The organism is Nocardioides szechwanensis, from assembly GCF_900103935.1.
GTDB classification, from domain to species: Bacteria; Actinomycetota; Actinomycetes; order Propionibacteriales; family Nocardioidaceae; genus Nocardioides; species Nocardioides szechwanensis.
Map to the genome: position 1 here is coordinate 1020953 of NZ_FNIC01000001.1, position 56066 is coordinate 1077018.

Below are 56066 nucleotides of genomic sequence, written 5' to 3' on the forward strand. Positions count from 1 at the left end.
ACCGACCTCGCCGGCACCGGCGTCGCCTGCCCGTCGTTCGACGCCTACGCCGGAACGCTCCTGGACTTCATGGGAGCCCACCCCGAGTACGACTCCAAGGCCATGGTGTGAGCCCGCGACGCAAGGCCCAGCCGCCGGTGCAGCCTCCCCTGGTCATCGTCGAGGTCAGCCTCGCGGCCGCGGACCGCGACTGCGACGAACAGATCAGCTTCCTCCACCGCGACATCCGCTTCGTGCGCATCGGCACCAACGGTGACGTGCGCGCCGCGAAGACCCTGGTGCGGGAGTGGACGGCCACGGCCGACGCGATCGCGGTCACGGGGATCCGGGAGGCGCGGGCCGCCGGGCTGTACGACGGTGAGCTGGAGGCCGTCGAACGCGTCATGCGCGCCACGACCGACGTCCCGGTCACCGACGGTCACGGGCTCCGCGACGTCCTCCAGGAGTGGGCGATCCGGCACGTCCAAACCGAGATGCCCGGGTTCTTCAACAACGCGCGCACGGTCGTCCTCGGCGGGCTGAACCACGCGCGGACCGCCCGGGTGCTGCGTGAGTTCACCGACAACCTGGAGTTCGCCGACCCGCTGCTGCGCCTGGACCTTCCCGGCCGGATCAACGGCAACCCACTCCTCGAGATCGCGGCCAACGCCACCCTGTGGCCGGTACGACGGATGCCCGGCGTGGTGCGCGCGCAGATCCGAGCCCCGGGCCAGCGGCTCAGCAACGCCCTGACCCGCAGGGCCGCGCGCGACTGCGACGTCGTCGTGGCGACGTATGACGAGCTGGTCGCCTTCGGCCTCGAGGAGCTGGCCGGCAAGACCGTCGTCACTTCGACGATCTCCGAGGAGCGGCTCGCCGAGCTGGCCGCGCGGGGCGTCGACATGGTGCTCGACGCCACTCCCCAGCCCTTCCCGGTCACCGTCTCGGAGGCCGTGCTCGAGGCGATGATGATGGCCATCGTCTCCGACGGCGGGCGGCTGACCAACGACGACCTGCTCGACATGATCGTCTCGGCCGGCATGGAGCCGCGCCTGCTCTACCCGCACGGACCCAAGCGCAAGAGCAGGTTCGCGTTCGTCATTCACCCGCTGTCGCAGGAGTTCTTCGGGCGGGTCGAGCCGCTGGGCACGATCAGCAAGGTCGCGCCCCCGGTGGTGATGGACGTCGTGGAGAAGGTGGCGGCCTACTACCCGCCGTTCGTCTACAGCCACGTCACCGGCATCACGTCACCCACCGGGGCGGAGGCCGAGGGCTGGCTGATCTCGGTCGGCGGCACCCCGCGGGAGCTGATGGCGCACAGCCCGGAGTTCACCTACGCCCGGCTGCTGGACGCGGCCGACATCGCCAAGAAGCTCGGGGCGCAGGTGATGGGCCTCGGCGCCTTCACGAAGGTCGTCGGCGACGCCGGGGTCACCGTGGCCAAGCAGGCGTCGCTGCCGATCACCACGGGCAACAGCTACAGCGCGTCCGGCGCCCTGTGGGCGGCCCACGAAGCGGTCAACCAGCTCGGGCTCGCCGAGGTCGACGAGCACGGGCGGATCAAGGGCAAGACGATGGTCGTCGGCGCCACCGGCGCGATCGGCTCGGTCTGCGCCCGGCTGCTCGCGCTCGCCAGCGACGAGCTGTGGCTGGTGTCGCCCGAGACCGCCAAGCTGCTGGCGCTCAAGCACGAGATCGAGCGCGACAACCCACGCGCGGAGATCCACGTCGCCGCCACGCCCAGCGGTCACCTCCAGCACATGGACGTGATCGTCACGGCCACGTCGGGCGCCGGCAAGCGGGTCCTCGACATCATGGACGTGAAGCCCGGCTGCGTGATCACCGACGTGGCGCGGCCGCTGGACCTCTCGGCAGCCGACGTGGCCAAGCGGCCCGACGTACTCGTGGTGGAGTCGGGCGAGATCGAGCTCCCCGGCGACGTCAGGATGAAGGACATCGGTCTTCCGCCCGGCGTCGTCTACGCGTGCATGGCCGAGACCATCGCGCTCGCCCTCGAGGGTCGCTACGAGACGTTCACGGTCGGGCGCAACATCGAGTGGGCGAAGGTCAAGGAGATCTACCGGCTCGGCCTCAAGCACGGCATGAAGCTCGCCACGATCTCCGGCGTCAACGGGGTCTTCACCCCCGAGGACGTCGACCGGGTCCGCGAGCTCGCGCTGGAGCGGCGGGCGGTCGGCGTCTGAGGGCGAGGTCGCTCACCTCGCCAGCGCCGCCACCTCGTCCAGCCCCTCCTGCAGGCAGGCCTGCAGGACGTCGGTGTCTCTCACGGCCCGCTCGTCGACGTTGACCCCGATGCACGCCTGGTCGACGTGCGCGAGGAGCGTCGCCGCGACCGCCACCCCCGGCAGCGAGCCGAAGGGATAGATGCCCTCCACCCTGGCCCCGGCCATGTAAGTCGCCCGCGTCGGCCCTTGCATGGTCGACGCCGAGGCGTCCGCGGTCACGCCGAGCCCCAGGACGGCGGCGCCCACATCGGCCGGCAACAGGCCCACGACCGGAGCAAAGGCGCGTACGGCGTCCAGCGCGCGCTCGGTGTGCAGCGACAGCAGCTCGCCCCGCACGGCGGCGATCCGGTCGGCGGGGTCCTCGATCCCGGAGGGCGCCGCGATCATCGCTCCCGCGAAGCGCAGCCCCCCCATCGGGTCCTCGGCCCGGTCGAGCGAGACGCGGAGCCGGACCGGCACCTGCTCGAGGTCGACCCCGTGGACAGCGTGGTAGCGGTGGAGGCCGCCGGCCAGCGCCGCGACGAACGCGTCGTGCAGGGTCCCGCCGCCGACCCGACCCGCGGCCCGCAGCTCGGACAGCGAGCACGAGAGGGCCAGGAACCGCCACGAGCGGCCGTCCCGGTCGGCCAGCAGCGGCGAGTTGGGAGCCGGCGGCGCGGCGGCCAGGCGCCGTACGGAGGCGCCGTACCGCAGGGTCTCGGCGAGCACCGTCTGCGGGCGCAGGGCCGCGGACAGCCCGGCCCGCAGTCCCTGGAGGGCCCGCACGGGAGCGGCGGCCAGACCGTCACGCAGACCGTCCCGGGCCAGCTGGAGGGCGTCGGTCGTGGGCTGCTCCTCGTCCAGTGCCACGACCGGCTTGTCGGGGGTGTGCTGCCGCGTGTGGGACTGGAGCAGCGACAGGAGCTGGACGGTGCCCGCGCTGTCGGTGAGGGCGTGGTGGATCTTGAGGACGTGCGCCGCACCTCCCCCGTCGAGCCCGGTGACCAGCACGCCCTCCCACAGCGGGCGGGAGCGGTCGAAGGGGCGGAGCGCGAGCTCGCGTGCGACCTCGAGGACGTCGTCGATCGAGCCACTGCCCCCGACCGGCCGGCGTCGGAGGTGGTAGTCGAGCGAGAAGTGCGCGTCATCGACCCAGACGGGTGCCGTGGTCGGGAGCGCGGGGTCGAGGACCCGCTGCCGCAGCCGCCGCACCAGCGACGTACCCCACTCGTGCGCGTTGCGGAACCGCTCCCAGTCGGGCTCGCGGTCGAGCAGGATCACGGTGCACGACGTGGCCGAGCGCGCGGGGTGGCGCTCCGAGCGCCACATCATGGTCTCGAGCGGGTCCAGGACCGGCCGGCGGGACCAGGCGGCCGCGGCCGCCCAGCGCTCGAGGTCGGAGACCTCCTCGGTGTCGGCCATCAGTCGTCCTCCTCCGGCCACCGGGCCAGGGTCTCGGCGAAGCGCTCGTGCAGAGCGGCGACCTTGTCGTTCATGTTGTCCAGGGTCCAGTCGGTCTCGGGCTCGAGGACGCAGACGTCGACAACGCCGGCGTTGACGACCTTCGACCGGCGCCACATCAGCTCACCGGTGTTGCGCAGCACGACCGGGACGATCGGTACGCCGGACTGCACCGCGAGGTGGAACGCGCCCTTGCGGAACGGGCCGAGCACCGGGGTCGAAGACCGGGTGCCCTCCGGGAAGATCAGCAGCGACGTACCCCCACGGATGCGGTCCACGAGCGCGTCGAGGGCCTCACGTGCCTGGGCCGAGTCGCCCCGGTCCACGAAGGCCGGGGCGATGAGCAGCGACCCGAGCATCGCCCGCGGGTCGTGCCGGGCCTCCTTCTTGGCGACGACCGTGAAGTCCTCCTTGAGCAGCGAGCCCATGACCAGTACGTCGAGAGCGCTCTGGTGGTTGACGACGAAGACGGCCGGCCGGTGCGACCAGAGCCGGTCGGCGTTGCGCACGTCGAGCTCGACCCCGGTGAGCGCGAGTGGCAGCGCGCTGCCCAGCTTGATCGCGGTGTTGCGGCCGCGCCGCCCGTCGCGGGTGAGCAGCCCGACCGCGAGGCCGGCCGTGGCGCCGACGTTCATCCCGCCGAGCGCCGCCACCGTCCGGCCCAGTGACACCAGGGACGGGGTGACCGGGTCCCGCAGGTCGAGGACGGTCCAGCCGAGTCGCTGGGCGGCCATCCGCAGGCCGCGGTGCGGGTTGAGGGCGACCGGATGCCCGACGCTGGAGAGGAACGCCACGTCCTCGTAGCCGTTGCCGTAGGCGTGCGAGTCGCCGAGCACCACCTCGTGCTCCCGTGCGAACGCCCTGACCCCGGACGCCTTGTGACGGCCCCAGAGCATCGAGCCGACCGGCTGGCCGGTCAGCACGCCGTCCTCCACCTCGAGCCGCGTGCACACCAGGTGCTCGATGCCGAGGTCCCGGGCGATCGGCGCGATCTGGTACGACGTGGCCGCCGACGCCACGGCGACCGTGTGGCCCTTGCGCTGGTGGGCGCGGACGAGTGCCCGCGCCTCGGGCCGGATGGTGCCGGCGATCTTCTGCAGGAACAGGCGCTCCCCCAGGTCGGAGAACATCTCCTCGCTGACACCACGCAGGGCCGTGAACGCCACGTCGGCCACCCGCGTGGGGTCACCGCCGAGGATCTCACCGTCGACGGCGGTGACGACGGTGCGGACGAACTCGAGCGCCGAGACCTCGCCCTTGCGCAGCCGGTCGCCGTAGAACGTCGCCGCCGTGTAGCCCGCGACGAGGGTGCCGTCGAGGTCGAAGAACGCCCCGACCTGCGGCCCGCTCGGCCCCGCCTCGATCGCCTCGATGGCCTGCCGGACCGCCGGGGACAGACCGCTCACCGCGCCACCTTCGAGGGATCGGGCACCGCGACGTGGGGCTGCGCGGCGACGGCGAGATCGGCGATCACCGCCACCCGACGCAGCGAGTCCTGGATCTCGGCGAGGAACGCCTCCCGCCGTGTGGCCAGCTCCGGCCCCGGCTCGAGCAGCCCACGGTGCCGGGCCAGCGCCAACGCCGTGCGGTAGAGCTCCAGGGAGACCGACTCGGCCGAGCCGACCTTGCGCTGGAGCTGCCACTGCTGCCCGACCGCCAGGGCGTCGGCGAGCAGGGACTCGTCGTCGATCTGCGCGTCGCCCTGCTCGGCGAGCCGGTCGGCGAGCACGAGGTAGGCATCCAGGAACGGGCGCAGGACCAGATGGGCGAGGTGCGGCCGGGCCCGAGCCAGCAGGTCCGCCGCCCGCTCGGAGGTCAGGTCGAGCAGGTCCTCCCCGGCCAGGATCCGCAGCTCGGTGCGCAGCTCCTGCTCGAACTGGGCGCGCGCGGGGAAGAAGAACTCGAACTTGAGCAGGTCGCGGATCCGCTTGGCCTCGTCCCAGCCCACCTGCGCCGTCCCGCCGGGCGGCAGCTCGGCGTCGGCGTCGAGCTCGGCCACCGTCAGCAGGGCGAGCTCCCCGATGGCGCGGTCCACGAGGATGTGGATGACGGTGTTGCGGTAGAAGGCGGCCACGAGGTGCTGGTCCTCGAGGATGGTCCACACCGGCTCGGTGCCGCCGTCGTGCTGGCGGAGCACGCCGCTGACGGACAGCTCCTGCAGCGCCCGACGTACCGTCGCCCGGTCCTGGAGGTTGGCGGCGCCGGCGACCGGCCACTCCCGTTCGTCGATGTAGACGGCCAACGGCTCCACCGTGGCCAGGACCTCGTCCATCGTGAGCGCCCGGTCGGCACCGAGCAGGGCGAGCGACACGATCGCCGTGACGGTCACGGGCGTGGCGCGGTTGAGCCGGTGGGAGATGTCGAGCGCGACCCGCTCGATCGCCTGCTGCGAGGTGAGCCCGTCGGCGTGCAGCTCGTCGAGCCGCTCCCGTAGCGAGAACGGCTCGCCCACAGTGAGGTAGGCCCGGCCCATCCGGTTGCGCTGGAGCCGCGCGAAGCTGAACACGAAGCGGAGGTCCTCGGGCCGCTTGCGCGCACCGCGGGCCTCGGCCGTCATGCCGGCGACCTCGTGCAGCTGGTCGTAGACGATCGAGATAGGTACCACCTGGGCGTCGGGCGAGCCCGGACCCTCCACGGCGTCGACGAGGTACTTCAGGATCCCGTGCACCGGGGGCCGGAGCTTGCCGGTACGGGTGCGTCCGCCCTCGATGGACCACGCGAGGTTGCTGCGGTTGGCGACCAGCTGCCGGATGTAGGAGCGCAGGGTCAGCCGGTAAACCGGCAGGTCCGTGGTCTTGCGGCGGATGAAGATCATGCCGGTCCGGCTGGCCAGGGCACCGAACACCGGCAGGTTGAGGTTGGCGCCACCGAACACGAACGTCGGGCTGAACCGGCGCGCCCCCAGCACGTTCGGGATGACGAAGCCGTCGAGGTAGGAGCGGTGGCTGAAGGCCAGGCCCAGGCTGTGCTGGCGGTCGAGCTGTCGCAGCCGCTGGATCTGCTCCTCGTCGACCACGATGTCGTAGGCGCGCATGAACCACGCCCCGAGCCTGGCCCACTGCTCGGTGATCCGGTCACCGTGCTCGGCGGCCATCTCGTCGAGGTAGGACGTCGCCTCCGCCCGCACCGCCGCGACGTCGCTGCCCTGCGCCTCGGCCATCGTGGCGAGCTCGCGCGCGAAGGCCTCGTCCTCCAGAAGCTCCACGGCCTCGCGCGGGAGGCCGCTGCCGGGCCGCAGTCGTTCGGCTGCCCTGGCGACCAGTCCCCGGGCCTGGTGGCTGATCCCTGTCATGTGGCCCTCTTCGGAGTGGTCGTCTTCTTGGTCGCCTTCTTGGCCGTCGTCCTCTTGGCCGTCGTCCTCTTGGCCGGCTTGCTCCGCGCGGCGTACGCCGCCTCCAGCTCCGCCAGCGCCTCGCCGGTGTGGACCGCGAGCTTCTGGAGGTGCGGGACGGAGTCACGGTCGCCGATGAACCCGAAGTTGAGGGTGTCGGCGTAGGACTCGAGGGTGATGTTGAGGGCCATGCCGTGGATCGGGATGGACATCGGGTAGATCGCCTCGAGCCGCGAGCCGTTGAGGTAGAGCACCTCGCGCGGTCCCGGCACGTTGGAGAGGCAGACGTTGAAGGCCACGGGGAACGGGTTCCGGACGCCTGCCATGGCGCTGAGGACCTGCGGCCCCTGCGGAGCCAGCATGTAGCCCGACCAGGCGAGCGCGGCGAGCTGGCTCATCCCCGACATCGAGGCCTTCGCCTTCTCCGTCGACTCGATGACCGCCCGCAGGCGCGCGATCGGCTCGGCGTGGTCGGTGCCCATCGTGGCGAGCGTGGCCCCGACCTTGTTGCCACCGCCCTCGTCGTCCGCGCCGCGGAGGCTGACCGGCATGAAAGCGATCAGCGGCTTGGTCGGCAGGGCGTCGAGCTCGGTGAGGTAGGCCCGGAGCCCGCCTCCGCAGATCGCCATCACCACGTCGTTCACGGTGCCGCCGGACTGGCGGGACAGGGCGCGCAGGCGCTCCATGTCGTACTGCTGCGTGGCGAACCGGCGGTTCCGACCGGTGCGGCCGTTGAGGATGGTGTGCGGCGCGCTGAAGCTGTCGACGACTGCCGGGTCCTTGAGCCGGTCGGTCTGGAGCTTCACCACGGCACGCGTGACGTCGTTGCCCATGCCGACCACGGCACCCACGCCCTTGGCGACCCCGGTGACGGGCGCGCTCAGCCGGTCGCGCAACGAGAGCGCCTCCCGTTGGTGGCGGGGGCGCTTGGTGGGGGGCAGGCTGAAGAAGAAGGGCATGTCGCGCTTCTCCGGGTCCTTGGACAGCATCCGTCCCTGGAGCTTGACCCCGGTGAAGCCGTCGACGAGCGCGTGGTGGACCTTCGTGTAGATCGCGAACCGGCCGCCCTCGAGGCCCTCGATGATGTGCATCTCCCACGGCGGCCGGGAGAAGTCGATCTGGTGGCTGTGCAGCCGCGAGACGAGGACGCCGAGCTCCCGCTCGTCCCCCGGGCTGGCCAGCGCCGAGCGGCGCACGTGGTAGTCGATGTCGAAGCCCTCGTCCTGGACCCACGACTGGAGGGGATGCATCAGCAGCTGGGGGTGCGAGAGCTTGAGGTTCCACGGCGCCTCGACCGGGGCCTCGCGCAGGTGGGCGGTCAGGTCACGCAGGTACGACGGTCCGGCGCCGGCCGGCGGGGTGAACGGCATCAGCGACGCCACGTGGAACATCGTCTCGGGCGTCTCTCCCCACAGGAACATGGCGTCCTGGGCCGGCACCCTCCGACTGCGCGTCATGACCGGGAACCTACTCCGCCGCGCAATCCTCCGGGCCGGGGCGAAGCTCAGGGACCTTTGCCCCTGTGTCGCGGAGGCCCTCCGGATGTGTCCTGGAGGTAGCCCTGACAGACGTGGAGGAGCTCGCGAAAGGAGTCGTGTCATGCAAGCACGCGTGGGAGACCGGATCGTGATCCGGAGCCAGCACCTGGGCCAGGCGGTCCGCGACGCGGAGGTCCTCGAGGTGAACCACCCCGACGGCTCGCCGCCGTACGTCGTCCGGTGGTCCGACACCGGGCACGAGGCCCTGTTCTTCCCGGGCGCCGACGCCTACATCGACCATCCCGAGCAGCGGACGCCTCCGGCCGGGAAATGAGCGACACCAAGGGCAACAACGCAACCGCCGGCGGAGGGGCGATCTACGGACTCGGGATCTTGGGCGCCTGGGTCTACTTCTGGCAGCAGGCCGACGGGTTCTGGTGGTACGTCCTCGCCATCCTGGAGGGCCTGGTCTGGCCCGCGTTCCTGGTCTACGAGGGGTTGGGCGCCCTGAGGTGACGAGACGGAGACCCTGACGCTGGGTTCAGGCGTCGCCCGCGACGTCGCGTCCGTCCACCGTGTGCGGGTTCTCGTCGATCGCGGCGACGGCCGGTGTGGGCTCAGGGACCACGCCCGGGGGCCTGCGGTCCAGGTGGACACCGGCGATCATGCAGCGCACCGAGCCGCCGGCGAGCTCGATCGTGGGGATGTCGACGTCGACCAGGGTGCACGACTGCTCGATCACGGCGACCTGGTCGGGGCGCAGGCTCCGGCGCGCCCGTGACGACATCGCCATGACGTAGCTGCGGCGCCCGTCCGGCGTACGACCGCAGAGCTCGACCGCGTTGCCGGCGAACTCACGGATCTGCTCCTCGGTGAGCTCGACGACCTGACGCCCGTTGACCGAGAGGCGCTCGCGGACCTGCTCGCGACGCGCCAGGTCAGGGATCATCTCGAGCGCGATCATCGCGACGTCGGTGCCGATGCAGGCGATCACGTTGGTGTGGTAGACCGGCACGCCCCCGGCGTCGACGGCGTCGAAGGCCATCGGCTCGTAGCCGAAGTCGGTGCAGAACCGCTCGAGGACGTGGGTGTCGGCGCGGTGGCTCACCGCGGTGTAGGCGACCCGCGAGACGTGGTCGAGGACCATCGCGCCGGTGCCTTCGAGGAAGATGCCGTCGGGCTCGAGGCCCGAGTAGTCGACGATGGTCTGCACCCGGTAGCTGGACTTGAGCATCTCCAGTACGTCGGCGCGCCGCTCGTGGCGGCGGTTGGAGGCGTACATCGGGTAGACCGCGACCATCCCGCCCGCGTGGGTGGAGAGCCAGTTGTTGGGGAACACGCTGTCGGGCCGCGTGTGGTCCTGGTCGTCGAACACGTGGACGCGTACGCCGGCCTCGCGCAGCGCCTCGGCCAGCGCGTCCATCTCGGCCAGCGCCTTGGCCGCCGTCGCCTGCTCGGACTGCCCCGCCGGCGTCCGGGCCTGGAACGCGTTGTCGGCGGCGGTCGCGGGGTTGGGGACGAACCGCTCGGCGCGGACCAAGATGACAGCGGACGGGGCCTGGGCACTCACGGGTCGAACCTAGACGACCGCCGGCCGGTCCCGGACGGCGCTGGGCTCGTAGGGTGGGGCACACCTCATGCCACCCCCTGGACCGCCCACCGACCCGCCGCGTCTGCTGCTCGCGGTCGACGCGCCGTCCCTGCTGCACCGCAACCACCACGCCCGGGCGGACTCAGCCCTCCACGACCACGGCGGCCGCCCGGCGTGGGCGCTGCACGGGATGCTGCGCCAGATCCTGGAGGTCGTCGACCAGTTCGCCCCTGACGCCGTCGTCTTCGGGCTCGACGACCGCGTCGCGTCCGTGCGCACGGAGACCTACCCGGCGTACAAGGCGGGACGCCGCGAGAAGGACCCGGCGCTGGTCGACCAGCTGGAGCGCGCCGGCGCCCTCCTCGACGCCCTCGGCCTGCAGACCGTCACCCCCGCCGGGCTGGAGGCGGACGACGTCAGCGCGTCGGCCGCCGCCTGGGCGGAGCGCTCGGGATGGAACTGCGTGATCGTCACCTCCGACCGCGACTCGTTCGCCCACATCAGCGCCCGGACCCAGGTGCTGCGCCTGATCGCCGGCGGGATCGCCGGCTCCCCCCTGCTCAACCCCGCCCGGCTCCACACCCTCTACGGCATCCCCGCCGAGCACTACCTCGAGTACGCCGCCCTGCGCGGCGACGTCAGCGACAACCTGCCGGGAGTGCCGGGGATCGGCGAGAAGTCCGCACCGGTGCTGCTCTCCCAGATGGGCTCGATGCAGGCGGTCTGGGCCGACATCGACCACTGCGACGGCGCCACCCTGGTGGCCGCCCTCGACTCCTACTGCGACGAGACCGGCGTACGCCGGATCGGTGCCGGGCTGCTCAAGAAGCTCACCGCTGCCGGCGCCCGGGAGCGCTACGAGTTCAACCACTCGATCATGTCGGGGCGCACCGACCTCGACCTCGGTCTGACTCCCGACGTGCCTGGCTCCCCCGGCCTCCTGCCGCTGCACCCCGACCGGGTGTCGCGGGTGGTCGGCCACCTGGGCGTCCCCTCGACCACCCAGCTGGCCCTGCGCGTCCTCACGGAGCCACCGGCCTCTGCGCGCGACTAGTAGGCCCAGGTGGCCGTTGCATGCCGCGCGGCGGGCGGTCAGGCGATGTCCCGGCGACGGGTCGCGTCGACCGACACCAGAAGGGCGCCCGCCGCATAGACGCACAGCAGCAGCGCCGCCGGCCAGACGTCCTGCAGCACACCCTCTCGGTTCAGTCCGGTGATCCCCTGCGCGAGCGCACCGGGGACGAAGCGGTGGGCGTCCGGGAGCTCGACGAGCACGTTCTCGATGAACAGCAGCCAGATGAACAGCGCCACGAAGGTGGGCACCTGGGCCCGGATGATGGCCCCGACGGCGAGGCCGATGACCCCGAGGAGCCCACCTGCGATTGCGCCGCCGGCCAGGAGCTCGACGTAGTCGCCGGCGGTCGGGGTCGATGCCAGGCCCCGGATCGACAGCGTGACCTGGGCAGCGACGGACGCGGTCACGACCGAGACGATCACCGCGAGGGCGCCGGTGCCGGCCGAGACCAGGGCTTTGGCCGCGATGACCCTGGCCCGCCGCGGGGTGGCCAGCACGGTGGGGCGGATCGTGCCGGTCCGGAACTCGGCGGTGATCGAGAGAGCGCCGATCAGGGCCGCGAAGAGGCCGCCGAGGCTGATGCCGATGTCTGTGAGCAGCTCCCGCTGACCGTCGCCGGCGGCGAGCCGTTCGTCGGGGAGCGCGTAGGTGTGGACGACGATGGCGAGTACGACCAGCCCAGCGAGGGCAGCGAGCAGGCCGACAATGGTCGTGGTCGTCGTGACCTTGGCCGTCTCGCTGCGCAGCTGGCGGATCACAGCGCCACCGCCTGAGTGATCGCCAAGTAGGTCTGCTCGAGAGATCCGCCGTCCCGGGCGATCTCGGTCATCGACTGGTCAGCGAGGAGCCTCCCCTGGTTGATGATGAGCACCCGGTCGACCGACTGCTCGACCTCGGCGAGCACGTGGCTGGAGACCAGGACGGCGCCGCCCCCGTCGGCGAACCGGCGGAGGAACGCGCGGAGCCAGTGAACCCCAGCGGGATCAAGACCGTTGATCGGCTCGTCGAGGATCAGCAGCTTCGGGTCGCCCAGGAGGGCCGTCGCCAACCCGAGACGTTGCCGCATGCCAAGGGAGTAGCCGCCGACCTTGCGGTCCGCGACCGCGCTGAGGTCGACGAGCTCGAGAACCTCCGCGACCCGGTGCTCGTCGATCCCCGACGACAGGGCGAGCACTCGCACGTGGTTGCGGCCGGTCCGGTTGGGGTGGAAGTCGGCAAACTCGAGCACCGCACCGACCGAGCGGGTCGGCTCGTCCAGGTCGGCGTACCGACGACCGAAGACACGTGCCGTGCCGCTGGTCGGGGCCGCGAGGCCGAGCAGGAGCCGGAGGGTGGTCGACTTGCCGGCACCGTTCGGGCCGAGGAACCCGGCGATCTCCCCGCCGTGCAGGGCGAAGCTCAGGTGGTCGACGGCCGGGACGCCGCCGAAGCTCTTGGTCAGGCCCTCGACCTCGGCGACCGGGGCGCTCATGACTTCCCTCTGCGGAGGAGGTAGATGGCCAGGCCGATGCCGACGACGACGGCGAGGATGGCGAGATGGACGAGTTGCTGGGAGTCGGCGCTCGGCGCCGAGGTGGTCATCACGCTTCGAGGCTAGGAGCGGCGGGCACCGGCCCGAAACGCCCGCGCGACGGATCCTTGGGGTCCACGCCGTGTGGATAGATGTCCCCCGCACGGGGGATTGGTGGCCGTCGCCCGAGGGCTAGGCTCGCTCGGTGTCAGCAATGACGATCGAGCGCGGATACACCGTGCGACAGGGCAGCTTCGTCGGGGCACGTCGGCTCGGGCTCGACGCCCTGCTCGCCGTCGGTTGCTTCACCGCCTGGCTTCCGCTGCTGGCTCAGCAGCGGAGCCCCGACCTCACCGACGTCCTCCTCCTGGGCGCTGCGACAGCGCCGCTCGCGGTCTGGCGCCTGGCCCCGCTGACCGTGTTCGTCGTCACCGCGGTCCCGGCTGTCGCCCTCGCTTGGCGCGGAGAGGTGCTCTGGCCACCCCTCGGTCCCTGCCTGGCTCTCTACCTGCTCGCCGCGAGCCGAGAGGGCAAGAGTCGCTGGAACGTGCGCCTCATCGCGGCGGTGGTCGGGCTGCTCGTCATCTACCTCGGCGTGGTCGTGGCCGGCTCGCGTTCGGTGTCGACCGACCTCGGTCACGCCCTGCTCGCTGGCGCGGTGGCCTGGTTCGCGGGCGAACGGACCCGGCTTCGTCGTCAAGAGCTCCTGGACCTGCACGACCGGATGCGGCGCTCGGAGGACTCTGCCGAACGAGAGCTGCAGCTGGCCGTGGCCGAGGAGCGCACCCAGATCGCCCGGGACCTGCATGACTCGGTCGGCCACGCCCTCACGTTGATCACCGTCCGCGCCGGCGCCGCCCGGCTACGGCGGGACCCGGATGCAGCAATCACCGCCCTGACCGACATCGAGACGATCGCCCGGGACACCACCGCTGACATCGAGCAGATCGTCAGCCCGCTTCGAGGCTCCATCAGCGCAGACCATGCCCCGGTGGGCCTGGCTTCCGTCGAGACGCTCGTCGCCCAGTTCCGGGCAGCCGGCCACGAGGTGGCCCTCACGCAGCCAGAGGAGGTCACCGGACTCAGCGTGAGCGCGGACCAGGGTGCGTTCCGGATCATCCAGGAGTCGCTGACCAACGCCGCCCGCCACGGCAGCGGCCCGACAACCCTGTCCATCGGGACAAGTGAAAGCGCCCTGCTGGTCACCATCACCAACCCCGTCGCCGAACCCAACAAGGCAGCGGACAACGGACGGCACGGCGTCACCGGCATGCGCGAGCGAGCCAGGCTCCTGGGAGGCTCCCTGGTCGCCGAGGAGGCCGAAGGCGAGTTCCGGGTCGAGCTACGCCTCCCCCGTCAGGATGCACAGCCGTGAGTCAGGTGCGGGTGCTTCTCGTCGACGACGACCACCTGATGCGGGCCGGGCTCGCGGGGCTTCTCACCATCGATCCCTCCCTCGAGGTGGTCGCTCAGGCGGCGACGGGCGCGGAGGCGATCGTCCTCACGCGGCGGTACCGGCCGGACGTCGTACTCATGGACGTGCAGATGCCGGGCCTCGACGGCATCGCCGCGACCCAGCAGCTCGTGGCGGAGATCCCCGAGGTGCGCGTCCTGATCCTGACCACCTTCGAGCTCGACGACTACGTCTTCGGGGCGCTCCGGGCAGGTGCGTCCGGCTTCGTGCTCAAGCGCACCAGGCCGGAGGACCTCATCGCCGCCGTGCACACGGTCGCAGACGGCGAGGCGCTGCTCTCACCCTCGGTGACCCGGCGAGTGATCGACCGCATGGCCCAACAACCGATGCCCCGGCTGAGCGGGACCAGCGTCCTGGAGACACTCACGCCCCGAGAGCGCGAGGTGCTGGGTTACCTCGCCCAGGGTCTCTCGAACCGCGAGATCGCGGACGCCCTGGTGGTCGAGGAATCCACCGTCCGCACCCACGTCAAGCACGTCCTGAACAAGCTCGGCCTGCGCGATCGGATCCAAGCCGTGATCTTCTCCTACGAGAACGGCATCAACGAACCGCGACAGTGAAGCCTATCTGGACGGCGGCGAGGAACCGGTTGGGATTGCGGGCCACCGCCGCGACGTGGGCGCCGCGGCTGCTCTGGCGTTCCATGGCGGTGAGATGACTCTCCCGAAAGGAGATGAGCGCGATCTCGGTGGCAGCGAAGACACCGCCGAAGAGGACGAAGAGCCCCACCAGGCCGAAGTTCGAGAAGGTCTGGGTGTCCATCAGGCCGGTTCAACCCCGGTCGTTTCCATGGGCGAACGGCGGCACCTTTGAGCGTCGTCCATGCGCCATAGCCTAGGCGGGACCTGGTGTTAGCCCTGAACGCGCATCGGTCAACGGAGCGCGAATCCGAGCCACGACCCCAGCACGAGGGTGCTGACGAGCAGCTCGATGCGTCGAGCCCAGGTCTTCGGATACAGCCGGCCCTCGAAGTAGTGCGCGACGAAGCCTTCGTCGTGCAGGCCTTCGCGGCCCGCTCCCACCCGACCCCAGTTCTCGACGATGGAGAGCGGGCATCTGGGCCGCCAGATAGCCATCCGGGCACCCCAGAGTGCGGAGGCGAGGTGGGGTAACACGACCCACGGCAACACCCAGGCAAGGAAGCCACCGAGCACCGCGAACGCGACGAACAGAATGTGCAACGTCCAGGCGAAAGCGGCGACGAGACGATGCACAGTGAAAGTCTAGGCTGGGGTCGAGCGGTGACCGGCAGCCGCCTCGGGTCCGCCGTGGCCTGCAGCGGCTCCAGCGTGGCGTCTGTGACGTCGGCCGTGACATCGACGAGAAGGGCCCTCACCGCTGAGCACGAGCCGGGTCAGTCCGGCGCCGCCGGGCCACCCTGGTGCACGTCCAGGTGCAGCCGGCGGCTGACCAGCTCGACCGCCGGCCCGAGCAGGAAGATGACCGCGAGGGTGCCCACCCCGATGGTGGCTCCGAGCAACCAGCCGATCACCGCTCCCCCGCCCTGGACGGCGCTGTAGCTCCAGCGGAACGGGACCGGCGGGTCCCACGCCAGCGCGGCGCCTTCCGCGGGCCCGGCACCGGTGTGGCTGCCGAGGTACATCGCGATGCCGACAGCCAGCACCGGGAACGCCGCCACGAGCAGCAGCGCGCGCAGGGCCAGCTCGTCGGGGGTGCTCAGCAGGTCGAGGCACACGGACACGGTGATCCCCACGAGCACCACCTGGACCACGGTGCCGGGGCCGGGACGGACCCCCCGGGCGGCCGCCAGCAGCACCAGCGCGGCGCCCACCAGCAGGTTCACGACCGCGAAGGACAGGCCGCTGCGCAGCGAGATCCCGTTCACCAGCGTGGAGTAACCGTCGGAGCCGAGGTCGGCCAGGAGCAGCAGCGAGACGCCGACGCCGAGCACCACGCAGCCGGCCAGCAGGAGCAGGAACTGGCGTCCGGAGGGCATCACGACGGCCAGTGTCCTCGGAGCCCGGGTCAACGGCCGTAGTGGTACCGACAGGCCGCGATCCGGACCTCGGTGTCGGTCACCTTGTAGACCAGCCGATGCTCGTCGGTGATGCGGCGCGACCAGTAGCCGGCGAAGTCGTGCTTGAGCGGCTCAGGCTTGCCGATCCCCTCGTTGCCGTTGCGCACGACATCGCTGATGAGCAGGTTGCTGCGCTTGAGGACCTTGCGGTCCTGGGTCTGCCACCACAGGCAGTCCTCCCAGGCGTTGCGGTCCCACACCAGCCGCATCGTCAGTCGTCGTCCGCGAGGTCATGGGCTTCGCCGGCACCCTCCTCGAGACGCTCCATGGCGTCGAGCAGACGGCGAGCGTTGGTCGGCGACCGCATCAGGTAGGCGGTCTCGCGCAGCGACTCGAAGTCTTCTAGCGACACGATCACCACCGAGGGGTGACCGGCGCGCGTGATCACGACCTCTTCCCGGTCGTTGACGACATCGTCGAGCACCTGGGCGTAGCGCGCCCGGGACTCGGTGTAGCTCAGCGTCTTCATCATCGCATCCTTTCCGTACAGGAAACTGTACAGGACTTCGAATGCCGAGTGACCGAAATGAATCACACCCGGACCTACATCCGCCGGTCCGGGTGTCGTCGACGTCTTGGGACGTCAGGTCGGTCGGGCTGACGGTGTGCTGGTTCAGGACATAGGCAAGGGATGTCTCAAGACATAGGCAACACGTTGTCTGAAGAGATCGCGGAGGATCTCGGCTCCGGGATGCTCGGTCGTGTCGAGAGCCAGACTGGTCATCACCGCCATCAGCACCCAGGGTCTGAGTGAGGCCGAAGCCGCCAGGACCTACGGGGTCTCACAGGGCTGGGTCAGCCGTCCGTTGGCCCGCTACCGGGCCGAGGGCGAGGCCGCGTTCGAACCCAGATCACGCCGACCCACGACCTGCACATCTCCCGCTCGACGATCAGCCGTCACCTGACCAGGGCCGGACTGGTCACCTGCTGGTCCAGGGCCTACACATCACCGTGGTCAACGCCATCACCGGCGAACGGCTGCGCGAGCTGATCCTCAACCCGAACACCCAAAGGACCCACCAGAAGAACCCCAAAATGAACAACACCCGAACCTGCTTTCGCAGGTCCGGGTGTCGCCGATGTCTTGAGACATCACACGGTCGGGCTGACAGGATTTGAACCTGCGACCCCTTGACCCCCAGGCGTCGGCCGCGGGTTTCTGGGGGTCCGTGATCGTCCGTTTCACGCTCAACCACGGGGTTCTGGACGATGGCAGATTTCGGCGGACGAGAGCAAATGGTGTGCGAAAATGGTGTGCAAACCGACAGGCCCCGAACTGTCCAATGAACGCTCCTCTTCCGGTTGCCACGCTTGCTCCTGACGGTGTCCGCTCATAGCTGCGATCCGGCCGACGCGTAGAGCGTCCCTGAGGCGGCGGAAGGGACGCGGGTTGCCAGTAGGTCCTAGGGTCACGACCGTGACGAACACCAACTGGTCAGATTGGCACGACGCCTACGCGAGGCCGGACTCCGGACTGGCCGACCGGCTCACCGCCGTACGCGCCCAGATCAGCCGCCGCCTTGACGCGACCGCTCCGGACCCGGTGCGCGTAGTCAGCGCCTGCTCTGGCGACGGTCGCGACCTACTCGGCGTTCTGGATCGACGTTCGGACGCTGACCGGGTCACTGCCCTCCTGGTCGAATACGACTCTGAGTTGGCCTCCCGCGCCCGAGCAGCCGCCAAGACCCTGTCCGCGCGGGTCGAGGTGCGACAAGCCGACGCGGCGCAGAGCGACGTCTACGCGGACGCGGTTCCGGCCGACCTCGTGCTGCTCTGCGGGATCTTCGGCAACATCAGCGACGCCGACGTCCGCACCACTATCGACGCAGCCCCTCAGCTATGCGCGCCCGCAGCAGAGGTGATCTGGACGCGCCACCGCGGCGATCCCGACCTCACCCCGTCCATCAGGGAATGGTTCGCCGGCGCCGGCTTCGAGGAGGTCGCGTTCGTCGCCCCCGACGCAGACGACTGGTCAGTGGGCGTCCACCGCCTCGCCTCCGACCCCCGTCCCCTGGATCCCGGGCGGCAATGGTTCACGTTCTTCCGGTGACCGCGACTCGCACCTTGCCTACCTCAGGGTTCCGGACGCGACACTAACGCGGCGGTTTGCCACAGTACGACTAACGTCGGTTTGGCCATCCCGCGCGGTTGAATGCATGGGCGGAGAAGCAGAACGTCACCGATCGGCACGTGCCTGCTTCCTTCGGGCGTTTGCTGCGTACACTCGGGCGCCCTTCATGCACAGCTGGGCCATCTGCGTGCTGATGTTGAAGTGCTCGGCGACGGTCGCGTTGTCGGCGTCTTTGAAGGCGAGCTTGCGGGCGGCCTGTTCGGGCACGAGGAGTGCGCTCGAGAGGAACTGAGCTTGCTTTTCGACCGTGGGGCTGAACACGCGGTCGTGCTCCTGTGTCAGGAGCGTCTCGGGGAACGCGTGTTCCAAGAGGTGGTGGCTCAATTCGTGGGCGATCGTGGATCGTCGGCGGACGTGTTCGTGCGCGTCGTTCTCGAGGATGAGGCGCGCCGGCCCGATCGGGACGATGGCTGCAGACCATGCCTTCTTCCGGGTGACGAGGAAGTGTTGGATAGTCGCGCGGGCGCAGCCGGATTCCTCAAGTTCGGAGATCGGGTAGACGGGGATCCCGTGCGCTTCGGCGAGGGCGTACGGGTCGAGTGGGTCCATGGGGCCCAAGCCAAGGTCGTGGCGTTCCTGCGCCGCGACCTCGGCCATCGCCTTCTGGGTCCACTTCTGGTTCATCGCTCCCGGGCCGGCCTGTCGTTGTGGAAGCGGCGGACGGCGGAGGAGATGAGTTCCTCGAGGTGGTCGACGTCTTGCGGTTTGAGGTCCTTGCGCGCGCGCAGGAGCGGGGCGAGGCTCGCGACGAGGTCTGGCTCCTCGCGCTCTTCTTGATTCTCGGACTTGATGAAGTTCTCGGCCGCGATGTTGAGCCAGGTGACCATGCTGGTAAACGCGGTCGCGTCGGGCGTGTAGCCGTTGGCGAGGCGAGACAGGGTGGACGGGCTCAGGTCAAGAACCCCGGCGAGCTGACGCCAGGACAGCTCTTTTGAGTTTCGTGCTGCGTCGAGGGCGGCGTGCAGGCTCGCAACGTCTATGGACGTGGACGCCATGGGTCTCCGTTCAGAAATGTTTGACAAGTCAAACAGTGTTGCTGGTATCGTTCAGGATGGGAGGTGTTTGAATAATCGAACACCGTATCGTACATCTAACCATTGGAGGGTCATCATGACCAGCACCACGGCCGAGGCCACCGCAAAGAAGAACCCGAAGACCGTCGAGGTCACGTTCAACACCATCACAATCTCGATGCCGAAGGGAGAGCACACCGGCGCCGAGATCAAGCAGTTCGCCATCGATCAGCGCATCGACATCAAGCCGGACTTCGTCCTGGCGGTCAAGCACGGGCACCGGTTCGAGAACGTCGCCGACGCGGACATCGTGAAGGTCCACGCGAACCTGGAGTTCAGCGCTGTCGCCGGAGACGACAACTCGTGACCGGCAGCGACGAGACCACCTCGGTGGCGACCTTGGAAGGGGTCGCCACCGACGTGGTCGCAGCGGTCGAGGAGTTGCGCGAGCAGTTCCTCGGACACCCCATGGCGGTCACGCCGGACGGTGCCGGTGGCGTCAGCGTGATCGTCGACGGCGTTACGCCTGGCAGCCCGTACGTCGAGAGCACGACGTGGCTCGGTTTCCAGGTTGTCTCGGCCTACCCCGACGCCGACGTGTACCCGCACTTCACCGGCAGGCTGCAGCGGGTCGACGGCCGGCCTCATGGCGAGGGGTTCGCCGAGTTGGACTGGCAGGGCCGCTCTGCGCTGCAGCTCTCGCGCCGCTCGAACAACTGGAACCGGCAGACCGACACCGCGGCTCTGAAGGCGATGAAGGTGATCACGTGGCTCGGGTCCCGCTGAACCCGCCGCGCCACGGCTGGAGCCTCGTCGTTCGTCCCCGGGACTGGGCGAGTCTGACCCAGCACCTGTTCGGCCGCCGCGGCGAGCACGGCGCGGTTCTCCTGGCCGAAGAGACGGACGGTTCGCGGGGTAAGCGGCTCCTTGTGCGTCACGTCATCCTCGCTGAGGAGGGCGTCGACTACGTCCCGGGCACGACCGGCTACCGGGCGCTCAGTGCGGACTTCGTCCGCGACTGCGCGATGCTCGCGGCCGCCCAGGGCCTGATCTACGTCGCGGTGCACAACCACGGCGGCTGGGACAAGGTCGGCTTCTCCCGTATCGACATGGCCAGCCACGAGCGCGGCTACCCGACTCTGGTGCAGCTCACCGGCCGACCAGTCGTCGGCCTGGTCCTCTCGCGCACAGCAGCGGCCGGCGACATCTGGCTCCCCGACGGCACGCGCACCCACCTGAGCGAGCTCGTCGTCCCCGGTCGCAACCTCGTTCGCCTTCGTTCGACGCCCACAACTCCGGTCGATCCGGAGGACGGCGGCCGCTGGGATCGGCAGGCGCGGGTCTACGGAGACCTCGGCCAGGCCGTGCTGTCCCAGATGCGGGTCGCGATCGTCGGGCTCGGCGGCGCCGGCAGCATTGTCTGCGAACTCCTGGCCCGTCTCGGCGTCGGCCAACTCGTACTCATCGACTCACAGACCGCGACCTTGGACAACCTGCCCCGGCTGGTCGCCGCGGAGCCCGACGACATCGGCTTGCACAAGACCGCCCTCGGCGCACGCAACGCGCGGCGTGCCCACCCCGACATCACCATCACGGAACTCCGCCACGACGTGCAGGACCCCCGCTGTATCGAGGCGCTGGGCGGCTGTGACTTCATCTTCCTCGCCGCCGACTCGAATGCTGCCCGGCACTTGGTCAACCAGACGATCGAGACTCTTCTGATTCCCGGCTTCCAGGTCGGCGTGAAGGTCCCGGTCACGAAGGACGGCACCGTAGGCCGCATCCACGCCGCCGTCCGACCTCTGGTTCCCGGACAGGGATGCCTGTGGTGCAACCAGCTGATCAACCCGACTGAGCTCGCCATCGAGATGTCCCCGACCGCGGTTCGCGAGGCTGCCCGCTACGTCGACGACGTGCCGGCGGCTAGCGTCATCGCGTTGAACGCCGTCGCTGTGGTCGACGCGGTGAACCAGTTCATGATGTCGACGACCGGCCTCCTCGAGGACGACGGGAATCTGGTGCCGTACACCATCACGTTTCCGCGTGAGTCCCGCGTTGAGTACCACTCCCCGCGGCGTGACCCCGAGTGCCCGCGGTGCGGAGACATCCGCTGCCCGTGACGTAGATCCTCTGGTTACGAAGCTCGTTCAGAGCCAGAGAGGTCGTCGGCGGAGCCACACGATAGACACGAGCGGCGCCTAGCGGTGACGCCGGGCGTCGTGTTCGGCCGTTTCGTCCTCGCGACGAGCGTCAGCCTTATAGGACTTGGCGAGGTCCTCGAGCAGCTTTCCGGTGCGGGGCCAACGGTTGCGGACCTTCTCGGCGTCCTCGAGGTGCTTGTCTGCGAGGGTTCGTTCTTGCTGCCCGCCGGCGTAGATCGCCCGGCCGTGCACGCCGCGCTGGTTGAGGCGGTTGATGAGCAGCCCGGTCTCGAGGTCGTCGCTCTGTTCCTTCTCGATGACGTTCCGGACGGCCTGGCACGGCCAAATGCCGTCGCCATCGTCGACGACCGGCGCGGCGAGCGCTTCGCCGATGACGGTCGATGCGAACTGCGCCCGGTTGGCTTCGGTGAGGAGCGCGCGGACCTGGTCAACCCAGGCCTGAATCTCCTCAGTCGTGGGTGTCTTTCCGGGTTCCGTGGTCCCGGGCAGGGGTCCATGCCAGCCGTGCAGGAGGCTCCACGCGGCGCTGCTGAATCGGAACTCCTCGTCAGTCATGCCGGAGGTCTCGGTGCCGGCGACGGCTGCTTCGACATCGGTGTCGGGCTCGGTGTCGGGCTTGTAGACACTCGTCACGGCGGTGACGAACTGCTCGGGCTTGCGGGCCAGCTCCCGATGCAGCGCACGCGGCGTGCGTTCGTGCTCGAGGACGGGCAGGTAGTAGAACTCGAGATACGCGAGGGTCTCATCATCGGTGCCGAGCTTCTCGAGACGGTCGAGGAGCATCCCGACGGTGTAGCTGAGCTGGTGGTAGTCGGTGGGCGCGGCCTCGTTGATGTTCTCCAGATCGGCGGTGAGGACCTTGATGATGAGGTCAGCCGAGGGCGACGGTTCTCCGCGGACCGTGGCGGCGGCCATCGCACTGAATGGTCGCCCGGCGCCGAGGAGTCCTCTGCAGACCTGCTCGACGACGGCGTTGTCGATGCGGTAGGGGTTCACGCCCTTCCAGAACAAGGCCTGCTGGTCGTCGTCGAGGTTGACGACGAGGTCGAGGACTGCAGCGGTGGTCTGCACGGTGCGCAGGAGAACGGCGCCCTGGTTCGGCCGCTTGGCGACATGGTCGGTCAACCACGCGAAGTCCTCGGCGCGTCGGCTCGCGTACCCCCACGCGACGATGGCGGCTGCTCCGCTGACGTTGCTGCCATCTCCGAGGAGGTCGAGGACCTCCTCGGTGAACTCGTTGGTCTCTGCGTCGTGGACGGCGAGTGCCACGCCAACGTACCCGGGCACCTCGACCTTCGAGGCGAGCTCGACGACTGCGTCAAGGCCGCCAGCATCCAGCACCGATTTGATGACCTCGACTCGCCGCTCGGCGACGGGCTTCTGCGTGTTCTCCGGGTCGTCGTCCTTGTCGCGGTACTCGTCGAGGTCGGAGTTCCAGCCGAACATGGCCTCGTCCTCGCCTGCGGTGAGGTCGAATCCGTGAGCTTCGAGGAACTTGGTGATGGCGTCCAAGTCGTCTTCCTGCATGGCCCAGCCGGTGTCGCTGTACCGGCGGTGGTGGTCGGCGTCCTTGGCGAGCTTGTCGAGCACCTGGTCCCGGTAGTCCTCGGCGAGCTCTTCCCAGCGGGCGGCGAGGGCGTCGAGGACGCGGACGAGGTCGGCAGAGGAGAACCGGCTGACGAGCCGGGCGGCCGTGGCCAGGCCGTCGGTGCCCGGCTGGTTGAGCAGTCGCGTGCAGATCCCGGTCAGCGACTCCTGGTACTCGGCGCTGGTGGCCTGGTACCGGTCGGTGGGCCAGTCGCGGTACCGCGGGCCGGAGGGGATGACGCCGCCGCCGCGGTTCTCGACCAGGGTGTGCAGGAGGCTGGTGGCGTGCTCGGGCACGGTTGTGATGACGGCGTCGAGGATGTCCATGCGGTTAGCTTCGTTGATGGCGCCGTCGGGACGGATGGGGTCGAGGGCGGAGGCCAGTGAGGCGGCGGGCCGGTTGGAGAGCTTGCCTCCGGGGTCGAGCACGGCCAGGCGGGCAAGGATGATGGCAACCCGGGCTACGTGGGCGGGGGAGAACGCCAGCGTCTCGAGCGCCCACAGCAGGGACGAGTGCGCACTGAGGGTGTTCAGGGAGTCGCTCTTCTCGAGGAACATCGCCATGACCGTGGGCTTCTTGGCACGTAGCGACGTCTCGAGTGCGTGGAGGAACGCGTCGGGAGACGCTTCGGCGAGGAGCTGGAGCTGTCCGGTGAGGGTGAGCCAGCGGACTTCGTCAGCGTTCTCGAGGAGGTCGCGCACGATCTGGGTGGCGAGCTCCTGACCGGTGCGGCCGCCGGCTACGGGGTGGTCTCCGGCGTGGGCGCCGAGCATGGCGAGGGTGGTGCTGAGGCCGCGCTGGAGCGCGTTGGAGTACCGGCGCTTCGGCCGGTCGTCGTTGAGGCCTCGGAGGAAGCGTTCTTGGAACGTTAGGTTAGCGTCGGGGTCGATCTCAGTGAGTGCGTCGGTGATGACGTCGGTGAAGGTCTTGATGTCGTCGGGGGTCATGAGATGACTGATGGCGTCCCACGCATCGACGATGTCGACGAAATCCCAGTGGTTGCCGACGGCATCGAGCGGCGGGTCTTCGCCGGCGGCGAGCTGGGTGACGGTCTTGGTGAGGTCGGGCCAGTCGGCGGCCCGGGTGAGGGCGAGGAGAACCTCGCGGTCGCCTTCCTTGCTGGCGTCCCACGCGCCTGCGAGCAGCGCGGACGCGAGGAGCGGGGCGTCAGACCCCGTGCACCACGTCGGCGTCTGGTGGCCGTACCGGCTGAGGCGTCGGCGCAGGGAGCGGAGGTTCCGGCGGGTTGCGAGCGCGTACTCGTGCGACTTCGAGAAGTCGATGCCGGTAGCTCGCCAGCCGGTCGAGGCGCTGTGCGGGTCGATCGTCTGGAGCCGGCCGGTTTCGTGGGCCGTGCGTGCGGTCTTGGGGAGGATGACGTGGTGGCCGGCCTCGAGTGCCTCGCTGACGGAGTCCGGCATGAACGTGGGGATGAGGATGTGCGGCGTGTGATGAGCGCTCCATCGACGCCACCCGTCTTCATCATTGATGACGACGGACCGCTCGCGCAGTGCCTCGAGGTGTTCGGGCTGTCGGATGTCGGGGTCGGGATCTTCGTCGGTCTCCGCGGTCGTGTCCTCGGGGAGCGGCTCCGGCCCGAGCCGGAGGGCTGCGGCGGTGAACGCGATGGCCTCTTCGAGGCTGGACGCGGCGATTATGGTGGCGTCCTTGACGGGTGTGTCGAGGGTGTCGAGGAGGCTGATGACGTCCTCGCGACGCCCCGCGGTCAGGACGGCATCCGGGGTCGCGGGCATGGTCTGCTTGGACCAGCGGTCGAACCACGTGTCGAGGGCTGTGTCGCCGAGGGACCCCCTGCGGAGGTGCTCGCGGAGCCATCCTTCGGCGTTGGGGCACTCGTCGAGCCAGTTAGTGAGCTCGTCGGCGGTGAGGACGACGATGTCCTTCCACTCGTCGCCCCGGTCCTTCATGTCCTTGACCCACTTGTCGCCCTTGCTCCACTTGCGGTTGGTGACTGCGACGTAAGTGGTGGTGCGGCGCACTTCGACGGGCGTGTCCTTGGTGCGCTTTTCGTAGTCGCTGATGGCCTTGGCACGCTGGCCCTGCTCAGTGCCGATCTCCCAGACTGAGTCACCGTCCGGCACGTAGGGGTGGCCGCTTCCGGAGATGGACACGATGCCGTCGAGTCCAGACAGAGCCACGCCCTCGGCGGCCGGCATCCGAATCCAGTCGGGGCGCACCGTCTCCATGATGAGTCGTCGCACGAGGGTGGGCAGGTGTCCTTCGGAGTCGCGTCGGCGCGACCATTCGTCCAGGTCTCCGCTGGTGAGGTGGACACTCATCTCGTCACTCCCGTTGTGACTGGTACGTCAGATGTTGCTCCTGCAGGACATCCTCGCGTATTGGTGCGGCGGGTAGAGAAGTGACTCCGGCGGGCTGAGGTCTGTGGCGTGTGCCCGACGATGGACAGAGCCCCGCGGGGTGGTGGGCTTTGAGGTGGTCCTCGGTGCCCTACTCGCCGCTGTTGATGGCGGCGTGATCTCCAGTATCCATGGTGGTGTGGAGCAGCGCCATGGACTCTTCTGAGAGGTAGCGGCGGTCGCCGGCGATCCATTCGTCGTGCATGTCGATCAGGACCGCGCCGACGAGCCGGATCACGGCGGCGGCGTTGGGGAAGATCCCCACGACCCGGGAACGACGCTTGATCTCCTTGTTGACCCGCTCGAGCGGGTTGGTCGACCAGATCTTGCGCCAGTGAGCCTTGGGGAAGGCGGTGAACGCGAGGACCTCGGCCTTCGCCTCGTCCATCAGCGGCCCGACCTTCGGGAACGACGTCGCGAGTTGGTCGCGGACCTCGTCCCACGCCTTGCTGACGGCCTCGGGGTCGGGCTGGGCGAAGATCGTGCGGAACACCGCGGCGACCATGTCGGCGTGGGACTTGGGCACGTGCGCGAGCAGGTTGCGGGCGAAGTGGACCCGACACCGCTGGTGCGCGGAGCCCTGAAAGGACCGCTTCAGCGCCTTCACGAGCCCGGAGTGCTGATCGGAGATGACCAGCTGAACACCGCTCAGGCCGCGCTGTTTGAGGCTGAGCAGAAAGCTGCGCCAGAACGTCTCGTCCTCGCTGTCCCCGACATCGAGCCCGAGGACCTCCCGCGAGCCGTCAGCGGCGATCCCAGTCGCGACCACGACGGCCATCGAGACCACTTGGCCGCCCTTGCCGGGCTTGTTGCGCACATGCAGGTAGGTCGCGTCGAGGTAGATGTAGGGAAACGCGATGTGGTCCAGGGGTCGGGTGCGGAACGCGCCGACCGACTCATCGAGCTGCTCACAGATCCGAGAGACCTCGGACTTGCTGATCCCGGAGTCTGCGCCGAGCGCGACGACCAGGTCGTCCACGCTGCGCGTGGAGATGCCGTGGACGTAGGCCTCCATCACGACCGCGTAGAGCGCCTGGTCGATGCGACGACGCGGTTCCAAGATGGAGGGGAAGAACGAGCCCTTGCGGAGCTTGGGGATGCGTAGCTGCACATCGCCGGCCTTGGTCGCCAGCAGCTTGGGACGGGTGCCGTTGCGTTCGGTGAGACGGTCCTCGGTGCGTTCGTAGCGCTCTGCGCCGATCACGCCCGCGGCTTCGAACTCGACGAGCTCCTGGAGCACGGTGCGGACAGACTCGCGGATCATGTCGACGCCCTCGCCGGTGCGGAACGCCTCGAGGAGCTCGGACAGGGCAGACTGGGACAAGGCCATCGGTGGGTCTCCTTCAGTGCGTGACTTGGTCGTTTCACACCGAAGATCCCGCCGATGGCCGCCTACTTCACGCCACCACGCCGGTCCTCAAACCCCACCACTCCAGGGGACTCTCCTCGACGATGGGCGCTGAGGCTCGGGTTGCCCCAATCTGCACCACGGCCGAGCGGGCCAGGATGTGATTGAGCCTGCCCGGATCGTGGCCACTCGGCGTGCCATCTGCGTCATTCTGGGCCGGTAGGACGCACCTTCCGGGGTGCGCGGCCGCCCAGCTCGGCGACAACTGCGTTCAGTAGGTCACGGACTCGACGTGAGGAGCGGTAGGAGATGCCACGGCCGGCCGGGTACGGCACACCCCGTGGCAGTCAGGACATCGGCGCCGGATCTTCTCGCTCGAACTGTCGACGCAGGCGATTCCCCTCCGTCCGGCTCACCTCTCCCCCACACCGTTCGAGCGCGCGCTCCATCTGAAGGCCATAGTCGCGAGTCAGCCTGGACAGCAGCTCACCAGCGCGACGCTCCGTGCGCTGGATGGTGGCGTCGCGGGTGCGGAGCGCGATCTCGACCTGCTCTCCGAGGTCGTTGACCTCGCGGCTCCGTCGCAGGATCTCGTTGGTGCGGTTCTCGCTTGCAGCTCGGCGCGCCAACTGTCGCCGCACCGAGTGGCTGGCCGTCGCCCTCACCCGGCCATGGGTAGGGACTCGACGTAGGCGACCAGGTCCTCGTGGCGGACCAGCCGGGTGCGGTCGATGTGGACCGAGGGGAGCGTGCCGGACCTCAGCAGTTCGTAGACCTTCGAGCGGCTGATGTTCAGGAACGCGACGACCTCCGGGATGCGGTAGAGCAGCTTGTGGTTCATGGTTTCCTCCAGTCGGGTTCTGTTCACCTATGGAGGCCGAGGAGGTCTCGGCGATCACAGCGACGGAACTTTCGGGGGGACGCTGCGTCGGCAGGAGCTGCGTTCCCCCCGCGTCCCCCCTCTGCGACCTGCGACGACGCGGCCTCAGGCGCCAAGAGAATTCCTCAGACCTGTGCCGGCCTAGAACACCTCGTCAGGGTCGAAGCCCCCGCGACGAACCGACGGGATCCGAGCGAGCCTGACGCCACGCTTCACTACCTACTGCTCTGCTGCAGCGATCCGCCCTGCAACGACGTGCAGCGAGCAACCGACACAGAGCCACACCTGCCGAGGTCCTCAACCCCTACTGCCGAGAATGAGGACGAATCCGTGCCTTCGCCATGACACACACACCTGGTGCATTCTCGGAGTCTTTTCGTCCGTACGTAATTGTCGTAGGGTCGGTGGCATGGTCGACGAACGCACGTGCCCGCGCTGCGGACAGCCGTTCTACGTGCCCTCCACACCGCGGCGGGGGCGGCCCCAGCAGTGGTGCTCCCAGGCCTGCCGCCGGGCTGGCTACGAGGAGCGTCGGGCAGCCAAGAACGGCGCTATCGCAATCGAGTACGTCGAGAAGCCGGCGCCCACGATCACCCTCGACGAACACGTCGCCGCCGTCCTGGACTCCCCCGCTGCCTGCCGCAACGTGCTTCGCCAGCTCCGCGCACGCCACGGGAACGGAGAGCTCAAAGACGCGAAGTGGAGCAGCGTGAGCGATGAGCTCGAGCGGCTCGGCAACCCGCCGGATCGGCGACCCGACGACTGGTTCAGAGGCTCGCGTTAGTCGGTGCCTCACTCAGAGGACGCCGCTCACGAGTCATTCAGTAGCCCAGCCAGCACAGCTGTCAGCTCCGGTACTCGGGTGGAGGCGACCTCCCAGACCAACGCGTCGTCGATCTGCGCATAGCCGTGCACCAGGACGTTGCGGAAGGCGACGATCCGGGCGAGATCCGGCACCCGATCCGCGGTGCCTGGATCGACCTTGCTGAGCCGATTGAGCGCCTCGCCGATGATCTGGAACTGTCGTTCGACCGCCGAGCGGAGCATGACGTCTTGTTGGTAGTCGTCCCAGCTCCGACCCGCCACGAACTCGAGGACGCGACCTGCTGCTCGTCTGGCGTCCCAGATCAGCGCCGGCGCCTCAGGCTGCATACAGCTCTCGACTGGTGCTGGCGACCGACTCCGCGAAGTACGGGTTCTCCAGGGCGGCCGCCGAGACGAGGTCGACCGGGCGCCCGAAGAGAGCCTCAAGGTCCTCCTTGAGGCCGAAGTAGGCATCGAAGCGACTCACGGGTGCGTCGTCGAACTCGACCAGGAAGTCGATGTCGCTGGTCGCCTCGTCGAAGTGATCCGTACCGGCCGAGCCGAACAGCAGGAGACGCCGCACGGCGTACTTGCGACAGAGCGCCTCGATCGCGCGGCGATCAATTACCAGCGGTCCCGCCATGGCTGCCTCCTGACTCATCGTCGAGCGTTCGCCGACAGTCTCCCACCGATGAGCCGCGAAGGAAGCGACTGCTTGTCCACAGCTCGTCGGCAATCGGCTTCGCCGAGGTCAACGGGTCATACGCTGGGTCCATGGCCACGCCGACTCGACGCGCTAACGGCGAAGGATCTCGACCTGTGCAGCGCAAGGACGGTCGCTGGCAGATCCTGATCCGCCATACCGACACGGACGGCGTCCGCAAGCGAGTGACGGTCACCGGAAAGACCGCCAAGGAGACCCGCCAGAAGGCCGAGGAGGTCCGGGCCAGGTTGAAGAAGGAGCTTCCGGCCCGTGACACCCGCCAACTGGTCGACCAGTACGCCGAGACCTGGATCAAGACCACGCTGGCGAACTCGGACCGCAAGACAAGCACGAAGACGATGTACGCCGCCGTCGCCCGACACCACATCATCGGCAGCCAGCTCGGCGCGACGCCGATGCACCGGGTGCGGCCGAGCGCGGTCGACGGGTGGTTGGCCGAGCTCCGCCGCAAAGGGCTCAGCGACTCCACAAGGCGCAACGCCTACACGATCCTGCGCGCCGTCTTCGACGCCGCCGTCAAGGACCGCGAGCTTGCCGACAACCCCGTGGCCGCGATCACCCGCCCGCGAGTCGAGGTCAAGGAAGCGGAGTACCTCACGCCCGAGCAGGTCAAGCTCCTTCTCGAGGCTGCCCACGACACCCGCTACCGACTCCTGTTCGAGCTCCTCGTCAACACCGGCCTCCGCCGCGGCGAGGCGCTTGCGCTCAAGTGGCGCAACCACGTCAAGGAGGACAGCGGCTGGCTCAAGATCCGCGGCACCTTGACCCGGGAGGACGGCGAGCTGGTCACGACGAGCACGAAGACGGCGAAGTCCCGACGCGAGGTGCCCATCACCGACCGCACGGCCGAGATCCTCCAGCAGCTCCGTACGCGCCAGGCAGCCGAGCGCGACCGGGCCGGCTCGCAGTGGAAGGAAACCGGCTACGTCTTCACCACCGCCTTCGGCGAGCCATGCGACCCCCGCAACGCGCTCCGGGCGCTCAAGGTGGCCGCCGACCAGGCCGGCCTGCCCAGCATCGGCCTCCACACCCTCCGACACTCCGCCGCCAGCACCATGCTCGCCAACGGCGTCCCACTCAAGGTGGTCTCGGAGATCCTGGGACACTCCTCGATCAGCATCACCGGCGACATCTACGGACACGTCTCCCCCGACATCAGCGTCTCCGCGATGCAGGTGCTCAGCGATGCCTTGCGATGAGCCCGGCGCAATCTCCGCGTCCGCCACCGGTGGTGGCCAGGACCTAAGCAGGCGGGGCGCCCTCCGCGCCCCGGGACTCGCCCCGCTGCCCACCCGCGTCTTTGGCGGTAGGACACACCTCCGAGGTAGACCCGTCCTGGCCGCTGACAGGTAGCCAGCACCCCCGATCGACGGCATCACCTCCTCAGATGCGACCGCAGTCCCCGGTCACGTCCTCGACCGTGGACCACAGCCCCGTCGGTCGCTGAGAAAGGTGTGCGGAAAAGGTGTGCAGCCGGCGCCTGGCAAGGCGAGAGGCCGCCTCCCTCACCCGGGAAACGGCCTCTGACCTGCATCTTCATTCGGTCGGGCTGACAGGATTTGAACCTGCGACCCCTTGACCCCCAGTCAAGTGCGCTACCAAGCTGCGCCACAGCCCGAATCTCCCGGCCGAATCACGCGTTGGCCGAGCGCGTGAACACTACAACAGCGGCCGGGTCACGACGGAATCGGGCTCACTTCACGGCCATGCTGTCGTTGCTCACCTTCAGCGACGACGTGTCGACGGCCACGAAGGCGGAGGCCGGGATGGTCTTGAGGTCCTCGATCAGCTGCTCGGGCCACTTGGCGTGCTGCTCGCCCTGGAAAAACCACGGCGAGCCGTTGTCGGCGAGCACCAGGCCGTAGGTCTTCATCGCCTGCACGACGCGCTGTGCGTACGGCGAGAGTCCGGCCGCCGACCAGCCCGCCTTGAGCCGGAACCGAGCCCCCATCGGCGGGTAGCTCAGGCTGGCCTTGGACCCGGCGTCGTGGCGGGCGGGCCACAGGTGGTGCTTGCTGGTGACGTCGGTGGTGAACCGGATGGCGTGGTCGATCTTGTCGTCACGGACCTCGTTCCAGCGCAGCAGGCCCGGCAGGATCGGCAGGCCGGCGGCGTCGGCGGAGGTCCAGCCGTCGGGGCGCAGCTTGTTGCTCGTCAGCGACCACACGGCGCCGGAGCCGGCCCGCCACCTCCCATTGCGCACGGAGGTGTCATAGGTCTCGTAGAGCTTGCAGCGACCCTTGTCGACGACGATCGCGTGCTGGTCGCCGCCGGAGTCGCGGCCGCCCTCGATCCGGGTGTCCGGGCCGAGCGGGTAGCGCACCTTGTCGGACTCGTCGGGGTAGTAGAACGACACCGACACCTTGCGATGCGACGACTTCACGACCGTGACCGGGATGCCGTAGTTGGGCCCGTCGCCGTAGGATGGTCCGAAGTCGGGGTGCAGGTCGACCCCGGTCGACATGTGCGAGAGCCAGGAGCGGCTGCGCTGGTGCACCGGCAGACCGCTCACGTCGGCGCGCCACCAGCTGTTGGCGGGGAACTCCGAGCAGGAGGTGCCCGCAATGGGCTTCTCGACCTCGGCCGCGGCGGGTGACCCGAGCGACGTACGTGTGCCTTCGGCGCCGACCATCGGCGCCAGGACCGCGAGCACTACCGAGCCGAGGGTGAGCGCCAACAACGTCCGCATCCGGCCAGGGTAGGCGCGGCTACCGTTTGCGCTTCTCCCGCGGTCGCTGCTGCAGGATGATCGGGGTCCCCGCGAAGCCGAACTCCTCGCGCAGGCGACGCTCGATGAACCGCTCGTAGCCCGCGTCGAGCTTGCCGCTCGTGAACAGGACGAACATCGGCGGCGCCGTGGAGGCCTGGGTCCCGAACAGGATCTTGGGCTGCTTGCCGCTGCGCACCGGGTGGGGGTGCTCGGCGACCAGCCGGCCCAGGAACGCGTTGAGCGTGCCGGTGCCGATCCGGGTCTCCCAGCCCTCGAGGGCCTTGTCGATGGCCGGCACCAGCCGGTCGACGTGCCAGCCGGTGCGCGCGGTGATGTTGATCCGCGGTGCCCACTGCACCTGCACCAGGTCGCGCTCGATCTCGCGCTCGAGGTAGTAGCGGCGCTCCTCGTCGACCAGGTCCCACTTGTTGAAGGCGATGACGAGCGCGCGGCCGGCCTCGCGGATGGTCTGGATGATCCGGATGTCCTGCTCCGACAGCGTCTCGCCGCCGTCGACGACCAGCACGGCCACCTCGGCACGGTCGATCGCGGTCGTCGTGCGTAGCGAGGCGTAGTACTCGTGGCCCGAGGCCTCCTTGACCCGCTTGCGGATGCCCGCGGTGTCGATGAAGCGCCACTGCTTCCCGCCCAGCTCGATCAGCTCGTCGACGGGGTCGACGGTGGTGCCGGCGACGTTGTCGACGACGACCCGCTCCTCCCCCGCCAGCCGGTTGAGCAGCGAGGACTTGCCGACGTTGGGCTTGCCGACGATCGCGATCCGGCGCGGGCCGCCGATGCCCTTGTCGCGGTCGGGCGGGGGCTCAGGAAGCGCGGCAAGCACGGCGTCGAGCATGTCGCCCGAGCCGCGGCCGTGCAGCGCGGAGACCGGCCAGGGCTCGCCCAGGCCGAGGTTCCAGAGGCCGAAGGCCTCGGCCTCGGTGCGCTGGTCGTCGACCTTGTTGGCCACGAGCACGACCGGCTTACCGGACGCGCGCAGGATCTTGACGACGGCCTCGTCGTGGTCGGTGATCCCGACGGTCGCGTCGACCACGAACAGCACCGCGTCGGCCAGGCCGACGGCGATCTCGGCCTGGGCACGGATCGCCTCGGCGAGACCGCGGGCGTCGGGGTCCCAACCGCCGGTGTCGACGACGGTGAAGGCGCGGCCGTTCCAGTGGGCGTCGTACGACACCCGGTCCCGGGTCACCCCGGGCACGTCCTCGACGACCGCCTCGCGGCGGCCGATGATCCGGTTGACCAGCGTGGACTTGCCGACGTTGGGACGCCCCACCACCGCCAGGACGGGTACGGGACCGTCCTCTGTCGTCTCGTCGGGCTCCAGCGTCTCGCTCACGTCGTCGTTCCTGTCACGCCACCGGAAGGGTCGGGCTCCTGCTCCCCTGACGGGAGGGGTCCCGGGAGGCTCCGGCCGGTGGTCACCAGCGCCTCACGAAGATCGTCGAGCATGCGGTCGCGCAGTCGCAACGACGCGCTCTCCACGTCGCCGCGGCGGCGTGGCCACGGCTGCTGCTCCAGTGTGAAGGGTCGCCCGAAGACGAGCTCAATCCTCGCGCCCCTGTTCGGGAGCGAACCGGTGTGCCCGCCCGGCTCCCGCGTGCCGATCATGATCACCGGGACGACCGGCGCGCCGGTCACCAGCGCGAAGTACGCCGCGCCGCGGTGGAAGCGCTCGAGCTCGCCCGCACCGCGGTGGCCCTCGGGGAAGATCCCGACGACGCCGCCGTCGCGGAGCACGCGCAGGCCCTGCTTGACCGCCTGCGGGTCGGCGACGTAGCGGTCCAGCGGGATCTGGCCCGAGTAGTGCAAGAAGCGGCCCAGCCGGCCGCGGAACATCTCGATCTTGGTCAGCGCGTGGACCGGGCGCGGCGCGAAGATCGCGAGCAGCGGACCGTCGATGACCCCGATGTGGTTGGCGGCGAGGATCACCGGCCCGGTGGCCGGCACCTGCTCGGCGCCGTGGACGCGTACGTCGTACCGGCGCCGGAAGAGCCAGCGTGCGAACGGCCGGAGCTTCTCGAGCATGAACCGCGGCGGGTGCGGCGTGGCATCGGTGCGGGGCAGCTCGATGTCGACCCTCACGTCGCCACCCGGACGAGCCCGACGACCTGCTCGATGACCTCCTCGAGGGAGTACGGCGTGGTGTCGATGTGGACGGCGCCGTCTGCCATCACGAGCGGTGCGGTGGCGCGCCCGGAGTCGATCCGGTCACGATCCAGGAGGACCTGGTGGGTGGCGCTCACGTCGGTGCCGCCCTCTTCGGCGGCACGGCGCCGCGCGCGGGCCTCGACGTCGGCGGTGAGGTAGAGCTTGACCTCGGCCTGGGGCCACACCACCGAGCCGATGTCGCGGCCTTCGACCACGATGCCGCCGTCGGCGATGATCTCGCGCTGCAGCTCGAGCAGCCGGGTGCGGACCTCCGGCACCGTGCTCACGGGCGACACGGAGCGGGTCACCTCGTCGCTGCGGATCGCGACCGAGACGTCGACGCCGTCGACCTCGATGGTCGGGCCGTTCGGGTCGGTGCCGGACTCGATCGCGGGCTTGCCGGCGCAGGCGGCGACGGCCTCGGCGTCGTGGATGTCGACGCCCTCACGCAGCATCCACCAGGTCATCGCGCGGAACTGGGCGCCGGTGTCGAGGTAGCGCAGACCCAGGCGGGCGGCGACGCCGCGGCAGGTGCTCGACTTCCCCGAGCCCGAGGTGCCGTCGACGGCCACCACGACGCGGCTCTCGGGGCTCTGGTCAGGGCTCTTCACGGGGGTTGAGCCTACCGGTGAGTCACCCATCCCTTCGATTCGAGAGAGGTCAGCAGGTGCTCCGCGCGGTCCTCGTCGACGGTCAGCTCGACCAGGCCGACAGGGCGCCCGGGGTCGTGGTCGATCCGGACGTCCTCGATGTTGACCTCGCTGGCCCCGGCGTCGGCGAACAGCCGGGCCAGCTCGCCCGGGTGGTCGGGCACGGCGACGAAGACGGTGCCGGTCGGGCGCGTGGGGCCGCCGTGCTTTCCGGGGATGGCCCGGGTGCCGCTCACGCCCTCGCTCAGCACCGCCTCGACGCCGGCCCGGTCTCCCCCGGCCAGCGCCTCGATCACGGCGTCCAGCCGCTCGCGTACGCCGGTCAGCAGTGCGCCCACCGCGTGTGCGTTGGCGGCCACGATCTGGCCGTAGAGCGCGGGGTCGCCCGCGGCCACCCGGGTCACGTCGCGCACGCCCTGCCCCGAGAGCGCCAGGTGGTCGGCCGGGGCGTCGGCCAGCGCGCCGGCGGCGAGTGCGGCCAGCAGGTGCGGCAGGTGGGAGGTGCGGGCGACGGCCAGGTCATGCTCGTCGGGGGTCAGCCGGACCGGCACCGCGCCACAGAGCAGCGCGAGGGCCTCGACCAGCGCGACCGCCTCGGGCGTGGAGCCGGGGTGCGGGGTCACGGCCCACGGGCGGCCGTCGAACAGCGCGGAGCTGGCCGCCAGCGGCCCGGAGCGCTCGCTGCCGGCCATCGGGTGGCCACCGACGTAGCGCTCGACACCCGGCACCCCGGCCACTGCCGCGAGCGGCCCGACCTTGACGCTGCCGACATCGGTCACCACGGCGCCACCGGCCAGCGCACGGGCGATCTGCGCGCCCAGGTGGTCAGGGGGTACGGCGACCACGACCAGCTGCGGCCGGTCGTCCGGGGTCGTGGCGCGGCCGGCGCCCAGCCCGGAGGCGGTGCGCAGGTGGTCGTCGGAGGAGTCGGTGAGCAGCACCTCGAGGCCGGCCCGGCGGCAGGCGAGCGCGATCGACGTACCGATCAGCCCGGCGCCGACGATCTCGACCGGCCCGACCAACGAGCCGGGCAGAGCGTCACTCATCCGGCACGGACCGGACCCGGGTCAGGTCGCTGCGCAGCGCGGCCGCCCCATGGAGGTAGACGTGGGTGATGTCGGCTCGCGGGAGCTCGGTCTCGATGTGCGCCATCATCCGCACGACCCGCGGCATCGAGCCCGCGATCTCGAGCTCGCGCGCACAGATCAGCGGCACGTCCCCGAAGCCGAGCTGGCGGGCGGCGTACGCCGGGAACTCCGAGACCAGGTCGCTGGTGGCGGTGAAGATCACCGAGATGAAGTCGTCGACCTCGAGGCCGTTGGACGTCATCACGTCGGTGACCATCTCCGCGACCCGCTCGAGCATGTGCTCACGCTCATCGGTGTCGAGCTGGGTGGCTCCGCGTACGGCTCTGACTGGCACGCGGTGATGTTATCGGGGCTGGTAGCTCCCGAAGGACCAGTGGTTGCCCTCTGGATCGGCGACGCTGCCGCCGCGACCGCCGTAGTCCTGGTCCACCATCGGCCGCAGGACCGTCGCACCCGCCGCCACGGCCCGCTCGAAGACTGCGTCCGGGTCGTCGGTGACGAGGTACGCCGCCGAGCCGCCGGGGTTGTCGACGGCGCCGTCCGGACGGCGCGAGCCGAACATGATCCCGCCGCCTCCGGGCCACAGCCACTCGGCGTGCTCCACCACCGTGGGGTCCTGCTCGGAGCGGTAGGTCGCATGCTCGGTGAACCCGATCGCGGCCAGCCAGCCGATCATCGTGTCCTCGTCGCGGAAGGTCATCGTCTGCCAGTGCCGGACGTCTGCTGCGCTGCTCGGTGAGGTCATGCCCCACCCTCACCCGGCGAATACGCCGCCGGCTTGGACGTCTGGGAACTCCTCGCGCAGCCACGTGGTCGGCGGGCAGCCCGCGAGGTCGCGCCACTCCCGGGCCAGGTGCGCTTGGTCGGCGTACCCGCAGACGGCCGCGACCTCCGCGAGGGTGCCGCCGCGACGGGCGGCGGCGAGCACGTGTTCGCGGCTGGTCTCGAAGCGGGCGACCCGCTGGTACTCCTTCGGGCTGAGCCCGGTCTCGGCGACCACGAGGTTGCGCAGGTGCCGGCGGCTGTAGCCGACGTCGTCGGCCACCTCGGCCACCGCCGCTCCGCGAGCGAGCCGGGCGAGCGCCCGGCCCACCTCCGCCCGGGCCCCGGAGGCGTCGCGGGCGGAGAGCGCCGAGGTGAGGGCGCGGAGCAGCACCGCGGTGCGTGCCGGCCAGGAAGACTCGTCGTGCACCTGCTCGGGCAGGTGCCGCAGGTCGGGAGCGAGGTCGTCAAGCTCGAGCAGCTCCCCCGCGATCGCGGCGGCCGGCAGCCCGAACAGCGCCCGGGCGCCCGCCGTGGTCAGCGCCAGGAAGAACCCCTCCTGGTGTCCGTCGTGGCGGATCTCGGCCGGAGCGGCGTGCAGCCCCGCGACGCTGGACCACGCTGAGCGCCGGGAGACCGGGTCACCGCTCCACGCCACGTCGAGCTTCGCCCCGATCGGCAGCACGAACGTCAGCGACGTGCCCGGCAGGCCTCGATGCACCCCGGCCGGCCCGACCACGTCGTACGCCGCCAGCCAGGCGACGTACGGCCGCAACGCGGCGGGTACGGCCTCACTCATCCCCCGACGGTACGCCGCCTCAGCTGAGTATGAAGTTCCGTTAGCCGTGGCCCCGGATACACGCCACCATCCACCATCCGTGCGAGCGGGTGGCCCACGGCAATGTCAGCGTCCATCTTGACTGATGAGGGGTCTAGACCAGGTGAAGACCTAACCGAAAATGGTAACGCGTTCTGGTTTCAGGCGTTGGGTCGACACGAGCGGGACGCATCCCCAGCGTCGCTGCGTCGAGAAGTGGTAATCGTGCTGGAGTCCGGCATCTTGAGGGTCGTGGTGGCAGTGCTGGTAGGGGGTGCCGCGATGGCGGGCTCGAATGGCGCAGCTGCGAGCCCAGGGAACCTGGGTCCCTGTACTGCGGCTGAACGCACCCTCGGACTAGGGGACATGCTCGGGCTGGAGTCGTTGTACTGATGACTTGGGCAGGCAGCAGGCGGAGAACAGTGCTCAGCGCTTGGCAGATGGCGCGGGGAGGGAGCGTCATCGCCGCCGCGGCGCTGTCGGTAGCGGTGTGTGCCGTGCCCGCTCCCGCCGACGTTCCGTCTATGCAATCGCCGGCGGCTGCGAGCACAATCGTCCGGACGACGCCGTGCGAGTCCGGCGGAACGATCACGACTACGATCCGCCGCACCAGCGGACGGGTCAGCGTCCACTTCGAGTTGTCGGGTGCGTTGCCACTGGAGCGATACGGATTCGGTGTGGAATGGGTGGCGAAGCCGCCGCGGAAGGTCGGCCAGCCCGGCTCCTACGACGGGGCAACCACCACGGACTTGGTCGGGTCCGCTGACTTCGCAGGCTTCGCCGCACCCGTTAAGTCCAGGGTCAGCTATAGATTCGTGGCCCAAAGTTCAACGAACCAGTGCTTCGCTAGAGGGGTCATCAGGCCTAGATAGGCAATTGGCTCAGAGTTGCGCGTTGTCGAGCAGCTCGCCCAGCTCGTCGAGGGTGAGGTCGCGCAGGGCGCCGGACTTCAGCGAGCCGAGCTGGACCGGGCCGATCGCGGTGCGGGTGAGCTTGCGCACGGGATGGCCGACGTGGTCGAGCAGGCGGCGCACGATCCGGTTGCGCCCCTCGTGGATGACCAGCTCGACGATCGACTTGTCCCGCGAGGCGGTGACGACCTTCGCCTGCGAGACCGTCACCGGGCCGTCGTCGAGCGTCACGCCCGCGAGCAGCTGCTTGACGGTGGCCTTGGAAACCTCGCCGTCGACCTCGGCGACGTACGTCTTGTCGACCTCGTACGACGGGTGCGCCATGCGCTGCGCGAAGTCACCGTCGTTGGTGAGCAGCAACAGACCGGAGGTGTCGGTGTCGAGCCGCCCGACGTGGAAGAGCCGCTCAGGCCGGTGCGACACGACGTCGGTGATGGTGCGGCGCCCCTCGGGGTCGGACATCGTCGAGACCACGCCGGTCGGCTTGTTGAGCACGAGATAGACGAGGTCCGACAGCGGCGGCAGGCGTTTGCCGGAGACCCGGATCACCGCGGTGCGCGGGTCGACCTTGGTGCCGAGGCGGGTGACGACCTCGCCGTCGACGACGACCTCGCCCTCGAGCATCAGCTCCTCGCACTTGCGCCGCGACGCGACGCCCGACTGGGCCAGCAGCTTCTGGAGCCGGATCAGCCCGTCGTCGTCGGTGGCGACCTCGCGGCTCATGACTCCGTCGGTTCGCCGGCGGGCTCCGGGGCCACTTCGTCGGCCGTGGCGTGCCCTCCCGCCGGGCCCTCGTGCACGGACTCGGTGGCCGCCATCTCGGCCAGCTCGTCCTCGAGGTCGTCGAGGTCGGGCAGGTAGGGCGCGAGCTCGGGCAGGTCCTCGACGGAGCCGACCCCGATCCGCTCGAGGAAGTAGTTGGTCGTCCGGAACAGGTTGGCGCCGGTCTCACCGTCCTGCCCGGCCTCCTCGACCAGACCGCGCGAGATCAGGGTGCGCATGACGCCGTCGACGTTGACGCCGCGGATCGCCGAGACCCGGGCCCGCGAGACCGGCTGCTTGTAGGCCACGACGGCCAGGGTCTCCAGCGCCGCGTGCGTCAGCCGCGCCTGCTGGCCCTCCAGCACGAACGCCTCGACGACCGCGGCGTACTCGTCACGGGAGTAGAACCGCCAGCCACCCGCCACGTTGCGCAGCTCGAAGCCGCGCCCTTGGGCGGTGTAGTCGGCCGCGAGCTCGTGCAGCGCGGCCGAGACCTCCTCGGCGGGGTAGCCCACGGCCGTGGCCAGGCTGACGTCGTCGAGCGGCTGGTCGGTGACCATCAGCACCGCCTCGAGCGAGGGCCGCAGCTCGGCGACGGGGACGGCGAGCTGCTCGTCGCTGAGGTCGCCGCCGGCCACGGTGTCGACGGTGTCGGTCTCAGTCATCTGGTGTCTCCTCGGCGTCGGGCGGTGGCCCGTCGAACTCGTCGGTGATCTCGATCTCGTTGTCGTCGCTGCCGGTCCAGCGGATGGTCAGCTCGCCCAGTGCGGTCACCTGCTCGAACGCCACCGCACCCTCGCGGAACAGCTCGAGCAGGGACAGGAAGCGGGCCACCGTGGTGAGCCGGTCGGGCGAGTCGCCGCACAGGGCGCGGAAGGTCATCGTTCCGGTACGCCGCAGTCGCTCGACGACCAGCACCGCCTGCTCGCGCACGCTGACCTTGGCCGCGTGGATGTGCTGGAGCGACACCTCGAGGACCGGCTTGGGCTCCAGGGCCTTCGCCGCGAGCTCCGCGAACTGCTCGAGCCCCAGCCCGATCAGCACCTCGGGCAGCAGCGTCGCGTAGCGCTCCTCGAGCCCCACGGCGCGCGGGTAGCGGTGCGCCTCGTCGGCCAGCCGCGTCTCCAGGTACCCCGCCACCTGCTTGAAGGCCTTGTACTGCATCAGCCGCGCGAACAGCAGGTCGCGCGCCTCCAGCAGGGCGAGGTCCTCCTCGTCCTCGACGTCGCCCTGGGGCAGCAGTCGGGCCGCCTTGAGGTCGAGCAGGGTCGAGGCGACCAGCAGGAACGACGTGGTCTGCTCGAGGTCCCAGACGGGTCCCCCGGCCTTGACGTGCGCGATGAACTCGTCGGTGACCTTCGAGAGCGCGACCTCGGTGATGTCGAGCTTGTGCTTGGAGATCAGGCTCAGCAGCAGGTCGAACGGACCCTCGAAGTTGTCGAGCCGCAGCTCGAAGCCCGGGGTGGTCTCACCCGCCTCGCTCGAGATGGCGAGCGCGGTCATTCCTGGGTCAGCCGGCGGACCAGCACGCTGTCGTCGCCGTTGGCGTCGAAGTCGGCCAGGACCAGCGCGACGGCCTCACGCACCAGCCGGCCGCGGTCGACGGCGAGGCCGTGCGCGCTGCGCAGCGACAGCCGGGCGTGCTCGATGTGGAGCAGCTCGTCGGAGGTGACGTAGACGGTCATCTTCTCGTCGTGACGGACCCGGCCACTGGGCACCAGCGGGGTGGCGGCCTCCGGCTCGGGGGCCGCCGGCTCCGGGGCGTCCGGGACCGCGTGGACGGCGGTGGGCCGGAACAGGTCGTCGGCCGTGGGGAGGCTCACGCGTCGTGCCACCGGGCGAGCACCTCCTTGGACAGCTGGCGGTAGGACTCGGCGCCACCCGAGGCCGTGGCGTACGACGTGATCGGCTCGCCGGCGACGGTCGCGTCGGAGAACTTCACGGTCCGGCGGATGACGGTGTGGAAGACCTTGTCGCCCCAGGCCTGCACCAGGCGGTCCATGACCTCGCGGGAGTGGAGGGTGCGGCCGTCGAACATGGTGCCGAGCACCCCGTCGATCTCCAGGCGCGGGTTGAGCCGCTCGCGCACCTTGTCGATCGTGGTCTTGAGCAGCGCAACGCCACGCAGCGCGAAGTACTCGCACTCGAGCGGCACGATCACGCCGTGGGAGGCGGTCAGCGCGTTGACGGTGAGCAGCCCGAGCGAGGGCTGGCAGTCGATCAGGATGACGTCGTACTTCTCCAGCGCCGGCGCCAGCACCCGCTGCAGGGTCTGCTCACGGGCCACCTCGTGCACCAGCTGCACCTCGGCGGCGGACAGGTCGATGTTGGAGGGCAGCAGGTCCATGCCGGGGACGCCGGACGGTACGACGACGTCGTCGAGCGTCACGTCGCGCTGCATGAGCAGGTTGTAGATCGTCAGGTCCATCTCGTGCGGGTTGAGGCCGAGGCCGACCGACAGCGAGCCCTGGGGGTCGAAGTCGACCAGCAGCACCTTGCGGCCGTACTCCGCGAGGGAGGCGCCCAGGTTGATGGTGGTCGTGGTCTTGCCGACGCCACCCTTCTGGTTGCACATCGAGATCACGCGGGCGTGGCCGTGCTGGGTCAGCGGCGTCGGCTCGGGGAAGACCGGCATCGGGCGGCCGGTGGGGCCGTTGGCCACCGGCGCGGCCACGAGGCCGTCGTCGGTGAGGAGCTGGGTGGCCACCTGGGGAGCGGTGGAGGGCGCCTCGTTGCTGGAGGCGACCTCGGGGACTCCCTCGCGGTGCGGACGTTCGAAGGGCAGGGGGTCAGACACGACGTGCTCATTTCCGAGTGGCGGGGAAGGGGTGTGCGTCCTCGGCGGCATGTCGGGGGCACTGCTGCCTGAGATTCCGGGGAACATCCCGCTGTTGCTCATGTGCCACTCCTCATCCGGTCGGGGGGACTGCACCCCCATCACACAATGTCGACACAGCGACATTGCGGCGACTCGCCGCGGACTCTAGGTCCGGTCCGGATCTCCCACCAACACAACGCCGCAATCCCACAGGCACTCGGCAAATCTGTTGAGGAACTGTGCACTCGCTCCCGCCTGAACTGCACAGGCACCCCCTCCCCTGTGCACTTACCTGTGGAGGAGCCTCTGCTCCGCGAGTCGGCGCTTGTGCACGACGTTGGCGCCGACTCGGGCGTCGTACGGCGTGCACTGGCGCCGACTCGCGGGAGTCAGTCACCTGGTGGATGCCACACTTGCCGCGTGCGCCGTCGAGTGGTCAGGGTCGCCCTCGTGGAGGTGCTGGTCGCGCTGCTCGGGCTGCTGCTGGTGGTGGGGACCATGGTGATCGATGACGACCCGTCCGCTACCGACGGCGGCCCCGACGCCACGTCGACCCCGAGCGGGACGTCCTCGAGCACCCCCTCGACCACCTCGCCGACCTCCACTCCGAGCGACTCCCCCAGCGCCACACTCACGCCCACCCCCGACTGCGAGCCGGACCTCGCCCTGGTCGACCCGGACGCCACCCCCGAGGCTCGGTGCCTGGCCCAGACCCTCGACGAGTGGCGGCGTACGGGCGTCATGGGCGTCGGCCAGCAGCTCAACGTCTCCACCTCCGACTACCTCGCCCCGCTGCGCCGGCTCGAGCCGCAGCGGGTTGCGCTGGTCGGCTTCGACCTCGAGGAGCTCGCCAAGGCCGACACCTTCGGCTTCGAGCACCCGCCGGTCGAGAAGCTCCTGGAGCTCGCCGCGGACGGCGTCGTCCTCACCGCCTCGTGGCATACCGCCAACCCCGCCACCGGCAAGGACTCCTTCGACGTCAGCTGGCGCGACCTCGACGCCCTGCTGGACCCCGAGACCCCGCAGGCCGAGGCGTTCTGGTCCGACTACGACGCCAAGCTCGACCTGCTGCGGCGCCTTCAGACCGGCGAGGACGGCCGGTTCCAGCCGGCCGCGGTGCTGTTCCGCCCGCTGCACGAGGCCAACGGCGACTGGTTCTGGTGGAGCGCCCCCGACCCGGCCACCTACCGGGCGCTGTGGGCCGAGATGCAGGACCACGCCGCCGAGGCCGGCGTGCACAACATCGTGTGGGGCTGGTCGGCCAACGCCCGCACCCACGACGAGATCATCGACCCGATGACGCTGGTGCCCGAGCTGGTGGACCTCGTCGGCCTCGACTCCTACGACCCCGTGACCGACGACGGGCCGCCGGGGCTCGACCTCACCGGCCTCGCCGAGCTCGCCGCCGCCCACCCCCGCGCGGCGATCGCCGAGACCGGTCCGCACGGAAGCAAGGACGGCGCCTGGGACCCGCGGGTGATCGCCGAGTCGGCGCTGGCCGCCGGCCTGCGACCGACGTACGCGCTGCTGTGGTTCGACGACGGCAACGGCAAGGACGGCTTCACCGGGCGCAAGCAGATCGCGTCGCTGCGGGGCGGCCGCGCCTGGCTGGCGACCTGCCCCGACGGCCTGTGTCCGCTTTCTTGAGCCAAACCTGAGGTCCGGCTGCGACACTGGCCGCGTGCGTCATGTCGCGGCCTGGGGGGCCTTGTGGGCAGGGCTGCTGGCGGGAGCACTCCTCCCGACTCCGGTCGCTGCGGACGTCGCCGACCCCACCACCAGCCACGCCCGCCAGGGCACGGCGGTCAAGACGTCGGTCTCGCTGCGGCTCGCGCCGCCCGTCATCACGTTCGACCCCGTCGACTCGAGCAGCGACCCGACCGGCCTGGTCGCGACGATCGCGCCCGTGCGCAAGGACGCCAAGCTGACCTTCCAGGAGTACGTCGGGTCGGTCTGGACCACGATCCGCACCGCCCGCACCGACGCCACGGGACGCTTCTTCGTGCCGCTGACGGTCACCTCCACGGCGACCCGCACGTTCCGCGTTGTGCACCCCCAGCATGGCCGCTTCCGGAGCTCGGCGTCGACGGCGACCAAGCTCTACGTGCGCACCACCTCACAGTGCAGCCCGGTCACCCCGCTCGTCGATGCCTCCCCCACCGGCGAGGCCTTCTGCCTGGCCACGCGGCTCGACCGCTGGCGCGCCGTCGGCCTGATGGGCGTCGGCCAGCAGCTCAACGTCTCGAGCCAGTCCTTCCTCGACCCGATCCGCCCACTGGGCGCTGCCGCGATCCGGACGTCGCTGATCGGTTTCGACCTCGAGGAGCTGGCCATGGCCCGCGACTACGAGTTCCCGTTCGCGGACCAGGTAGTCGCCGGGCTCCTCGAGCTCGCCCACGGCGGCGCGGTCCTCACCGCGTCCTGGCACGCCCGCAACCCGTTCACTGGTGGCCCGTTCACCGACACCCGCCGCGGCGACCTCAGCAGCCTGCTCAACGAGTCCACACCGGCGGGCGCGGCCTTCTGGGCCGACTTCGACGACAAGATGTCGCTGCTCCGGCGCTTCCAGGAGGGCGACGCCGAGGGCGACGGAGGCGGCGTCGGGACCCGTCGTACGGCGGTCGTCTTCCGCCCGCTCCACGAGGCCAACGGCGGCTTCTTCTGGTGGGGCAAGCCCAACCCCGCGGTCTACCGGCAGCTCTGGACGCTGATGCAGGCGCGCGCCGCCGCCGCGGGCGTCCACAACATCCTCTGGGCCTACTCGTTCAACCTCGACACGAGCAGCACCACCGAACCGAGGGCGCTGCTGCCCCACAAGGTCGACGTCGGCGGGCTCGACAGCTACGACCCCGAGTACGGCGCCGCCAACGCCGCCGACGCGTTCCGGATCGAGGGCTACAAGCCGGTGGCCCAGGGCGGCGTACCCCGGATGGCGATCACCGAGGCCGGCCCCCACGGCAGCCGCGACGGCACCTGGAACCCCGCCGTCATCTCCCGCACGATCCGCAGCACCGGCATCACCCCGCTGTGGACCATGCTCTGGTTCGACGACGGCAAACCGACCTCCGTCAACGACCCCTCCGGCTACAAGCAGCTCACCTCCCTCACCGGCGGCCGCTCCTGGCTCTCCAGCTGTTTCAACGCCCTCTGCTACCTCCGCTGAGCGCGGCTTCTCCGGAAAGTACGGAACGTTTTCGACCCCATCCGGGCGAGTTCACGTCGAAAGCGTTCCGTACTTTCCCGGGATCGGGTCAGGAGTAGTCGGCCCACAGACGGCGCTGGACGCCGTCCACGGTGAGCGAGCCGCCGTACGGGAGGATCCACTGGGGGCGGGTGTGGCCGAACGGCACGCCGACCAACACGACTGCGTCGGGGTTGTAGGCGCGGACGGTCTCGATCGCCACGTCACGCTGCTCTGCGCGACGTGCCGCTCGTTCCTCGGCGCTCGGCCGGACCGTGAAGTCGGACGTCGGCGGGCGCGCGACCACGACCGCGTCAACCGCGGACAGCAGTCCCCGCTCGCCCAGGGACCGCACGATCCAGCCGAACTCGGTCGCCGGGATCAGCTCCTCGGAGCTCTCCAACAGGAGCACCCCACCGTCGAGGACCGAGGGGTCGCTCGGGAACCGGCCCGCGGTCAGGATCCACTGCACGACCTCGATGCAGCCTCCCCAGGTCGCCCCGGTCACCGACCGCTCCGGCCCGGCCCAGGTCCAGGGCTCGGTGGGCTCCCGCTCCCCGTAGCTGGTGAGGGCCGCAGGGTCCTCCCAGTCCAGTCCGACGTCCTCCGACTCCCCGGGCTCGGTGACCTCGAGCCGCTCCCCTGTCAGGAGGGCGGCCCGCAGCGACCGGGCGTGCACCTCGTCGACCGCTGGTCCCGGCCCGAGCTGGACCTGCGTCGAACCGCCGTAGAAGCCGGCCACGCCCTGGGTCCACAGCCAGCTCAGGAGGTTGGTGTTGTCGCTGTAGCCGACGAAGGGCTTGGGGTCGGCACGCACCAACGCAGGGTCGAGGTGCGGCACCACGTTGATCTGGTCCTCACCCCCGATCGTCGCCAGCACCGCTCGGATCTCAGGGTCACCGAACGCAGCATTGAGGTCGGCTGCGCGGTCGGCAGCGGAGGCGCCGAGCCGCCGCGTCGTGGGGTACTCCACCGGCACCAGCCCGGTCAGGTCGGCCAGCCGACGCATGGCCTGCTCGTGGACCTCCGGGGCGACACCGGGGGCAGCGAACGACGGTGAGAGTACGGCGACCTTGTCCCCCGGCGAAGCCTTCGACGGCGGCGTCACGAGTCCCCCAGGCAGCGCATCGCGGTGGTGGTGGTGAGCGCGAGCTCACCGAGCTCGTCGGAGAGGTCGAGGTCGACGACGGCCTCGATCACCCAGTCGTGGTTGCCCTCGGGGTCGTGGATGGTCTGGCGGACCTCCCACCGGCGGCCGGTGCGTGAGACGGACAGCAGGTCGGGGCCGCGCGCGTCGGGGCCGAGGTCGATGCTGTCGTGCTCGGCGTAGTACTCCTCGATCGCGCCGTCCCACACCGAGCGGGTCACCAGCACCTCGGCCGGCGGCTCGGTCCGGTCGGCCGCGGCGCGCTCCAGCGCCATCAGGCCGTCGAGGTCGTCGCGCGCCACCAGCTCGACCCGGCGGAACATCGCGTTGCGGATCATGATCAGGAACGGCCGCTCCTGCGCCGAGATCGGCCGGTTCATCGGCGGCGGCGCGCCCTCGGCCACCGTGCGCGACACGTGCTCGGGGTCCGACAGCGCCTCCCACTCGTCGAGCAGCGACGAGTCGGTCTGCCGCACGGTCTCGCCCAGCCACTCGACCAGGTCCTCCAGCTCGGGCGTCCGGTGCGCGTCGGGCACGGTCTGGCGCAGCGTGCGGTAGGCGTCGGTGAGGTAGCGCAGCACCAACCCCTCCGAGCGCGCCAGCTCGTAGCGGCTGACGAACTCCGTGAAGCTCATCCCCTGCTCGTACATCTCGCGCACGATCGTCTTGGGGCTCAGCGCGTCCTCACGCAGCCACGGGTGCCGCTGGCGATAGATCTCGTACGTCGCCTCCAGGACCTCGGCGAGTGGCTGGGGCCAGGTGATGGCGTCGAGCAGCAGCATCCGCTCGTCGTACTCGAGCCCGTCGGCCTTCATCTCGGCGATCGCCTCGCCGCGCGCCCGCCGCTGCTGCGCGAACAGGATCTGCCGCGGCCCCTCGAGCACCGCCTCGATCACGGACACGATGTCGAGGGTGTAGGTCTCGCTCTCGGGGTCGAGCACGTCGAGGGCGGCCAGCGCGAAGTGCGCCAGCGGCTGGTTGAGCGCGAAGTCCATCGGCAGGTCGACGGTCAGCACATAGCGCCGCCCGAACTCGTCGGGAACGTCTCGCCGGGTCACCGTGCCGGAGTGCACCAGGCTGCGGACCAGCCGCAGCGCCCGGCGGGTCAGCCGCAGCTGGCTGCGCCGGTCCTCGTGGTTGTCCTGGAGCAGCCGCCGCAGCACCGGGAACGCGTCCTCCTCGCGGGCCAGGACGTTGATCACCATCGCGTTGTCGACCTTCATCCGCGACTGCAACCTCTCGGAGGTGCCGTGCACGAGCTTGTCGAAGGTCTGCTCGGTCCACACCACACTGCCCTCGGGCGGCTTGCGCAGCTGCGCCTTCGAGCGCCGCTTCGCCAGCTTCTCGGCGCTCAGGGCGGAGTTCTTGGCGTCGGCCTTGGCCTTGGCCTTCTCGTTCTCGATCACGTGCTCCGGAGCCTGTACGACGACGTACCCCGCCGTGTCGAAGCCCGCACGGCCGGCGCGTCCGGCGATCTGGAGGAACTCCCGCGTGCGCAGCACCCGCTGCCGGCTGCCGTCGAACTTCGCCAGCCCGCTGAACAGCACCGTGCGGATCGGCACGTTGATGCCGACGCCGAGCGTGTCGGTGCCGCAGATGACGGTCAGCAGCCCGGCCTGCGCGAGCTGCTCGACCAGGCGCCGGTAGCGCGGCAGCATTCCGGCGTGGTGCACGCCGATGCCGCGCCGCACCATCTTCGACAGCGTCTTGCCGAAGCCAGAGCCGAAGCGGAACGCCCCGATCTTGTCGGTGATCGCGTCCTTCTCGGCCTGGGTCAGCTTGCCGATCGCCGAGCTCGGCGACAGCAGGCTGGTGGCGTGCTCGACCGCGTCCTTCTGCGTGAAGTGCACGACGTAGACCGGCGCCTGCTTGGTCTGCACCAGCTCGTCGAGGGTCTCGTCGAGCACGGTCAGCGACCACGAGAAGGCCAGCGGCACCGGGCGTTCGGCGTCGGCGACGATCGCGGTCTCGCGACCGTTGCGGCGGGTCAGGTCCTCGGCGATGTCGGTGACGTCGCCGAGGGTGGCCGACATCAGCAGGAACTGCGCCTGCGGGAGCTCGATCAGCGGGACCTGCCAGGCCCAGCCGCGGTCGGGCTCGGCGTAGAAGTGGAACTCGTCCATCACGACCAGCCCCACGTCGGCGGTCGCGCCCTCGCGCAGGGCGATGTTGGCGAGCACCTCGGCGGTGCAGCAGATGATCGGGGCCTCGGCGTTGACCGTGGCGTCGCCGGTCAGCATCCCGACGTTCTCCGCACCGAAGACCGCGCACAGCGCGAAGAACTTCTCGCTCACCAGCGCCTTGATCGGTGCGGTGTAGAAGCTCACCCGGTCGTCGGCCATGGCGGCCATGTGGGCGCCGATGGCGACCAGCGACTTCCCCGACCCGGTCGGTGTGGCCAGGATGACGTTGCTGCCGCCGAGCAGCTCGATGACCGCCTCGTCCTGGTGCGGGTAGAGCTCGAGCCCCTCGCCGAGGGCCCACTCCACGATCTCGTCGTAGACCTTGTCGGGGTCGATCATCCGCGGGCCCTGGGGTGAGCGGTGGCGAAGACCTCGCGCAGGTTGTCGACCGTCACCAGGGTGTAGATCTGGGTCGTGGTGACGGACGCGTGCCCGAGCAGCTCCTGGACGACGCGTACGTCGGCACCCCCGTCGAGCAGGTGCGTGGCGAAGGAGTGGCGCAGCGTGTGCGGCGAGACGTCACGGTCGACCCCGGCCCGGTCGGCGGCCTTGGTCAGCACCGTCCACGCGGACTGCCGTGACAGCCGCCCGCCACGGGCGTTGAGGAACAGTGCCCCACCGATCGCCTTCGACCCGGCGGCGACCAGCTCCGGGCGCGCACGCACGACGTACGCCGCGAGGGCCTCGCGCGCGTAGGAGCCCAGCGGGACCAGCCGTTCCTTGCTGCCCTTGCCGCGCAGCAGGACGGTGCCGTCGACCTCGTCGATGTCGTCGACGTCGAGCCCGACCGCCTCGGAGATCCGAGCACCGGTGCCGTAGAGGACCTCCAGCAGCGCCCGGTCGCGCAGCGCGAGCGTGGTGCCGGGGGCGCCGGCCGCCTCGAGGATCGCCTCGACGTCGGACAGCGGCAGCGCCTTGGGCAGCCGCTTCGCCGGCGTGGGTGGCTTCACGCCACCGGCCGGGTCGACCTGGGCCAACCCGTCGGCCACCGCGAACTTGTGGAAGCCGCGCACCGCCACCACGGTGCGGGCCGCCGAGGTCGCGCTCAGCGGCTGGTGGTCGGCGTCGCCCTCGCGCAGTCGCATCAGGAACCCACTCACCGTCGCCTCGTCGATGCTGTCCAGCTCTTCCACGCCAGCCGCTTCCAGGTGGGCGCGGTAGCGCCGCAGGTCGCGTCGGTAGGACGTGAGGGTGTTGGTCGCCAGCCCCTTCTCGACCGACAGGTGCTCGAGATAGGTGCGGATCGCTCGATCGATGGACCCCGGAGATGTGGTACTCAGGCGATCACGTCGTCCAGGGCCACGGACTCGATGCCGACGGCCTCACCCACCGGCGCGTTGGTGAGCTGCCCGGCATGCGTGTTGAGCCCGAGCGCGAGGCTGTGGTCGGAGCGGCAGGCGTCCTGCCAGCCCTTGTCTGCCAGCTTCACGGTGTAGGGCAGGGTCGCGTTGGTCAGCGCGTAGGTCGACGTGTTGGGCACCGCACCCGGCATGTTGGCCACGCAGTAGAACGTCGAGTTGTGCACCTGGTACGTCGGGTCGTCGTGTGTCGTCGCGTGGGTGTCCTCGAAGCAACCGCCCTGGTCGACCGCGATGTCGACCAGCACCGAGCCGGGCTTCATCCGCGAGACCAGGTCGTTGGAGACCAGCTTGGGAGCCGCGGCGCCGGGGATCAGCACCGCGCCGATCACCATGTCGGCCTCCATCACCTGCTGCTCGACGGCGAGCTTGGACGACGCCAGCCCGTGCACCCGGTTGTTGTAGCGCCAGAACGACATCCGCAGCTTGTCCAGGTCGGTGTCGAGCAGCGTCACGTCGGCGCCCATGCCGAGGGCGATGTTGGCGGCGTTCTGGCCGGACACACCGGCCCCGATGATCACGACCTTCGCGTTGGCCACACCGCCGACCCCGCCCATCAGCACGCCGCGGCCACCCTGGGCCTTGAGCAGGCTGTGCGCCCCCACCTGGGGCGCCAGGCAGCCGGCGACCTCGGACATCGGGTAGAGCAGCGGCAGTCCGCCCGAGGGCAGCTGCACGGTCTCGTAGGCGATGCCGGTGACCTTGCTCCTCAGGAGCTCCTCGGTCAGCGGCTTGTCGGCCGCGAGGTGGAGATAGGTGAAGAGGGTCAGGCCCTCACGCAGGCGGTGGTACTCCTCGGCGACCGGCTCCTTGACCTTCAGCACCAGGTCAGCCGAGCCCCACACGTCGTCGGCGGAGTCGATGATCCGCGCACCCGCCGCGACATACTCCGCGTCGTCGATGGACGAGCCCACGCCCGCCCCCGCCTGCACGAACACCTCGTGACCGTGAGCGGTCAGCTCATGGACGCCCACCGGGGTGATCGCCACCCGGTACTCGTGGTTCTTGACCTCTTTCGGAACGCCGACCTTCACCTAGAGCTCCTCCCTGGGCCGCGAGTCTGCGGCCACCACGCGACACTATCGCCCGACCAGCCCCTGGGCGTGCGCGACGAGCACGGCAACCACGAGCGGCGCGTCGGTCACCCTGCCGGAGACGGCCGCGTCGTAGAGCTCGGAGTACGGCGCCCAGAAGACCTCCATCTCCGCCTCCTCGTGCCGGGGGTCGAAGTCACGGTCCACCTCGGTCAGCCCGCGGGCGAGGAAGTAGTGGATCAGCTCGGCGGAGATGCCCGGCGAGGAGTACGCCGAGGTGAGCGCCACCCACTCGGTCGCCTCGAGCCCGGCCTCCTCGCGCAGCTCGCGGCGGGCCACATCGAGCGGCGCCTCGTCCTCGCCGTCGAGCAGGCCGGCGGGCAGCTCCACGAACCGGCGCGCGGCCGGATGGCGGTACTGCCGCAGGCAGAGCACCTGCTCGTCCTCGTCGACGGCCAGGACAACGACGGCGCCGGGATGCTCGAGCACCAACCGGGCGAACGTCTCCCCGCCCTGCGGCGCGCGGATCTCGTCTCGGCGCAGCGCCATCACCCAGTGGTCGCGGTAGAGGTCCTCGGTGCCGATGAGCGGCCAGGACTCGGGCTCATCGTGGAGTGACTTCGTCACTCCATTGGGAGTAATCGCTGCGCTCGTACGTCCCGCCTCATCAGGCTCTGTCATTCCACGGGCTCGCGGCGCAGGCCGCTCTCGTCGATCGGGAACCGCAGCTCGCGCTGACGCTCGATCGCGGCACCCACGAGCCCGGCGAACAGCGGGTGCGGGCGGGTCGGGCGCGACCGCAGCTCGGGGTGGGCCTGGGTCGAGACGTAGTAGGGGTGGACGTCGGCCGGCAGCTCGACGAACTCGACCAGGCCGAGCTCGGTGTTGGTGCCGGAGAAGACCAGCCCGGCCTCCGACAGCTGGTCGCGGTAGGCGTTGTTGACCTCGTAGCGGTGGCGGTGGCGCTCCTGGATCGACGCCTCACCGTAGGCCGCGCGGACGACGGTGCCCTCGACCAGCTCGGCCGGGTAGAGGCCCAGACGCATGGTGCCGCCCAGGTCGCCGGCGCCGGAGACGATGGACTTCTGCTCCTCCATCGTGGCGATCACCGGCTCGGGGCAGTCGGGGTCGAACTCGGTGGACGCGGCCTTGGAGAGCCCGGCCACGGAGCGGGCGTACTCGATGACCATGCACTGCAGGCCGAGACACAGGCCGAGCGTCGGGATCTTGTTGATGCGGGCGTAGGTGAGGGCGCCCAGCTTGCCCTCGATGCCGCGCACGCCGAACCCGCCGGGGACGCAGACCGCATCGACGTCGTGCAGGTGCTTGTGGGCGCCGGCCGGGGTCTCGCACTCGTCGGACGCGATCCAGCGCAGGTGGACCTTGGCCTCATGGGCGAAGCCGCCGGCGCGCAGCGCCTCGGCGACCGACAGGTAGGCGTCGGGCAGGTCGATGTACTTGCCGACCAGCGCCACCGTGACGTCCTCGACCGGGTGGTGCACCCGGCGCAGCAGGTCGTCCCACAGCGTCCAGTCGACGTCGCGGAACGGCAGGTCGAGGCGGCGTACGACGTAGGCGTCGAGGCCCTCGCGGTGCAGGACCTTGGGGATGTCGTAAATCGACGGCGCGTCGGCGGCCGTCACCACGGCCTCCTCGTCGACGTCGCACATCATCGAGATCTTCTTCTTGATCGACGAGGGCAGCTCGCGGTCGGCGCGGCACACGATGGCGTCGGGCTGGATGCCGACCTGGCGCAGCGCGGCGACGGAGTGCTGGGTCGGCTTGGTCTTCAGCTCGCCGGAGGGGCCGATGTAGGGCACCAGGGAGACGTGGAGGAAGAAGCAGTTGTCGCGTCCGATGTCGTGGCGGACCTGGCGGGCGGCCTCGAGGAACGGCAGCGACTCGATGTCGCCAACGGTGCCGCCGACCTCGGTGATGACCACGTCGAAGGCGTCGTCGCCGGTGCCCTGGCCCATGGCGAGGACGCGTTCCTTGATCTCGTTGGTGATGTGCGGGATCACCTGGACGGTGTCGCCGAGGTAGTCACCGCGGCGCTCCTTGGCGATCACGCTGCTGTAGACCTGGCCCGTGGTCACGTTGGCGATCTGGTTGAGATCGGTGTCGAGGAACCTCTCGTAGTGACCGATGTCGAGGTCGGTCTCGGCGCCGTCGTTGGTCACGAAGACCTCACCGTGCTGGAACGGGTTCATCGTCCCGGGGTCGACGTTGAGGTACGGGTCGAGCTTCTGCATGGTGACGCGCAGACCACGCGAGCGCAGCAGGCGACCGAGGCTCGAAGCCGTGAGGCCCTTGCCCAGCGAGGAGGCGACGCCTCCGGTGACGAATATGTGCTTGGTCTGCGCGGGGCTCTTCACGGATGACCAGGCTATCCCAGAACTGGCGAACTAGCTGCGTCCACGCGCCGACTGGGCAACCTCGAGCAGCTCGCGAGCGTGCGCGAGGGCGGTGTCGGAGTCGGACAGGCCGGCCAGCATCCGCGACAGCTCGCGCTCGCGGGACGCGTCGTCGAGCACCGTGAGACCGGAGCTGGTGACCGTGCCGTCACTGGACTTCTCGACCACGACGTGACGGTCGGCGTAGGCCGCGACCTGCGGCAGGTGGGTCACGACCAGCACCTGGGCGGTCCGCGCCAGCTCGGCGAGCCGGCGGCCCACCTCGACCGCCGCGGCGCCGCCGACGCCGGCGTCGACCTCGTCGAAGACGAACGTCGGGACCGGGCTGGTGCCGGCCAGCGAGACCTCGACCGCGAGCATCACGCGGGAGAGCTCGCCACCGGAGGCGCCCTTGGCGAGCGGCCGGGGCTCGGAGCCGGTGTTGGCGGCCAGCAGCAGCTCGACGTCGTCGACGCCGTGGGCGGCGTAGCGCACCCAGCGGCCGGCCACCGACAGCGCAGCCCGGCGGCCCTCGCTCGGCTCGCTTTCGGTCTGCGTCACGTCGACGGAGAGCCGGGCGTGCGGCATCGCGAGCAGCGTGAGCTCCTCGCTCACCTGGGTGCCCAGCCGCTCGGCGGCCTCGTGCCGGGCGGCCGACAGCGCGGTGGCCTGCGCGGTGAGCTGGTCGCGCAGCTCGAGGCGCCGGGCGCGGAGCTGCTCGATCCGCTCGTCGGTGGAGTCGAGCTCGAGCAGCCGCCGCGACGACTGCTCCGCCCAGGCGAGCACGTCGTCGATGGTGTCGCCGTACTTGCGGGTCAGGGCGGTCAGGGCGGCGCGCCGCTCGGAGACCGCGCCCAGGCGGGCCGGGTCGGTCTCGATGCGTGACGCGTAGGAGGCGACGTCGGCGGCCACGTCGGAGAGCAGGTAGGTGATCTCGGCGAGCCGGTCGGCCAGCTCGCCGGCCTCGGCGTCGTGGTCGCGTACGCCGTCGAGCGCGGTGCGCGCCGCCGCCGTGGTGGCGAGCGCGTCGACCGCCTCCTGCTCGCTGCTGAGAGCCTCGCGGGCCAGCTCGGCGGCACCGCGCAGGGTGTCGGAGAAGCCGAGCCTGGCCTCCTCCGAGGCCAGGGACAGGTCCTCGCCCGGCTCGGGCGAGACCGCTTCCACCTCGCCGAGGCCGAAGCGGAGCAGGTCGGCCTCGCGGGCGCGGTCACGTGCGGTGGCCACCACGTCGACCAGCTCGGCCTCGACGGTCTCGAGCTGCTCGTGGGTGGCGGTGTAGCCGGCGAGGAGCGCCGCTACGGGCTCGCCGCCGAACCGGTCGAGCGCCTCGCGCTGGGCGCGGGCCTGGAGCAGTCGGTGCTGGTCGGACTGCCCGTGCACGGCCACCAGCGGCTGGGCGATCTCGGCCAGGGTCGCCACCGGCACGGAGGCGCCGCCCACGAAGGCCCGCGAGCGACCCTCGGCGGAGATGCTGCGCGCGACCACGAGGCGGTCGTCCTCGACGACTCCCCCGGCCTCCTCGACCTGGTCGGCCAGTCCGGGCAGGTCGCCGACGGAGACCACGCCCTCGACCCGGGCGAGCTTGGCCCCGGAGCGTACGGCGCCGCTGTCGGCGCGGCCGCCGAGCAGCAGGCCCAGCGCGGTCACGATCATGGTCTTGCCGGCGCCGGTCTCACCGGTGATCACGGTCAGGCCGGGCCCGAGCTCGAGGGTGGAGGACTCGATCACGCCCAGCGAGGTGATCCGGAGCTCCTCGATCATGCGTCGTCCCCGCGGCGGCGACGCTCGGCGGAGCCGCGCCAGCCTTCGACCGGCAGGTCGAACTTCGCCACCAGCCGGTCGGTGAACGGGGCCTCGTGGAGCCGCACCAGCCGCACCGGCTGGTCGCCACGGCGTACTTCGATCCGGGCGCCGGGCGGCAGGTCGACCGTGCGCCGACCGTCGCACCAGAGCACGCCGGCACCCTCGGTGCGGGCCAGCACCTCGATCGCGATCACGGAGGTGGGCGCGACCACCATCGGACGGGCGAACAGGGCGTGGGCGCTCAGGGGCACGATGCACATCGCCTCGACACCCGGCCAGACGATCGGTCCGCCGGCGCTGAAGTTGTAGGCGGTGGAGCCGGTGGGGGTCGCGCAGACGACGCCGTCACAGCCCCAGCGCGAGAGCGGGCGGCCGTCGATCTCGAGCACGACCTCGAGCATCCGCTGCCGGGCGGCCTTCTCCACGCTGGCCTCGTTGACCGCGAAGGTCGTGTTGACCACCTCGCCGTCGCGGTAGACCCGGACGTCGAGGGTGAGCCGGTCCTCGGTCGTGTAGCGGCGCTGGATGATCGCCTCGAGCGTCGACTCGACGTCGTCGACCTCGGCCTCCGCGAGGAACCCGACGTGACCGAGGTTGACCCCGAGCACCGGGGTCAGGCTGCCGTGGGTGAGCTCGACCGCGCGCAGGATGGAGCCGTCACCGCCGATCACCAAGGTGAGCTCGCAGTCGCGGCTGGCGTCGGTCTCGGACTCGGTGAGCTCGATCGGGGGGTCGTAGTCGTCCGGGGAGATCTCGAGGTCGGCGGCCTCCGCGGCGAGCAGCCGGACCACGATGCCGTGGCGGGTCAGCCCCTTGCAGAACGAGCGCGCGACGTCGCGGGCCTCGTCGCGCCCCGTGTGGGCGAGCACGAGCACACGGCGCACGGTCGGGTCCTGGCTCACGGGTCCACCCTCTCACCCGCGACCCCCAGGGCCGCGGCGTCCCGCACGCACCGGTGGATGTCGTCCTCGGTGAGCGTGGCCGGACCGTGGCGCAGCCACAGGAAGAACTCCACGTTGCCCGAGGGGCCCGGCAGTGGGCTGGTGGCGACCTGGCGGGCTCCCCAGCCGCGCGTGGCAGCCGCGTCGGCCAC

58 protein-coding genes and 1 tRNA gene (2 of these 59 running past the window's edge) are annotated in these 56066 nt (G+C 70.2%); 16 read left to right on the forward strand and 43 right to left on the reverse strand.

Going from position 1 to position 56066, the window contains the following annotated elements:
- A protein-coding gene (locus BLR90_RS04890; RefSeq protein WP_091022987.1) for an SDR family oxidoreductase crosses the window boundary here: on the forward strand, window positions 1–111 show its end. The gene continues 978 nt to the left of window position 1, outside the view; the window shows 111 of its 1089 coding nt (coding positions 979–1089); its start codon lies beyond the left edge, outside the window; its stop codon occupies window positions 109–111.
- A complete protein-coding gene (locus BLR90_RS04895; RefSeq protein ID WP_245715153.1) occupies window positions 108–2183 on the forward strand; it encodes a dehydrogenase in 2076 nt (691 codons plus the stop codon). The genes BLR90_RS04890 and BLR90_RS04895 overlap by 4 nt, the downstream gene beginning before the upstream one ends.
- A 12-nt stretch (window positions 2184–2195) precedes the next feature.
- Here BLR90_RS04895 and BLR90_RS04900 read toward each other — a convergent pair whose 3' ends face one another.
- Genes BLR90_RS04900 through BLR90_RS04915 form a run of 4 tightly spaced genes read right to left on the reverse strand, consistent with a single transcriptional unit; the run spans window position 2196 to window position 8453 of the window.
- Window positions 2196–3626: a wax ester/triacylglycerol synthase domain-containing protein gene (locus tag BLR90_RS04900; protein WP_091022989.1), complete on the reverse strand. Its 1431-nt coding sequence runs from the start codon at window positions 3624–3626 to the stop codon at window positions 2196–2198.
- The gene (locus BLR90_RS04905) at window positions 3626–5071 is read right to left on the reverse strand and encodes an HAD-IB family hydrolase (protein WP_091022991.1); all 1446 of its coding nucleotides are present in this window, start codon (window positions 5069–5071) and stop codon (window positions 3626–3628) included. Before BLR90_RS04905 ends, BLR90_RS04900 begins: the two co-directional genes overlap by 1 nt.
- Entirely contained in the window at window positions 5068–6957 is a 1890-nt protein-coding gene (locus BLR90_RS04910; protein ID WP_091022993.1) for a lysophospholipid acyltransferase, read from the reverse strand. The genes BLR90_RS04905 and BLR90_RS04910 overlap by 4 nt, the downstream gene beginning before the upstream one ends.
- Window positions 6954–8453 carry a WS/DGAT/MGAT family O-acyltransferase gene (locus tag BLR90_RS04915; RefSeq protein WP_218029274.1) on the reverse strand — a complete coding sequence of 500 codons (1500 nt, stop codon included), beginning with the start codon at window positions 8451–8453 and terminating at the stop codon, window positions 6954–6956. Before BLR90_RS04915 ends, BLR90_RS04910 begins: the two co-directional genes overlap by 4 nt.
- A gap of 142 nt (window positions 8454–8595) precedes the next feature.
- On the opposite strand from BLR90_RS04915, the gene BLR90_RS04920 reads away from it, so the two are divergent.
- Both BLR90_RS04920 and BLR90_RS04925 read left to right on the forward strand, forming a co-directional pair.
- A complete protein-coding gene (locus tag BLR90_RS04920) occupies window positions 8596–8808 on the forward strand; it encodes a DUF1918 domain-containing protein (protein ID WP_091022994.1) in 213 nt (70 codons plus the stop codon).
- The gene (locus BLR90_RS04925; RefSeq protein WP_091022996.1) at window positions 8805–8990 is read left to right on the forward strand and encodes a hypothetical protein; all 186 of its coding nucleotides are present in this window, start codon (window positions 8805–8807) and stop codon (window positions 8988–8990) included. Before BLR90_RS04920 ends, BLR90_RS04925 begins: the two co-directional genes overlap by 4 nt.
- Before the next feature lie 25 nt (window positions 8991–9015).
- On the opposite strand, the gene ctlX is transcribed toward BLR90_RS04925, so the two are convergent.
- Complete coding sequence (gene ctlX, locus BLR90_RS04930; RefSeq protein WP_091022998.1) at window positions 9016–10044, reverse strand: citrulline utilization hydrolase CtlX; 1029 nt, start codon at window positions 10042–10044, stop codon at window positions 9016–9018.
- A 67-nt stretch (window positions 10045–10111) separates the two neighbouring features.
- On the opposite strand from ctlX, the gene BLR90_RS04935 reads away from it, so the two are divergent.
- The gene (locus BLR90_RS04935; protein ID WP_091022999.1) at window positions 10112–11119 is read left to right on the forward strand and encodes a 5'-3' exonuclease; all 1008 of its coding nucleotides are present in this window, start codon (window positions 10112–10114) and stop codon (window positions 11117–11119) included.
- 38 nt (window positions 11120–11157) lie between these two features.
- Here the strand turns inward: BLR90_RS04935 and BLR90_RS04940 are convergent, their stop codons facing one another.
- On the reverse strand, window positions 11158–11898 hold the full coding sequence (locus tag BLR90_RS04940) for an ABC transporter permease (protein ID WP_091023001.1): 741 nt from the start codon (window positions 11896–11898) through the stop codon (window positions 11158–11160).
- Window positions 11895–12611: an ABC transporter ATP-binding protein gene (locus BLR90_RS04945; RefSeq protein WP_091023003.1), complete on the reverse strand. Its 717-nt coding sequence runs from the start codon at window positions 12609–12611 to the stop codon at window positions 11895–11897. Before BLR90_RS04945 ends, BLR90_RS04940 begins: the two co-directional genes overlap by 4 nt.
- Window positions 12612–12864: 253 nt before the next feature.
- On the opposite strand from BLR90_RS04945, the gene BLR90_RS04950 reads away from it, so the two are divergent.
- Together BLR90_RS04950 and BLR90_RS04955 are read left to right on the forward strand one after the other, a co-directional pair.
- Complete coding sequence (locus BLR90_RS04950) at window positions 12865–14025, forward strand: sensor histidine kinase (protein WP_091023005.1); 1161 nt, start codon at window positions 12865–12867, stop codon at window positions 14023–14025.
- On the forward strand, window positions 14022–14684 hold the full coding sequence (locus BLR90_RS04955) for a response regulator (RefSeq protein ID WP_091023007.1): 663 nt from the start codon (window positions 14022–14024) through the stop codon (window positions 14682–14684). The genes BLR90_RS04950 and BLR90_RS04955 overlap by 4 nt, the downstream gene beginning before the upstream one ends.
- On the opposite strand, the gene BLR90_RS04960 is transcribed toward BLR90_RS04955, so the two are convergent.
- The 5 genes from BLR90_RS04960 to BLR90_RS04980 form a co-directional block, all read right to left on the reverse strand.
- Complete coding sequence (locus tag BLR90_RS04960) at window positions 14665–14886, reverse strand: CNNM domain-containing protein (RefSeq protein ID WP_091023009.1); 222 nt, start codon at window positions 14884–14886, stop codon at window positions 14665–14667. The two genes, BLR90_RS04955 and BLR90_RS04960, sit on opposite strands and share 20 nt — an antisense overlap.
- Window positions 14887–14996: 110 nt before the next feature.
- The gene (locus tag BLR90_RS04965; RefSeq protein WP_091023011.1) at window positions 14997–15338 is read right to left on the reverse strand and encodes a DUF2784 domain-containing protein; all 342 of its coding nucleotides are present in this window, start codon (window positions 15336–15338) and stop codon (window positions 14997–14999) included.
- A 140-nt stretch (window positions 15339–15478) separates the two neighbouring features.
- Window positions 15479–16081 (reverse strand): DUF6198 family protein, encoded by a 603-nt coding sequence (locus tag BLR90_RS04970; protein ID WP_091023012.1) that lies wholly within the window; start codon window positions 16079–16081, stop codon window positions 15479–15481.
- A 29-nt stretch (window positions 16082–16110) separates the two neighbouring features.
- On the reverse strand, window positions 16111–16371 hold the full coding sequence (locus BLR90_RS04975) for a Txe/YoeB family addiction module toxin (protein ID WP_091023014.1): 261 nt from the start codon (window positions 16369–16371) through the stop codon (window positions 16111–16113).
- A 2-nt stretch (window positions 16372–16373) separates the two neighbouring features.
- Window positions 16374–16631, reverse strand: a complete 258-nt coding sequence (locus tag BLR90_RS04980) for a type II toxin-antitoxin system Phd/YefM family antitoxin (RefSeq protein WP_091023016.1) — start codon at window positions 16629–16631, stop codon at window positions 16374–16376.
- 232 nt (window positions 16632–16863) lie between these two features.
- Between BLR90_RS04980 and BLR90_RS04985 the strand changes: the two genes are divergently transcribed.
- Together BLR90_RS04985 and BLR90_RS04990 are read left to right on the forward strand one after the other, a co-directional pair.
- On the forward strand, window positions 16864–17067 hold the full coding sequence (locus BLR90_RS04985; protein ID WP_170254175.1) for a helix-turn-helix domain-containing protein: 204 nt from the start codon (window positions 16864–16866) through the stop codon (window positions 17065–17067).
- A gap of 512 nt (window positions 17068–17579) precedes the next feature.
- Window positions 17580–18212, forward strand: coding sequence for a class I SAM-dependent methyltransferase (locus tag BLR90_RS04990; protein ID WP_091023019.1), 633 nt, complete (start codon window positions 17580–17582; stop codon window positions 18210–18212).
- A 126-nt stretch (window positions 18213–18338) separates the two neighbouring features.
- On the opposite strand, the gene BLR90_RS04995 is transcribed toward BLR90_RS04990, so the two are convergent.
- Together BLR90_RS04995 and BLR90_RS05000 are read right to left on the reverse strand one after the other, a co-directional pair.
- Window positions 18339–18917 carry an ImmA/IrrE family metallo-endopeptidase gene (locus BLR90_RS04995; RefSeq protein WP_091023021.1) on the reverse strand — a complete coding sequence of 193 codons (579 nt, stop codon included), beginning with the start codon at window positions 18915–18917 and terminating at the stop codon, window positions 18339–18341.
- The gene (locus BLR90_RS05000) at window positions 18914–19288 is read right to left on the reverse strand and encodes a helix-turn-helix domain-containing protein (protein WP_091023023.1); all 375 of its coding nucleotides are present in this window, start codon (window positions 19286–19288) and stop codon (window positions 18914–18916) included. The genes BLR90_RS04995 and BLR90_RS05000 overlap by 4 nt, the downstream gene beginning before the upstream one ends.
- Before the next feature lie 115 nt (window positions 19289–19403).
- On the opposite strand from BLR90_RS05000, the gene BLR90_RS05005 reads away from it, so the two are divergent.
- From BLR90_RS05005 to BLR90_RS05015, 3 genes are all read left to right on the forward strand, one after another.
- The gene (locus BLR90_RS05005; RefSeq protein ID WP_091023025.1) at window positions 19404–19673 is read left to right on the forward strand and encodes a hypothetical protein; all 270 of its coding nucleotides are present in this window, start codon (window positions 19404–19406) and stop codon (window positions 19671–19673) included.
- Window positions 19670–20092, forward strand: coding sequence for a hypothetical protein (locus BLR90_RS05010; protein ID WP_218029273.1), 423 nt, complete (start codon window positions 19670–19672; stop codon window positions 20090–20092). The genes BLR90_RS05005 and BLR90_RS05010 overlap by 4 nt, the downstream gene beginning before the upstream one ends.
- Before the next feature lie 143 nt (window positions 20093–20235).
- Window positions 20236–21426 (forward strand): ThiF family adenylyltransferase, encoded by a 1191-nt coding sequence (locus BLR90_RS05015; protein ID WP_143016111.1) that lies wholly within the window; start codon window positions 20236–20238, stop codon window positions 21424–21426.
- 78 nt (window positions 21427–21504) lie between these two features.
- Here BLR90_RS05015 and BLR90_RS05020 read toward each other — a convergent pair whose 3' ends face one another.
- The 4 genes from BLR90_RS05020 to BLR90_RS05035 all read right to left on the reverse strand — a co-directional run bounded on the left by BLR90_RS05020 (window position 21505) and on the right by BLR90_RS05035 (window position 27623).
- Window positions 21505–25356: a hypothetical protein gene (locus BLR90_RS05020; protein ID WP_143016112.1), complete on the reverse strand. Its 3852-nt coding sequence runs from the start codon at window positions 25354–25356 to the stop codon at window positions 21505–21507.
- Between the two features lie 169 nt (window positions 25357–25525).
- A complete protein-coding gene (locus BLR90_RS05025; RefSeq protein ID WP_091023031.1) occupies window positions 25526–26764 on the reverse strand; it encodes an IS256 family transposase in 1239 nt (412 codons plus the stop codon).
- A 365-nt stretch (window positions 26765–27129) separates the two neighbouring features.
- The gene (locus BLR90_RS05030; RefSeq protein WP_091023033.1) at window positions 27130–27447 is read right to left on the reverse strand and encodes a hypothetical protein; all 318 of its coding nucleotides are present in this window, start codon (window positions 27445–27447) and stop codon (window positions 27130–27132) included.
- Window positions 27444–27623 carry a helix-turn-helix domain-containing protein gene (locus BLR90_RS05035; RefSeq protein WP_091023035.1) on the reverse strand — a complete coding sequence of 60 codons (180 nt, stop codon included), beginning with the start codon at window positions 27621–27623 and terminating at the stop codon, window positions 27444–27446. The genes BLR90_RS05030 and BLR90_RS05035 overlap by 4 nt, the downstream gene beginning before the upstream one ends.
- 448 nt (window positions 27624–28071) lie before the next feature.
- On the opposite strand from BLR90_RS05035, the gene BLR90_RS05040 reads away from it, so the two are divergent.
- Window positions 28072–28446 (forward strand): hypothetical protein, encoded by a 375-nt coding sequence (locus tag BLR90_RS05040; protein ID WP_091023037.1) that lies wholly within the window; start codon window positions 28072–28074, stop codon window positions 28444–28446.
- A gap of 26 nt (window positions 28447–28472) precedes the next feature.
- Here BLR90_RS05040 and BLR90_RS05045 read toward each other — a convergent pair whose 3' ends face one another.
- Complete coding sequence (locus tag BLR90_RS05045; protein WP_091023039.1) at window positions 28473–28814, reverse strand: HepT-like ribonuclease domain-containing protein; 342 nt, start codon at window positions 28812–28814, stop codon at window positions 28473–28475.
- Window positions 28804–29109 carry a nucleotidyltransferase family protein gene (locus BLR90_RS05050; RefSeq protein ID WP_091023041.1) on the reverse strand — a complete coding sequence of 102 codons (306 nt, stop codon included), beginning with the start codon at window positions 29107–29109 and terminating at the stop codon, window positions 28804–28806. Before BLR90_RS05050 ends, BLR90_RS05045 begins: the two co-directional genes overlap by 11 nt.
- Window positions 29110–29285: 176 nt before the next feature.
- Between BLR90_RS05050 and BLR90_RS05055 the strand changes: the two genes are divergently transcribed.
- A complete protein-coding gene (locus tag BLR90_RS05055; protein ID WP_170254174.1) occupies window positions 29286–30389 on the forward strand; it encodes a tyrosine-type recombinase/integrase in 1104 nt (367 codons plus the stop codon).
- A gap of 345 nt (window positions 30390–30734) precedes the next feature.
- Here the strand turns inward: BLR90_RS05055 and BLR90_RS05060 are convergent.
- The 14 genes from BLR90_RS05060 to BLR90_RS05125 form a co-directional block, all read right to left on the reverse strand.
- Window positions 30735–30808, reverse strand: a tRNA-Pro gene (locus BLR90_RS05060).
- Between the two features lie 75 nt (window positions 30809–30883).
- On the reverse strand, window positions 30884–31879 hold the full coding sequence (locus tag BLR90_RS05065; protein WP_143016113.1) for a hypothetical protein: 996 nt from the start codon (window positions 31877–31879) through the stop codon (window positions 30884–30886).
- A gap of 19 nt (window positions 31880–31898) precedes the next feature.
- Window positions 31899–33254, reverse strand: coding sequence for a ribosome biogenesis GTPase Der (gene der / locus BLR90_RS05070; protein ID WP_218029272.1), 1356 nt, complete (start codon window positions 33252–33254; stop codon window positions 31899–31901).
- On the reverse strand, window positions 33251–34000 hold the full coding sequence (locus BLR90_RS05075; protein ID WP_245715154.1) for a lysophospholipid acyltransferase family protein: 750 nt from the start codon (window positions 33998–34000) through the stop codon (window positions 33251–33253). The genes der and BLR90_RS05075 overlap by 4 nt, the downstream gene beginning before the upstream one ends.
- Window positions 33997–34677 carry a (d)CMP kinase gene (cmk, locus tag BLR90_RS05080; protein ID WP_245715155.1) on the reverse strand — a complete coding sequence of 227 codons (681 nt, stop codon included), beginning with the start codon at window positions 34675–34677 and terminating at the stop codon, window positions 33997–33999. The genes BLR90_RS05075 and cmk overlap by 4 nt, the downstream gene beginning before the upstream one ends.
- Window positions 34678–34688: 11 nt before the next feature.
- Entirely contained in the window at window positions 34689–35762 is a 1074-nt protein-coding gene (locus tag BLR90_RS05085; protein ID WP_091023048.1) for a prephenate dehydrogenase, read from the reverse strand.
- Complete coding sequence (gene aroH / locus BLR90_RS05090; RefSeq protein WP_091023050.1) at window positions 35755–36138, reverse strand: chorismate mutase; 384 nt, start codon at window positions 36136–36138, stop codon at window positions 35755–35757. Before aroH ends, BLR90_RS05085 begins: the two co-directional genes overlap by 8 nt.
- Window positions 36139–36147: 9 nt before the next feature.
- Complete coding sequence (locus BLR90_RS05095) at window positions 36148–36549, reverse strand: VOC family protein (RefSeq protein WP_091023052.1); 402 nt, start codon at window positions 36547–36549, stop codon at window positions 36148–36150.
- 9 nt (window positions 36550–36558) lie between these two features.
- Window positions 36559–37365: a helix-turn-helix domain-containing protein gene (locus BLR90_RS05100; RefSeq protein ID WP_091023054.1), complete on the reverse strand. Its 807-nt coding sequence runs from the start codon at window positions 37363–37365 to the stop codon at window positions 36559–36561.
- An 899-nt stretch (window positions 37366–38264) separates the two neighbouring features.
- Complete coding sequence (locus BLR90_RS05105) at window positions 38265–39017, reverse strand: pseudouridine synthase (RefSeq protein ID WP_091023056.1); 753 nt, start codon at window positions 39015–39017, stop codon at window positions 38265–38267.
- Entirely contained in the window at window positions 39014–39721 is a 708-nt protein-coding gene (gene scpB / locus BLR90_RS05110; RefSeq protein WP_091023058.1) for an SMC-Scp complex subunit ScpB, read from the reverse strand. The genes BLR90_RS05105 and scpB overlap by 4 nt, the downstream gene beginning before the upstream one ends.
- Complete coding sequence (locus BLR90_RS05115) at window positions 39714–40559, reverse strand: segregation and condensation protein A (RefSeq protein WP_091023060.1); 846 nt, start codon at window positions 40557–40559, stop codon at window positions 39714–39716. Before BLR90_RS05115 ends, scpB begins: the two co-directional genes overlap by 8 nt.
- Window positions 40556–40879, reverse strand: coding sequence for a hypothetical protein (locus BLR90_RS05120; protein ID WP_371863135.1), 324 nt, complete (start codon window positions 40877–40879; stop codon window positions 40556–40558). Before BLR90_RS05120 ends, BLR90_RS05115 begins: the two co-directional genes overlap by 4 nt.
- Window positions 40876–41691 (reverse strand): ParA family protein, encoded by an 816-nt coding sequence (locus BLR90_RS05125; protein WP_091023295.1) that lies wholly within the window; start codon window positions 41689–41691, stop codon window positions 40876–40878. Before BLR90_RS05125 ends, BLR90_RS05120 begins: the two co-directional genes overlap by 4 nt.
- Window positions 41692–42294: 603 nt before the next feature.
- Between BLR90_RS05125 and BLR90_RS05130 the strand changes: the two genes are divergently transcribed.
- Window positions 42295–43521 (forward strand): glycosyl hydrolase, encoded by a 1227-nt coding sequence (locus BLR90_RS05130; protein WP_170254173.1) that lies wholly within the window; start codon window positions 42295–42297, stop codon window positions 43519–43521.
- A gap of 34 nt (window positions 43522–43555) precedes the next feature.
- Window positions 43556–45037, forward strand: coding sequence for a glycosyl hydrolase (locus BLR90_RS05135; RefSeq protein WP_143016114.1), 1482 nt, complete (start codon window positions 43556–43558; stop codon window positions 45035–45037).
- An 88-nt stretch (window positions 45038–45125) separates the two neighbouring features.
- Here BLR90_RS05135 and BLR90_RS05140 read toward each other — a convergent pair whose 3' ends face one another.
- The 9 genes in view from BLR90_RS05140 to BLR90_RS05180 are tightly spaced (at most 50 nt apart) and all read right to left on the reverse strand, a layout consistent with a single transcriptional unit that may run on beyond the window.
- Window positions 45126–46163: a S66 family peptidase gene (locus BLR90_RS05140; protein WP_245715156.1), complete on the reverse strand. Its 1038-nt coding sequence runs from the start codon at window positions 46161–46163 to the stop codon at window positions 45126–45128.
- Window positions 46160–48724, reverse strand: a complete 2565-nt coding sequence (locus BLR90_RS05145; RefSeq protein ID WP_091023069.1) for a DEAD/DEAH box helicase — start codon at window positions 48722–48724, stop codon at window positions 46160–46162. Before BLR90_RS05145 ends, BLR90_RS05140 begins: the two co-directional genes overlap by 4 nt.
- A complete protein-coding gene (gene xerD, locus BLR90_RS05150; protein WP_091023071.1) occupies window positions 48721–49629 on the reverse strand; it encodes a site-specific tyrosine recombinase XerD in 909 nt (302 codons plus the stop codon). The genes BLR90_RS05145 and xerD overlap by 4 nt, the downstream gene beginning before the upstream one ends.
- Window positions 49630–49661: 32 nt before the next feature.
- Window positions 49662–50777, reverse strand: coding sequence for an alanine dehydrogenase (ald, locus tag BLR90_RS05155; protein ID WP_091023073.1), 1116 nt, complete (start codon window positions 50775–50777; stop codon window positions 49662–49664).
- Window positions 50778–50822: 45 nt separating this feature from the next.
- Window positions 50823–51404, reverse strand: coding sequence for an NUDIX domain-containing protein (locus BLR90_RS05160; RefSeq protein ID WP_245715157.1), 582 nt, complete (start codon window positions 51402–51404; stop codon window positions 50823–50825).
- A 50-nt stretch (window positions 51405–51454) separates the two neighbouring features.
- Window positions 51455–53152 (reverse strand): CTP synthase, encoded by a 1698-nt coding sequence (locus tag BLR90_RS05165; RefSeq protein WP_091023077.1) that lies wholly within the window; start codon window positions 53150–53152, stop codon window positions 51455–51457.
- 30 nt (window positions 53153–53182) lie between these two features.
- A complete protein-coding gene (gene recN / locus BLR90_RS05170; protein ID WP_091023079.1) occupies window positions 53183–54931 on the reverse strand; it encodes a DNA repair protein RecN in 1749 nt (582 codons plus the stop codon).
- Complete coding sequence (locus tag BLR90_RS05175) at window positions 54928–55875, reverse strand: NAD kinase (RefSeq protein WP_091023081.1); 948 nt, start codon at window positions 55873–55875, stop codon at window positions 54928–54930. The genes recN and BLR90_RS05175 overlap by 4 nt, the downstream gene beginning before the upstream one ends.
- Window positions 55872–56066: the 3' end of a TlyA family RNA methyltransferase gene (locus BLR90_RS05180; RefSeq protein ID WP_091023083.1), read on the reverse strand. Its footprint extends 645 nt past the window's final position; the window shows 195 of its 840 coding nt (coding positions 646–840); its start codon lies off the right edge, out of view; its stop codon occupies window positions 55872–55874. The genes BLR90_RS05175 and BLR90_RS05180 overlap by 4 nt, the downstream gene beginning before the upstream one ends.

Excerpts from the sequence above, each read along its gene's own strand:
- BLR90_RS05005 (WP_091023025.1), top strand. The coding sequence starts at position 19,404 with ATGACCAGCACCACGGCCGAGGCCACCGCAAAGAAGAACCCGAAGACC.
- BLR90_RS05065 (WP_143016113.1), bottom strand. The coding sequence starts at position 31,879 with ATGCGGACGTTGTTGGCGCTCACCCTCGGCTCGGTAGTGCTCGCGGTC.
- BLR90_RS04960 (WP_091023009.1), bottom strand. The coding sequence starts at position 14,886 with ATGGACACCCAGACCTTCTCGAACTTCGGCCTGGTGGGGCTCTTCGTC.
- BLR90_RS04975 (WP_091023014.1), bottom strand. The coding sequence starts at position 16,371 with ATGCGGCTGGTGTGGGACCGCAACGCCTGGGAGGACTGCCTGTGGTGG.
- BLR90_RS04950 (WP_091023005.1), top strand. The coding sequence starts at position 12,865 with ATGACGATCGAGCGCGGATACACCGTGCGACAGGGCAGCTTCGTCGGG.
- BLR90_RS05045 (WP_091023039.1), bottom strand. The coding sequence starts at position 28,814 with ATGCAGCCTGAGGCGCCGGCGCTGATCTGGGACGCCAGACGAGCAGCA.
- BLR90_RS05125 (WP_091023295.1), bottom strand. The coding sequence starts at position 41,691 with ATGCCGGTCTTCCCCGAGCCGACGCCGCTGACCCAGCACGGCCACGCC.
- BLR90_RS04945 (WP_091023003.1), bottom strand. The coding sequence starts at position 12,611 with ATGAGCGCCCCGGTCGCCGAGGTCGAGGGCCTGACCAAGAGCTTCGGC.
- BLR90_RS05000 (WP_091023023.1), bottom strand. The coding sequence starts at position 19,288 with ATGGCGTCCACGTCCATAGACGTTGCGAGCCTGCACGCCGCCCTCGAC.
- BLR90_RS04925 (WP_091022996.1), top strand. The coding sequence starts at position 8,805 with ATGAGCGACACCAAGGGCAACAACGCAACCGCCGGCGGAGGGGCGATC.
- BLR90_RS05050 (WP_091023041.1), bottom strand. The coding sequence starts at position 29,109 with ATGGCGGGACCGCTGGTAATTGATCGCCGCGCGATCGAGGCGCTCTGT.
- recN (WP_091023079.1), bottom strand. The coding sequence starts at position 54,931 with ATGATCGAGGAGCTCCGGATCACCTCGCTGGGCGTGATCGAGTCCTCC.
- BLR90_RS04915 (WP_218029274.1), bottom strand. The coding sequence starts at position 8,453 with ATGACGCGCAGTCGGAGGGTGCCGGCCCAGGACGCCATGTTCCTGTGG.
- BLR90_RS05095 (WP_091023052.1), bottom strand. The coding sequence starts at position 36,549 with ATGACCTCACCGAGCAGCGCAGCAGACGTCCGGCACTGGCAGACGATG.
- BLR90_RS04900 (WP_091022989.1), bottom strand. The coding sequence starts at position 3,626 with ATGGCCGACACCGAGGAGGTCTCCGACCTCGAGCGCTGGGCGGCCGCG.
- BLR90_RS04910 (WP_091022993.1), bottom strand. The coding sequence starts at position 6,957 with ATGACAGGGATCAGCCACCAGGCCCGGGGACTGGTCGCCAGGGCAGCC.
- BLR90_RS04980 (WP_091023016.1), bottom strand. The coding sequence starts at position 16,631 with ATGAAGACGCTGAGCTACACCGAGTCCCGGGCGCGCTACGCCCAGGTG.
- BLR90_RS04995 (WP_091023021.1), bottom strand. The coding sequence starts at position 18,917 with ATGAACCAGAAGTGGACCCAGAAGGCGATGGCCGAGGTCGCGGCGCAG.
- BLR90_RS05100 (WP_091023054.1), bottom strand. The coding sequence starts at position 37,365 with ATGAGTGAGGCCGTACCCGCCGCGTTGCGGCCGTACGTCGCCTGGCTG.
- BLR90_RS05115 (WP_091023060.1), bottom strand. The coding sequence starts at position 40,559 with ATGACCGCGCTCGCCATCTCGAGCGAGGCGGGTGAGACCACCCCGGGC.
- BLR90_RS05035 (WP_091023035.1), bottom strand. The coding sequence starts at position 27,623 with ATGAACCACAAGCTGCTCTACCGCATCCCGGAGGTCGTCGCGTTCCTG.
- BLR90_RS05040 (WP_091023037.1), top strand. The coding sequence starts at position 28,072 with ATGGTCGACGAACGCACGTGCCCGCGCTGCGGACAGCCGTTCTACGTG.
- BLR90_RS04970 (WP_091023012.1), bottom strand. The coding sequence starts at position 16,081 with ATGCCCTCCGGACGCCAGTTCCTGCTCCTGCTGGCCGGCTGCGTGGTG.
- BLR90_RS04935 (WP_091022999.1), top strand. The coding sequence starts at position 10,112 with ATGCCACCCCCTGGACCGCCCACCGACCCGCCGCGTCTGCTGCTCGCG.
- BLR90_RS05020 (WP_143016112.1), bottom strand. The coding sequence starts at position 25,356 with ATGAGTGTCCACCTCACCAGCGGAGACCTGGACGAATGGTCGCGCCGA.
- BLR90_RS04920 (WP_091022994.1), top strand. The coding sequence starts at position 8,596 with ATGCAAGCACGCGTGGGAGACCGGATCGTGATCCGGAGCCAGCACCTG.
- BLR90_RS05085 (WP_091023048.1), bottom strand. The coding sequence starts at position 35,762 with ATGAGTGACGCTCTGCCCGGCTCGTTGGTCGGGCCGGTCGAGATCGTC.
- BLR90_RS05105 (WP_091023056.1), bottom strand. The coding sequence starts at position 39,017 with ATGAGCCGCGAGGTCGCCACCGACGACGACGGGCTGATCCGGCTCCAG.
- BLR90_RS05145 (WP_091023069.1), bottom strand. The coding sequence starts at position 48,724 with ATGATCGACCCCGACAAGGTCTACGACGAGATCGTGGAGTGGGCCCTC.
- scpB (WP_091023058.1), bottom strand. The coding sequence starts at position 39,721 with ATGACTGAGACCGACACCGTCGACACCGTGGCCGGCGGCGACCTCAGC.
- BLR90_RS05025 (WP_091023031.1), bottom strand. The coding sequence starts at position 26,764 with ATGGCCTTGTCCCAGTCTGCCCTGTCCGAGCTCCTCGAGGCGTTCCGC.